This is a genomic window from Lysobacter koreensis (genome assembly GCF_042677045.1).
In the GTDB taxonomy this organism is placed as follows: Bacteria; Pseudomonadota; Gammaproteobacteria; order Xanthomonadales; family Xanthomonadaceae; genus Lysobacter_K; species Lysobacter_K koreensis.
The window spans coordinates 57,159-113,563 of the sequence record NZ_JBHTIH010000002.1 but is presented as its reverse complement, the minus strand read 5'-3'; the positions used below and the strand labels follow the sequence as shown (position 1 = coordinate 113,563).

Sequence of the window (56,405 nt, the reverse complement as noted above, 5' to 3'; positions counted from 1 at the left end):
GTCGTCGACCACGAAGCGGTTGTGCACGACTTCGTGGCGCACGTAGATCGGCGCGCCGAGGGTCTCGATGGCGCGCTTGACGATCTCGATCGCGCGGTCGACGCCGGCGCAGAAACCACGGGGATTGGCGAGCAGGACGTCCATGCGACCAATTTTACTCCCGCACGGGGCCGGCGGCCTTGTGGCTGCCCAGCAGGCCATACAGCGCGATGCCGACCGCGCCGGCGACGATCGCGGCGTCGGCGATGTTGAACGCCGGCCAGAAGTACCCGCGCCAGTGCCACTGAATGAAGTCGACCACGTGACCGTGCAGCAGGCGGTCGATGACGTTGCCGATCGCACCGCCGATCACCAGCGCGTACGGCAGCGCGGTCTTCCAGTCGCGGCGCGGCGTGCGCGACAACCAGTAGCCGAGCAGGCCGGTGATCGCGACCGCCAGCACCACGAAGAAGTACTTCTGCCAGCCGCCGGCGTCGCTGAGGAAGCTGAAGGCGGCGCCGGTGTTGTAGGTGCGGTACCAGTTCCAGAAGCCGTCGATCACCGTGATCGCGGTGTATTCGGGCAGCGAACTCAGCACCCAGGCCTTGGTCAGCTGGTCGAGGACGATCACGATGGCAGACACGGACAGCCAGGTGAGTGCATTGGGGGTGATCTTGGGCATTGGCTTTTCTGCTCGTGGCTCCGCGAAGGCGGCGCCTGCGGTGGTGTTGTGCCCGTCGTTCCCGCGCATGCGGGAACCGGTGGGCTTGGCGGTCAACGTCGGTGGCTGACCGTGATCGGTGGTGGTGGGCCTAGAACCAGCGACGGTCCTCGCCCGCTCCTTCGACGTTGTCGACGCAACGGCTGCACAGGCCGGGGTGGTTCGGCGTCAGGCCGATGTCGGCACGGTAATGCCAGCAACGCACGCACTTGGCCTTCGCGGTCGGCGTCGCGCCCACCACGATGTCCTTCGCCGTGTCGTCGGCCAGCACCGAGACGTCGCCGCTGATCAGCAGGAAGCGCAGCTCGTCGACGAACGGCGCCAGCCAGTTCTGGTCGGCCACGCCGCAACGCAGTTCGATCTCGGCCTCGAGCGCGGCCCCGATCGTGCCGGCGGCGCGCATCGGTTCCAGGGTCTTGCTGACCTGCTCGCGCAATGCCAGCAGGCGATCGAAGTCCGCCACCGACAGCGGCGCGTCGTCGGGCAGCGGCGCCAGGCCGTCGTACCAGGTGGTGAACAACACGTTGTCCTCGCGCGTCGCCCCGGTCGAGGCCTGCGGCAGGTGCTGCCACATCTCCTCGGCGGTGAAACTCAGGATCGGCGCGATCCAGCGCGCGAACGCCTCGGCGATGCGGTACATCGCGCTCTGCGCCGAGCGCCGCCCGCGCGAGTCCTCGCCCATCGTGTACAGGCGGTCCTTGGTGACGTCGAGGTACAGCGAGCCCAGGTCGACGCTGCAGAAGTTCGACAGCGCCTGCACGATCTCGGCGAAGTCGTAGCGCTCGTAGGCGGCGGTGATCCGCACCTGCAGCTCATGTGCGCGGTGCACGATCCAGCGGTCGAGCACCACCATGTCCTCGAGCGGACGCAGGTGCATCGCCGGATCGAAGCCGTGCAGGTTGCCGAGCAGGAAGCGCGCGGTGTTGCGGATGCGCCGGTACGCGTCGCCGCTGCGCTTGAGGATCTCGTCGGACACCGACATCTCGTTGCGGTAGTCGGTCGAGGCGATCCACAGCCGCAGCACGTCGGCACCCATCGCGTCCATCACCGTCTGCGGCGCGACCACATTGCCCAGCGACTTCGACATCTTGCGGCCGTCGGCATCGACCGCGAAGCCGTGCGTCAGCACCTGCTTGTACGGCGCCACCCCGTCCATCGCCACGCCGGTCAGCAGCGAGCTGTGGAACCAGCCGCGATGCTGGTCGGAGCCTTCCAGGTACAAGTCGGCGGGCTTGTGCAGGCCGTCGCCGGGACGCTGCGCGAGTACGCACTCGTGGGTGACGCCGGAATCGAACCAGACGTCGAGGATGTCGGTGACTTTCTCGTAGCGCGCCGCGTCATCGCCGAGCAGCGTGGCCGGATCGAGTGCGTACCAGGCGTCGACGCCTTCGCGTTCGACCAGGTCCGCGGCCTGGCGCATCAACGCCGGCGTATCCGGATGCGGCTCGCCGCTCTCGCGATCGTAGAACAGCGCGATCGGCACGCCCCAGGTGCGCTGGCGGCTGATGCACCAGTCCGGGCGGCCTTCGATCATGCCGTAGATGCGTGCCTCACCCCACTCCGGCACCCAGCCGACCTGGCCGATCTGCGCCAGTGCGTCGCGGCGCAGCTGCGCCTGGTCCATCGACAGGAACCACTGCGGCGTGGCACGGAACGCGACGGGCGTCTTGTGGCGCCAGCAGTGGGGGTAGCTGTGGGTGAGCGTGTGCATGGCGAGCAACGCGCCGCTGGCGCGCAGCAGCTCGACGATCGGCTCGTTGGCCTTCCAGATGTGCAAGCCGGCGAGTGCCACGTCGCCCGCTGGCGGCGTCGATGGCAGGTAGCGGCCGCGCGCGTCGACCGGGTTGATCTGCGCGGCGCTATACTGGTCGAGCATGCCGTACTTCTGCGCGACCGCGAAGTCTTCCTGGCCGTGGCCCGGCGCGGTGTGCACGACGCCGGTGCCCTCGTCGGCGGTGACGTGGTCGCCGATCATCACCGGCACGTCGCGTTCGTCGTAGAACGGGTGCTGCAGGTGCTGGCCTTCCAGCTCCATGCCCAAGGTGCGGCCATGGACCACGACGTCCTCGACGCCGTAGCGCGACAGTGCCCTGGTCGCCAGGTCCTCGGCCAGCACCAGCAGGCGGCGACGGCCGCTGGCCTGGCGCGGGCCCTCGACCAGCACGTACTCCAGCGTCGGCCCGAGCGATACCGCCAGGCTCGCAGGCAGCGTCCACGGCGTGGTCGTCCAGATCGGCATCGCGACATCGGTGTCGTCGTCGACGGCGACGCCGAACGCGGCGGCCAGCGTGGACGGGCGGCGTGCGTGGTAGGCGACGTCGACCGCGGGCGACTGCTTGTCGGCGTATTCGATTTCGGCTTCGGCCAGCGCCGAACCGCAATCGAAGCACCAGTGCACCGGCTTGGCGCCGCGCAGCAGGTGGCCGCGCTCGACGATTTTCGCCAGCGAGCGCAGCATGTCGGCCTCGAAGCGGAAGTCCATCGAGCGATAGGGACTCTCCCAGTCGCCGAGCACGCCCAGGCGCTTGAAATCGCGGCGCTGGACGTCGATCTGCTCGCTCGCGTACTCGCGGCATTTCTGCCGGAACGCCGCGGCGTCGAGCTTGTCGCCGACCTTGCCGTATTTTTTCTCGATCGCGATCTCGATCGGCAGGCCGTGACAGTCCCAGCCCGGCACGTACGGCGCGTCGAAGCCCGACAGCAGCTTCGACTTGACCACGATGTCCTTCAGCACTTTGTTGACCGCGTGGCCGATGTGGATCGAGCCGTTCGCGTACGGCGGGCCGTCGTGCAGCACGAAGCGGCGCTCGCGCTTGCCGACCTTCCCGCGGATGCGCGCGTACAGCCCCTCTTGCTCCCAGCGCGCGAGCGTGAGCGGCTCGCGCTTGGGCAGGTCGCCGCGCATCGGGAAGTCCGTGGCGGGCAGGTGCAAGGTGGACTTGTACGGGTTGGGTGCAGCGTTGTCGTTCACGCGAAAGCTCGTCGTTGGTCTTGCAGGAGAAGGCCGCGGGCCTGGTCGGCATCGCGATGCATCTGCGCGGTCAGGGCCGGCAGATCGGAAAACTTCAGTTCGTCGCGCAGCTTGGCGACGAACTCGACTTCGATCCGGCGCCCGTACAGGTCGCCATCGAAGTCGAACAGATGCGCTTCGACCAAGGGCTCGATCCCATCCACGGTCGGGCGGGTGCCGAGGCTCGACACCGACGGCCATGGTCGCGCGCCGACGCCGTGCACCCAGCTGGCGTAGATCCCCGACAACGCCGGCGTTTTGCCGGCCAGGCGCAGGTTGGCGGTCGGAAAGCCGAGCGTGCGGCCGAGCTGCTTGCCGCGCACCACCCGCCCGCCGATCGCATACGGCCGACCGAGCAGGCGCATCGCGCTCGCGAAATCACCCGCCTGCAATGCCGCACGGATGCGGGTGCTGGAGACGCGCTCGCCTTCGAGCGCGACCGGGGCGATCTGGCCGGCAACGAAGCCGTACTCGCGCCCGCACTGCTGCAGCAAGGCCAGGTCGCCGCCTCGCGCCTTGCCGAAGCGGAACTCCGGCCCGACCCAGGTTTCGCGCGCGCCCACGCGTTCGACGAGCACCCGGCGCACGAAGTCGCCGGCGTCCATCGCGCTGAGTTGGCGGTTGAAACGCAGCAGGCCGACCTGGTCGATGCCCAGCGCGAACAGACCCTCCACCTTGGCGCGTGGCAACAGCAGCCGCGGCGGCGGCGCATCGCCGGCGAAGAACTCGCGCGGCAGCGGCTCGAAACTCAATGCCAGCGCCGGCAGATCCAACGCGCGCGCGCGCGCGACCGTATGGCGCACCAACGCCTGATGCCCAAGGTGCAGGCCGTCGAAGGCACCGATGCAGACCACACTGCCGTGCGGGCATCGGGGCCCGCCTTCGACGTCACGAAACAGCCTGCTCATTGCGCCGAAGTATAGCCGTGGCGCGGCTTCGGCCGGCCGAACGCGGTCGCACGCATGCCGATCAATGCCGCAGATGGCGCGGCCGCAGGCCCATTGCCAGCAGAACGGCTACGTAGGTCACGCCGCCCGCGGCAACCACCAGCAGCAGCCAGAACGCACGGTGCCAGAGGTTCTGCATGGTGGTCCAGTCGCCGACCCACCAGCGCAGCGCGACCACCACCACGGCCATCACCACGCAAGCGACGGCCAGTTGCAGCCACAGACGTCCCCAGCCCGGTTGCGGACGCATCAGGCCGGCGCGACGCAGGTAGCGCCACAACAACCACGCGTTGAAGATGCCGGCGATGCCGGTGGCCAGTGCGATGCCGCCATGCGCGCCGGGCACCTTGTACAGGTACAGCGGCAAGGTGAAGGCGATCGTCAGGACGACGTTGACCACCACCGTCAGGATCGCCGCGCGCATCGGGGTCTTGGTGTCCTGGCGCGCGTAGAACGCCGGCGACAGCACCTTGGAAAGCATGAACGCCGGGATCCCCAGGCTCATCGCGCTCAGGCTGATCGCCGCCATCCGCGTGTCGGCGCCGGTGAACTTGCCACCCTGGTAGACCACCGCAGTCAGGGGTTCGGCCAGCAGCAGCAGGCCCAGCGCCGCCGGCACACCGGCCAGCAGCGCCAGCCGCAGGCCCCAGTCGAGCGCGGCGCCGTAGCCTTCGGCATCGGTCGCGGCATGGCGGCGCGAGAGGTGCGGCAGGATCACCGTGCCGATCGCGACCCCGAACAGCCCGAGCGGGAATTCCACCAGCCGATCGGACAGGTACAGCCAGGTCTGGCTGCCGGTTACCAGCAAGGAGGCGAACACGGTGCCGACCAGCAGGTTGAGCTGCGCCACCGACGACGAGAACAGCGTCGGCAGCATCAGCTTGGCCACGCGCTTGACGTCCGGGTGGCCGAAGCCGGGCTTGAACGTGGGCCGCAGCCCCAGCCGTCCGAGCGCTGGCCACAGCACCAGCAGCTGCAGCACCCCGGCCGCCAGCACGCCCCAGGCCAGCGCCATGGCCGGCACCGCGAACACCCCGGTCAGCCACAGCATCGCGGCGATCACCGCCAGGTTGTGCAGCACCGGCGTCACCGCCGGCAGCGCGAACTTGCCGAAGCTGTTCAGTACCGAGGCGGCCAGTGCCATCATCGAGATGAACACCAGGTACGGAAAGGTGATCCGCAGCATCTGCACGATCAACTCGAACTTGCCGGGCTCGTCGACCGAACCGGGCGCGAACAACCCGGCGATCAGCGGCGCCGCCAGCGCCCCCACGGCCGCCACCACCAGCACCACCGACAACAGCGCGCCGGCCATGTGGTCGATGAACTCCTTGAGCGCGGCCTTGTCGCCGCGCTCGCGGATCTCGTTCAGGATCGGCACGAAGGCCATTTGCATCGAGCCTTCCGCGAAGATCCGCCGCAGGTAGTTCGGGATCCGGTAGGCGATGACGAACGCGTCCATCGCCGCGGAGGTGCCGAAGATGCGCGACTGCAGGGCGTCGCGGGCAAACCCGGCGATCCGCGACAGCAGGGTCATGGCGCTGAACACCGACGTCGAGCGCAGCAGGCCGCCGCGGCTCATGCCCGGCCTCCGCCGCCACCACAGGAGTTGACGCAACCCACTGAATCGCCCATACTTTTGGGTCTGATTTTCCGTAACTGCATTTCTTCCGTAACTCCACTACACCCAGATTCCAGGAATTCTCCGTGGCAAACATCAAGTCCGCCAAGAAGCGCGCCAAGCAGGCCGTCGTGCGCAACGCCCGTAACGGCAGCCAGCGTTCGATGCTGCGCACCGCAGTCAAGAAGGTGCTCAAGGCCCTCGGCGAGAATGACGCCGCCGGCGCGCAGGCCGCCTTCGTTGTCGCGCAGCCCATCCTCGACCGTTTCAGCGCGCGTGGCCTGATTCACAAGAACAAGGCCGCCCGCCACAAGAGCCGCCTGACCGCTCGCATCAAGGCGCTCAAGGCCGCCTGATCGATCGCTCCCGGCGACGAACACCGAAAACCCGGCTCCGGCCGGGTTTTTGTTTGCCGGCATTGTCCCTAGCGGGCACTTCGCGACCGACGTGCGCAGGGCGGCGCCAAAAGGCAAAAAGCCGGCCTGCGCCGGCTTTTTCATTGCGTCGGCGTTGCCGTCAAGGCGCATCGGCTTCGGCTTCGGCCGCGTCTGCCCGCAGGCGATCGAGGAACGCCATCACGTCCGGCATGATCGCCCAGGTGCCTTCGCGCCCGATCGCCGAGACCAGGTACCAGCGGTCCTTCCAGCCCAGTTCGTCGATCACGGCCTGCGCCGCGGCCTGCTGCTCTTCCTCCAGCAACAGGTCGGCCTTGTTGAGGACCAGCCAGCGCGGCTTGTTGAGCAACTCCGGATCGTGCTTGCGCAGTTCGCGCTCGATCGCGCGCACCTGCTCGGCCGGCGACACGCCCTCGACGCCGCCTTCCATCGGCGCGATGTCGACCAGATGCAGCAGCAGGTGGGTGCGCTGCAGGTGGCGCAGGAACTGGGCGCCGAGCCCGGCGCCATCGGCCGCGCCCTCGATCAGGCCGGGGATATCGGCGATCACAAAGCTGCGGTACTGCTCGACGCTGACCACGCCCAGGTTCGGGTACAGGGTGGTAAACGGGTAGTCGGCAACCTTTGGCGTCGCCGCCGACACGGCGCGGATGAAGGTGCTCTTGCCGGCATTCGGGAAGCCGAGCAGGCCGACATCGGCCAGCAGCTTCAGCTCCATTTTGAGCGTGCGCTCCTCGCCCGGCAGGCCCGGTAGCGCCTTCTGCGGCGACCGGTTGACCGAGCTCTTGAAGTGCATGTTGCCAAGGCCGCCCTTGCCGCCCTTGGCGACCAGCAGGCGATCGCCGTGCCGGGTCAGGTCGCCGATCACCTCGTCGGTCTCGACGTTGGTGATCACGGTGCCGACCGGCACGATGATGACCCGGTCCTCACCGCCCTTGCCGTAGGCCTGCCGGCCCATGCCGTTCTCGCCGCGCTGGGCGCGGAACAGCTTCTGGTGGCGGAAATCCACCAGGGTGCTGAGGTTCTCGTCGGCGACCACCCAGACGCTGCCGCCGTTGCCGCCGTCGCCGCCGTCGGGGCCGCCGAGCGGGATGTACTTCTCGCGGCGGAAACCGACGCAGCCGTTGCCGCCGTTACCTGCGATGACCTGAATTTCGGCTTCGTCGACGAGTTTCATGGGAGTTCCAGCATGGCAATCAATAGTGTTTCACAAACGAAAAGCCCCGCCGAAGCGGGGCCCTTCGTGGACAGCGTGTCGCGAGGTTCAAGCCAAGGCTTGAACCCGTTGGCAATTACTCGCTGACGACGACGCTGACGGTGCGGCGCTTCTTCAGGCCCTTGGTCGAGAACTCGACCTTGCCATCGACCAGCGCGAACAGCGTGTGGTCGCGGCCCAGGCCGACGCCCATGCCCGGGTGGAACTGGGTGCCGCGCTGGCGGACGATGATGTTGCCCGCCTCGATCGCCTGGCCACCGTAGATCTTGACGCCCAGGTACTTCGGGTTGGAGTCGCGGCCGTTGCGCGAGGAACCTACGCCCTTTTTATGTGCCATGACTGCTTCTCCTTACTTCTTGTCGCCACCGGCAATGCCGGTGATCTCGATTTCGGTGTAATGCTGACGGTGACCCATCTGCTTGCGGTGGTGCTTGCGGCGGCGGAACTTGACGATGCGGATCTTGTCGGCGCGGCCGTGGCCCACGACCTTGGCGGTGACACTGGCGCCCTGGAGCGCGTCGCCAAGCTTCACACCTTCGCCGTCGCCCAGCATCAGCACCTGGTCGAACTTGATCTCGCTGCCGGCTTCGACATCGAGGAGCTCGACGCGAAGCGTCTCGCCCTTCATCACGCGGTATTGCTTACCGCCGGTGACTAGAACTGCGTACATGACCGGTATTCCTCTGTAGTTATTTTGGTCGCTGCCGCACCTTTGAAGGCGGACAGAAGCGGAATTGTAGGGGTTTCAGCGGGTTACGACAACCCCACGGACCCTCACCGCCTCGGTGAGGCACCCTGCCCCGGTGGTTCGGCGGAGCCGTTCAGGTCTAGCGCGGCCTTAACCCGTTGCATGGTGTACTCCCGCCAACCTGCGGCGCGGCTGCGGCCATCCCAATCCAGGACGGGGTAAACGAAGTGTTCAACCAGATACTTGAGCAGGTGACGGGACGGTTCGGCCTGAGCCAGGACAAGGCCAAGCAGCTGCTGGGGATGCTGGTGGCCCAGATCTTCAACCCCAAGCGCGGCGGGCCGGCCGGCTTCCTGCAGTCCTTCCGCGACCAGGGCCTGGACGATACCGTGGCGTCGTGGCTGGGCCACGGCACCAACCAGCCGATCAGTGCCGCGCAGCTCGAGGGCGTGCTGGGCAGCGAGACGCTCAATCAGATGAGCGCCAAGCTGGGCGTCCCGGCCGCCACGGTCGGCGGCGCGGCGGCGGCGATCCTTCCCGATGCGGTCAACGAACTCAGCGAGCACGGCGACCTGCCGGCCAGCGCCGCGGGGATCCCGGGCAAGTTCGGCAACTGGTTCGGCAACCTGCAGGACCACCTGGACGAGCTCGGCCACTGGAGCGCGGCCGCCGCGGGCGCGGGCGCGGCCGCGCTGGGCGCCAGCGTCGGCACGGTGGGCGATGGGCCCGTGCGTACCGCCGATACGACCAAGCCCCATGCATCCCGAACCGGCGCGGCGGCAGCCACCAGCGTGCGCGAGGCCAGTTCGGGCGGGATCGGCAAATGGTTGCCATGGCTGTTGCTCATCGCGGCGGCGATCGCGGCGTTGTTCTTCTTCCGCAGTTGCCAGCGCAACGAGGCGATCGCGCCGCTCGCGCCGGCCGCACCGGTCGCCACGCCCGCTCCGACGGCCGCCGTAGCGGCGGCCGCGGGAGCCGCGGGCAACCTCGAGAATGCGGCGGCGGAGGCGTTCGCCAAGCTCACACCCGGCCAGTTCAGCGCCGACGACCTGGTCAAGGCGTTGAACCTGATGATCATCCACTTCGACACCGACAGCGCGAACATCTCCGCCAGCAGCGACGACATCCTCGGCAAGGCGGCCGCGGCCATCAAGCAGGCCCCGGGCGGCACCCGCATCGAGGTCGGCGGCCACACCGACGACACCGGCGATGCGGCCGCCAACCAGCGCCTGTCGCAGCAGCGTGCCGACGCGGTGAAGGCGCGGCTGGCCGAGCTGGGCGTCAAGGCCGACCTGCTCGCCAGCAAGGGCTATGGCCAGGACAAGCCGGTCGCCGACAACGACAGCGCCGAGGGACGCGCGAAGAACCGCCGGATCGAGTTCACGATCCAGAAGTAGCGCGGCGTCCACGTTCCGCGTCGATGGGGGCCTGGCGCCCCATCGCCGTTTCACAGGCTTCGGACTCCCATCGTCCGCGCCGCATGCGACGGGCCTGTCGGCAGGCCGCGCCAGCACGGGCGGGCTTCCGTTCCGCGGATTTGCCCCCACTTCCTGCACTCGATACGCTCCCCTGTTCGCCATGGCCGTGCCGTGGCGACCCTCCCCCATTGCAGGTTCCTGATGGCGCTGGATTTCATCCGCATCCGCGGTGCGCGGACGCACAACCTCAAGAACATCGACCTCGATCTGCCGCGCGACAAGCTGATCGTGATCACCGGCCTGTCGGGCTCTGGCAAGTCGTCGCTCGCGTTCGACACGATCTATGCCGAAGGCCAGCGCCGCTACGTCGAGTCGCTGTCGGCGTATGCGCGGCAGTTCCTGTCGGTGATGGAGAAACCCGACGTCGACCACATCGAGGGCCTGTCGCCGGCGATCTCGATCGAACAGAAGTCGACCTCGCACAACCCACGCTCGACGGTCGGCACGATCACCGAGATCTACGACTACCTGCGCCTGCTGTACGCGCGCGTCGGTTCGCCGCGCTGCCCGGACCACCACTACCCGCTGGAAGCGCAGACCGTCAGCCAGATGGTCGACGCGGTGCTCGCGCTGGCCACCACGGACGAAGGCCGCGAGCAGCGCTACATGCTGCTGGCGCCGGTGATCCGCGAGCGCAAGGGCGAGCACGCGCAGGTGTTCGACCAGTTGCGCGCGCAGGGCTTCGTGCGCGTGCGCGTGGACGGCGTGCTGCACGAGATCGACGCGGTGCCGCCGCTGGCGCTGCGGGTCAAGCACACGATCGAGGCGGTGATCGACCGCTTCAAGCCGCGCGAGGACATCAAGCAGCGCCTGGCCGAATCGTTCGAGACCGCGCTCAAGCTCGGCGACGGCATGGCCTCGGTGATGTCGCTCGACAACGCCGATCTGCCGCCCTTGCTGTTCTCGTCCAAGTACAGCTGCCCGGTGTGCGACTACTCGCTGCCGGAACTGGAGCCGCGGCTGTTCTCGTTCAACTCGCCAGTGGGCGCCTGCCCGACCTGCGATGGCCTGGGCGTGGCGCAGTTCTTCGATCCCGCGCGCGTGGTGATCCACCCCGAGCTGTCGCTGGCCGCCGGTGCGGTGCGCGGCTGGGACCGGCGCAACGCCTACTATTTCGCGCTGATCCAGTCGCTGGCCAAGCACTACAAGTTCAGCGTCGACACGCCGTGGCAGCAGCTGCCCGACGACTCGCGCCAGGCGGTGCTGTTCGGCAGCGGTACCGAGACGATCAGCTTCAGCTACACCAGCGACAGCGGCGCGCGCCACGCGCGCAAGCACCGCTTCGAAGGCATCGTGCCGAACCTCGAACGCCGCTACCGCGAGACCGAGTCGGCCGCGGTGCGCGAGGAACTGGCGAAGTACATCAGCGAACGCGCCTGCACCGACTGCGTCGGCGCGCGCCTCAACCGCGCCGCGCGCAACGTGTTCGTCGCCGACCGACCACTGCCGGACCTGGTGGTGCTGCCGATCGACGAGGCGCTGACGTTCTTCAAGGGCCTCAACCTGCCCGGCTGGCGCGGCGAGATCGCGACCAAGATCGTCAAGGAGATCGGCGACCGCCTGCGCTTCCTGGTCGATGTCGGCCTCGATTACCTGACCCTGGAGCGCAAGGCCGATTCGCTGTCCGGCGGCGAGGCGCAGCGCATCCGCCTGGCCAGCCAGATCGGCGCCGGCCTGGTCGGGGTGATGTACGTCCTCGACGAACCGTCGATCGGCCTGCACCAGCGCGACAACGAACGCCTGCTCGGCACCCTCACCCACCTGCGCGACATCGGCAACACGGTGATCGTGGTCGAGCACGACGAAGAAGCGATCCGCCTGGCCGACTACATCGTCGACATCGGCCCCGGTGCCGGCGTGCACGGCGGCGAGATCGTCGCCCAGGGGAGCTACGCCGACATCCTCAAGGCACCGCGTTCGCTGACCGGCCAGTACCTCTCCGGCCGCAAGCGCATCGAGATCCCGACCAAGCGCCACAAGCCCGATCCGAAGGCCACGTTCCACCTGCGCGGCGCCAGCGGCAACAACCTCAAGCAGGTCGACTTGGCGATCCCGGCCGGGCTGTTCACCTGCGTCACCGGCGTCTCGGGTTCGGGCAAGTCGACGCTGATCAACGACACCCTGTACACGATCGCCGCGAACGAGTTGAACGGTGCCTCGCAGCCGGTGGCGCCGCACAAGTCGCACGAGAACATCGAGCTGTGGGACAAGGTGGTCGACATCGACCAGTCGCCGATCGGGCGCACGCCGCGCTCGAATCCGGCGACCTACACCGGCCTGTTCACGCCGCTGCGCGAGCTCTACGCACAGGTGCCGGAGGCGCGCGCGCGCGGCTATTCGCCGGGACGCTTCAGCTTCAACGTCCGTGGCGGGCGCTGCGAGGCGTGCCAGGGCGATGGCCTGATCAAGGTCGAGATGCACTTCCTGCCGGACGTGTACGTGCCCTGCGATGTCTGCGGCGGCAAGCGCTACAACCGCGAGACGCTGGAGGTGCTCTACAAGGGCTACAGCATCTCCGACGTGCTCAACATGACGGTCGAGGATGCCCTGACCCTGTTCGAGGCGATCCCGTCGATCTCGCGCAAGCTCGAAACCCTGATCGACGTCGGCCTGAGCTACATCAAGCTCGGCCAGAGCGCGACCACGCTGTCGGGCGGCGAGGCGCAGCGCGTCAAGCTGTCGAAGGAGCTTTCCCGTAGAGACACCGGGCGCACGCTGTACATCCTCGACGAGCCGACCACCGGCCTGCACTTCCACGACATCGAGCACCTGCTGGCGGTGCTGCACCGGCTGCGCGACGACGGCAACACCGTGGTCGTGATCGAGCACAACCTCGACGTGATCAAGACCGCGGACTGGGTGATCGACCTCGGCCCGGAAGGCGGCCACCGCGGCGGCACCATCCTGGCCACCGGCACCCCCGAGCAGATCGCGGCGCTAAGCAATTCGCATACCGGGCGCTTCCTGGCCCCGTTGCTCGGCATCGACGTCCCCAAACCCAGGGCCAAGGCGGCCCCGAAGGCTAGCGCCGCCGCCGGCCGCAAGCCCAGCAAGGCCAAATCCAAAGCATGAGCGACACACCCGCCCCCACCCCCGCGCGCAAGCCGCGCAAGCGCGCTTCTGCCGCGTCCAAACCCGAAGCCGCTGTCGCAACTCCGCCGGCGTTGGCAACGGCCGGTCCGGTGGTGCTGATGCAGGCGCCGCTGTCGGTACGCTGGCGCGACCTCGACGCGTTCAACCACGTCAACAACTCGCAGTATCTGGGCTATCTCGAAGAAGCGCGGCTACGCTGGATGATGACGCTGCCGGGCATGGGCCTGGACGACGACGTCGCACCGGTGCTCGCGGCCTCGAACCTCAACTACCGGCGTCCGATCGAGTGGCCCAACGAAGTCATGGTCGAGCTGTTCGTCGAGCGCGTCGGCAACACCAGCGTCACCGTCGGCCACCGCATCCTCGACGCCAACGATGCCGGCGTGCTGTTCTGCGATGGCAACGTGGTGATGGTGTGGATCGATCGTGAAGCTGGCCGCGCCGCGCCGTTGCCGGCGTCGGTGCGGAACGCCTGCCAGCCGAGCTGAAATTCGTGCCGGATTTCTCCCTTTGAAGAAGGGAGATCAAGCGGGATTTGCTTTCGCGGCCGCCCAAGTCTCTGGGGCATCGCGCCAATCTCCCCGCGCTCTCTTTTTTGAGAGTGGGGAGACGAGCACCCTATTCGCCGGCCTTGCGCACCACGAACTCGCCGCGCAGCGTGCCGCCGTCCTGCAACGCGAACTCGACCGCGACCTTGCTGCCGGGCTTCAGCGGCGCGCGCGCTTGCATCAGCATGAGGTGCATGCCGCCGGGCTTGAGCGTCGCGGCATCGCCCGGCGCGATCCGCAGTTGGGGCAGCGCGCGCATCCGGCTAACGCCATCGACGATGCGGGTCTCGTGCAACGAGCTATCGGCGAACGCGGGGCTGCTGACACGGACGATGGTGACCGGTGTCGGACAGGTGTTCTCGATGCGGCCGAACCCGGCCAGCATCGGCATGGGTCCCGGAGGCAGGCGCAACCAGCCGTCGCGCACCTGCGGCGCGCAATCGCGCGCGCAGGCGGGGATGGCGCTGAACGCGGCGGCAACCAGGACGGCGGTGAGCAAGGCGCGGATCGGATGCATCGGCCTATGATACCGGCAGGCCGGGAGCGGAGTTCGCGATGCATGGGTTGTCGACGCAACGTCTGTCGCTGATCGCCATCGCCTGCACGCTGATGGCGTGCAAGCCGCCCGAGTCACCTGCACCAACCGCGACATCCGCCGCGCCCCCCGCGCCGCTGGCCACCCCGGCCGATCCGAAGCCGGACACAGGCGCCGGCGTCACCGCGTTGACGATCTACAGCGGCGACTACGACGCGCTCGCGCAGATCGAACGCCCCGGCACCGACATGCCCGGCTATGCGCTGGTCGAGCAACCGCTGCACTACGCGCTCAAGGCCGGCCCCAACACCATCGCCACCACCCGCGTCGCACCGGCGATGGACGTCGAGGCGGCGCTGCTGCGCGCGCACACCTCCGGCATCGTGATCGAGGGCCAGCGCTACCTCCCCGCGCCGAGCGGTTCGCAGGACGTGCTGGCCACCGCGATCGGCCGCAAGATCGCGGTCGAGCACACCTCCGGCAACGCCAAGCAGACCGACAGCGGCGTGCTGCTCGCCGCCGACGGCGGCCTGACCCTCGCACTCGCCGACGGCCGCACCAAGCTGATTCGCGAGTACGACAGCTTCAGCATGGTCGATGGCGACGACGCGCTGCCGCGGCAGGCGGCGTTGCAATGGACCGTGCGCGCGCAACGCGCCGGCGATGCCGCGTTCGTGCTGGCGTATCCGATGGGCGGTATGGCGTGGCGCGCCGAGTATCTGGCCACCCTGGCCAAGGGCGACGCCTGCCAGCTCGCGCTCGACGGCGCGGCGCTGGTCAGCAACCGCGCCGGCATCACCTTCGACGCCGCCAAGCTCACCCTGGTCGCGGGCGCGCCCAACCGCGTGCGCCGCGCACGCGACGGCTTCGCCGCGGGCAACCACTCCTACGCCGGGGACGCCGCCCAGACCGCCGCGCCGGTGCCGGTCGAACGCAGTTCGGGCGAGTACCACGCCTACGAACTGCCGCGCGCCACCCGCGTCGCGCAGGGCAGCACCGAGCGCGTGCCCCTGTTCGCACCGCGGCCGACGATCGCCTGCGAACGGGCCTACGTGGTCGACGCCGACATCCCGCAGTGGCTGCCGCCGCAGCCGGTGCTGGAGCCGTCGTTCCGCGGCCAGACCGGCGCGCTACCGGTCAATGCCACGGTCTCGCTGGCCAACACCGCTTCGGCCGGCCTGGGCCAGCCGCTGCCGGCGGGGCGCGTGCGCGTGTTCGACGGCAGCGATTTCCTGGGCGAGTCCGCGCTCGAGCACACCGCGCAGGGCGCGGAGATCCGGCTCGAGGTCGGCAAGGCCTTCGACCTGGGCGCGCAGCGCGAAAACACCGCCTTCCACATCGACCGCGCCGGCCGTACCGTCACCGAGTCGTTCGCGATCAAGCTCAGCAACGCCAAGCCGACTCCCGTGACCGTGCGCGTGATCGAACCGCTGCCACGCTGGAGCGACTGGCAGGTCACCGCCAGCAGCGTGCCGGCGACCAAGAAGGACGCGCGCCACGCGCAGTTCGACGTCGCGGTGCCGGCCGCCGGCGAAACCACCCTCACCTACACCGTCCGCTACCGCTGGGCCAAGGACCTGAAGCCATGAACCAAGCCGCACCCCACCGCGTCGCCAGTTGCGTGGACACCATCGATCACGGCGGCATCGTCGAACTCAGGCTCGCGCGCGCGCCGGTCAACGCGCTCGATCCGGCGTTGTGCAACGGATTGCGCGCCGCGCTGGACGATGCGATCGCGTCCGGCGCGCAGGGCGTGGTGCTGTCGGGCGGGCCGAAGGTGTTCTCCGCCGGGCTCGATGTGCCCTACCTGCTGTCGCTGGGCGACGACCGCCATGCGTTGATGGCGGCCTGGGAAGCGTTCTTCGATGCCGCGATGGCGCTGGCCGCCGCGCCGGTGCCGGTGGTCGCGGCGATCGGCGGGCATGCCCCCGCCGGCGGCTGCGTGCTGGCGCTGTGCTGCGACTACCGGGTGATGGCGCGCAGCGACGAACCCGAACGGCCGTTCCGCATCGGCCTCAACGAAACCCAGGTCGGCCTGGTCGCACCCGAAGGCATCCAGCGCCTGCTGCGACGCGTGGTCGGCCCGTACCGCGCCGAGCGCCTGCTGGTGGCCGGCGAGATGCTCGACAGCGGGCAGGCGCTGCACGTGGGCCTGGTCGACGAGCAGGTCGCGCTCGACGAGGTCGGCGCGCGCGCGCGCGAATGGCTGGCCCAGCTGCTGGCGTTGCCGCGGGCGGCGATGCTGCGCACCCGCGCGATTGCCCGCGCCGAAGTGATCGAAGCCCTGCAGCCGCAGCACATCCAGCTCGATCGTTTCATCGAGGCCTGGTATGCCGCCGACACCCAGGACGCCTTGCGCGCGATGATGGCCAAGCTGGGCAAGTAACCGGCGTCGACGTCGCTGCGCGCGACAGCGACGTCGTGGGCCGTACCACTTGCGCTGCGTCAGCCGATTCGCACCAACGCGCTCACAACACCCACACCTCCACGCGCTCGTTGCGGAAGCGCGCGCCAGCCTGCGCCGCTTCCGCCAGCGGTCGCGCCGTGCCCAGTCCGTGGGCGCTGCGCACGCGGACCCCGCGCTCCTGCAGGTAGCCGGCGACGATGTCGGCGCGGTCATTGCTGATCAACGTCGACACCAGCGCGCCGCCCGCCTCGCGGTTGCCGAACGCGACCAGCACCGCGTGCTTGCCGCGGTTGCCCGGCAATCGCATGTACGCAGCCACGCGATCGAGGTCGTAGGCGGTGCGGCTGTCGAAGATCGACTGGCTGCTGGCTAGGTTGAAGCGCAGGCTCAGCGGCAGTCGCTGCGCGCCGGCGACCAGTTGCGTGTACTGCGCGCTGGCCCGTGGCGCGGGCGATTGCGGCGCCGGTCGCAGCATCACCGCGAAATGGTTGGCGACGGCCACCGCTTCCTGCGCGCGCCGCGTGACCGTGTGCAGTGCGAAGCTGCGCCCCAGCGCTGACATCAGCTGGCCGCCGTACAGGCTGTACCGACGCAGCAGCGGGTAGTCCTCGCTGAGGATGTTGATCGGGGTGGGATAGACCGCCAGCCCGCCGTGGCTGATCGCCAGCGGACGCGCGCGTCCGGGCACGCGCGAACGCAGTGGCACGATGCCGATCGACCCGGGATCCGAAGCGACGCCGCTGGCGACGCGGACATTGCCCTGCGCGCTGCTGCCGTAGGCCGCGCCGGCCATCACCGCTTCGGCGAAGAATTCGCCGCTGGCGCTGCGTGGGTTGCCGAGCAGCGGCCGGATCGGCAGGTCCGGCCCGCCCAGTTGCTTCCAGTTGCGGATCTGGCCGGCGTAGATCGCGCGCAGTTGCGCGATGCCCAGCTGCCGCACCGGGTTGCTGGCGTGCACCACTGCGGTGACGCCGTCGACCGCGACTACGAATTCCTGGTCGGGCGAACCCAGGTCGCCAAGCTGCCAGGCCGCGTCGAGCTCTTCGGCGTTCGGGCGTCGCGCCATCATCGCCAGTTCGGTGTTGCCTTCGATCAGGTCGGCGATCCCGGACGCGGACCCGCGCTTGTCGATCTCGACGATCAGCGGCGTGCCGTCGCGTTGCGCGTGGATCTCCAGCCGGCTTGCACCTCGGGCGCGTTCGCTGACGTCCTCGTAGCCGGCCGCCTGCAACCACGACTTGACCAGCGCCGGCACCAGCCGTTCGCCCATGGTGTTGGAGCCGTGGATGCGCAGGCGCTCGGTGTTGGCGTCCTGCGCCAGCGATGGCGCTGCGCACAGGCACAGCAGGCACGCCGCGAGTGCGGCGTGCAGTTTGATGGTGAACATGGATTCCCCCCGAATGATCGCGGGAATCGTGGACAGCTTGCGTTACAGCACCATGACCCGGCGCCGCGCGAAAGCAGCGACGCCAAGCGATTCTCACGAACTCACTCGCCGCGCGCGATCGGCCGATGCTCGTCGTCGATCCAGCCGCTCCACGAGCCGGTGAACAACTTCGCGCCATGCAGGCCGGCATGCTCCATCGCCAGCAGGTGGTGGCACGCGGTCACGCCCGAGCCGCACATCGCCACGACATCGTCCGCCTCGTGCGTGCCGAGAATCGCGGCGAACTCGGCGGCCAGTTCCTCGCGTGGCTTGAAGCGCCCATCGCGCAGGTTGTCGGCATACGGGCGGTTGCGCGCGCCGGGCACGTGGCCGGCGACGCGGTCGAGCGGCTCGACCTCGCCGCGGAAGCGTTCGCCGGCGCGCGCGTCGAGCAGCATGCCGCCGTCGGCCAGGTGCGCCTGCACCGCCGCCGCATCGAGCAGGCGGTGGCCGTCAAACTGCGCCGCGTAGGACGTCGGCGTCGGCGCGGGCACGACGGATTCGACCGGCAGATCCAGCCCATTCCAGCGTGCCAGGCCGCCGTCGAGCACCGCGACGGCTTCGTGCCGCAGCGCGCGCAGCAGGAACCACAGGCGCGCGGCAGCGAGCGCACCGTCGCCAGCGTCATAGGCCACGACCTGGTGCGCCGGGGTGATGCCCCAGCGTCCGAGCACGGCGGTGAAGTCGGCCGCGTCGGGCCACGGGTGGCGGCCGGCGTGCGGTTTGCGGTGGTCGGACAGGTCGCGGTCGAGGTCCGCGAAGCGCGCGCCGGGAATGTGCGCGGCGCGGTACGCCGCTTCGCTGCCGGCGCGGTCGGACAGCAGCGCGCGCGCGTCGACCACGACCAGGTCGTCGCGACCCAACGCGGCGTGCAACTCCTGCGCGGATACCAGCGTGGTCCAGGGTTTCATCGGTGGCCCTCCAGGCGTTGGCGCAGGTTGAACAGCATCGACGCGGTGGCGCCCCAGATGCGCTGCGCCGGGTAGCGGTACTCGAACACCTGGCGCGGTTGGCCACGGTAGTCGAGCGTGTGCGTGGCCAGGTTGTCCGGGTCGAGCAGGAACGCGAGCGGCACCTCGAACACGTCGGCGACTTCGCCCGGGTCGGGATGGGCGACATAATCGACCGCGATCAGCGCCACAACCGGCAGCACCCGGAACCCGGTGATCGTCGCCAGCGGGTCGAGGAAACCCAACGGGGTGATCTGCGCGGGACCAACGCCGATCTCCTCACCGGTTTCGCGCATCGCGGCGGTGACCGCGTCGCGGTCGGACGGCTCGATGCGTCCGCCCGGGAAACTGACCTGGCCACCATGGTGGCGCAGGCCGTCGGTGCGGCGGGTCAGCAGCACCTGGGTGCCGTCGGCGCGCGGCACCAGGCCGACCAGCACCGCGGCGTCGCTGAGCACGGCCTCGGGCAGCAGCAGGTCGGCGAGCTCGGCAAGGTTCCAGCCCGGCCCGGGCGGCGGCGCCGAGAGCGGATGCAGCGCGGCGGCGAACTGGCGCGGGTCGGGCAGCATCGCGGTCAACCCACGCGCGACTGGCGTTCCGGCAGTACGGTTTCCATCAGCCGCAGGCGCTCGTCGTCGTTCATCTGCGACCAGCGCGCGATCTCAGCGGTGGTGCGGTGGCAGCCTTCGCACAGGCCCGCGGCATCCAGGGAACAGATGCCGATGCAGGGACTGAGGATGGCGCGGTAAGGGGTCATGGCACGACGGTACGGAAGAGGGGTGGATATGACAACGCCGGCGCGGGGCCGGCGTTGGGTGGTGCGTGTTGCATGTCGCGATCGACTGCTGCTTTCGCTCGTCATCCCCGCGCAGGCGGGGATCCAGCGACTTTGCCATTGACGTTGCGCTTGCAAGCAAGAGCAACGTCGCTGGATCCCCGATAGGAGCACTCGGGGATGACGTTTCGGCAAGGCCGATCGCGCTGTGCGCGAGCCGGCCGAAACGTCACTTGACGCTGACGAGCTTGATCTCGAACTGCACCGCCACGTTCGGCGGGAACGGCGTGCGCGGGTCGGCGCCGTAGGCCTTGTCGGCCGGCAGCGTGACTTCCCACTTCGAGCCGGCCGGCATCTGCAGCAGCACTTCGCGCATCGCGGGCATTTCGATCTCGCTGACCTTCACCGCCTGGATCGGCTGCGCCGGACGCGCCTGCGCCGGGCGCTCGCCCCACGCATAAGGGCCGGCCACTTCGAGCTGCACGGTGTTGGCCTGGCTCGGCTTGGCGCCGTTGCCGGCTTCGATCACGCGGTACTGCACGCCGCTGGGCAGCGCCTTGACGCCGGCCTTGGCCTTGTTCTGCGCCACGAAGCTGTCGCTCTTGGTCTTGTTGGTCGCCGCGGCCTTGTCCCAATCGGCCTTGGCCTTGGCCTGCTGGCGCTTCTGCATGTTCTGCACGGCGGTGCGCAGCTGGTCGACCGGCACGGTCGGCTGCTTCTTGCCGTAGCCGTCCTGCAGGCCCTTGATGATGGTGTTCACATCGACCTGCTCGCCGCTTTCGCTGGCGTTGCGGCCGAGGTCGTAACCGAGCGCGTAGCTCAGCTTGCCCTTTTCCGACGAGGTGTCCTGCGCGACGGCGTTGCCGGCGGTCAGAGCCAGGGCCGCGATGGCGACGGCAATCAAACGCAACTTCATTCGGTGAAACCTCCGGGAGCTTGGCGGGACGACTGGTGGCCCCGCCGGGATGCGCGTCGGTCGACAGCCCCGAGCAGCGCGCTAGGATAGCGGCGCCACGGCTTAACCGCCACTGACGCCAACCGCTCTGACAACGTGCCCTCGGCAGAGTTCCGCGTCCCCCGAAACCTTCCGTTCATCCCCTTCAGGCCTGAGCCCGACGCCATGTCCGCAGCCCCGTCCGACACCCCACCCTCGCCCGTCACGACCACCGACCGCGGCGCCGTCCGCGTGATCACGGTCAACCGCCCCGACAAGCTGAACGCACTCAACGCGGCCACCCTCGACGCCCTGCACGAGGCCTTCGATGCCGCGGCCGCGGCGCCATCGGTGCGCGTCGTGGTGCTGACCGGCGCCGGTGCGAAGGCCTTCGTCGCCGGCGCCGACATCGCCGAGATGAACGGCTTGACCCCGGTGCAAGGGCGCGACTTCTCGCTGCGCGGGCAGCGCATGATGCGCCGGGTCGAGAAGATGCCCAAGCCGGTGATCGCGATGGTGAATGGCTTCGCGCTCGGTGGCGGCATGGAGCTGGCGATGTGCTGCCACCTGCGGATCGCCGCCGACAGCGCCAAGCTCGGCCAGCCGGAGATCAACCTCGGCCTGATTCCCGGCTTCGGCGGCACCCAGCGCCTGCTGCGCCTGGCCGGCCGCGCCGCGACCCTGGAGCTGTGTCTGGTCGGCGCGCCGATCGACGCGGCGCGGGCGCGCGAACTGGGCATCGTCAACCGCGTGGTGGCCAGCGACGAACTCGAAGCCGAGACCATGAAGCTCGCCGAGCAGCTCGCCAACGCCGCGCCGCTCGCGCTGCGCGGCATGCTCGACTGCATCAACGTCGGCGGCGAGTGCGGGATCGAGGAGGGCCTCGAATACGAATCGGCGCAGTTCGGCCTGATGTTCTCGACCGACGACATGCGCGAAGGCACCGGCGCGTTCCTCGAACGCCGCAAGCCGGTCTTCAGCGGCGCATGAGCGATGCCCTGCCCTGCGCCGGTTGCGATTGTCGCGACGGCGCCGGCGCATCCGCGCACGCTATCGTCGCGGCGCTGGCCGACGACGACCTCGACCGTGCGATCGAGCTCGGGCTGCTGGCGGTGGAGGCCTGCCCGGCGTGCAATCCGGCTTGCAGCGCCCACCTGCTCGCGGCCCGCGAGGCGCGCCGCACCGCGCTGGCCGCGCGCGAACGCTACCGCGCGCGCAACGCCCGACTGCAGCGCCGTGCCGCCGAGCGCGCCGCGCAACGCGCAACCCCGGCCCCCGCCGCTGCCTCGGTCGATACCGATGCCGCGCCCCGGCCCGCGCTGCCGCCGGCGGCCGCGGCCGCGCTCGCCCGCGCCAAGGCCAAGGCCGCCGGCCCCGCCAAGCCGTGAGTCCCGGCGCCCGCACCCGGTTGCCGAAGCGCCGCGGCAAGCTCAGCCGCGCCGAAGCCGAAGAACTGTTCGCCCGGCTGCAGGCACTCAACCCCAAGCCGGCCACCGAACTGGAATACAGCAGCCCCTACGAGCTGCTCGTGGCGGTAACCCTGTCGGCGCAGGCGACCGACGTCGGCGTCAACAAGGCCACGCGCCGGCTGTTTCCTGTCGCCAACACCCCGCAGGCGATCGCCGCGCTCGGGGTAGAGGGGCTCAAGCCCTACATCGCCACGATCGGCCTCTACAACACCAAGGCCGCGAACGTGGTCGCGATGGCGCACCAGCTGATCGAGCAACACGGCGGCGAGGTGCCACGCGAGCGCGCCGCGCTCGAGGCGCTGCCCGGGGTTGGCCGCAAGACCGCGAACGTGGTCCTCAACACCGCGTTCGGCGAACCGACCATGGCGGTCGACACCCACATCTTCCGGGTCGCCAACCGCACCGGGCTGGCGCCGGGCAAGACCGTGCGCGCGGTCGAGGACGGCCTGCTGCAGGCGGTGCCGGCGGCCTACCTGCACGACGCCCACCACTGGCTGATCCTGCACGGCCGCTACGTGTGCAAGGCGCGCAAGCCCGACTGCCCGCACTGCGCGATCCGCGATTTGTGTCGGTTCAAGGACAAGACCCCGGGCGAGCCGGACCCGGTCGCGACCTGAATTGCAGGGTTATCGGTCGGTCACGGCGGCGAAATAAGTCAGGCCTGTCACATTTACGCAACTTTCACACCCTAGCCTGCCCGGCATCACTCCACGCCCCAGGGCCCACCGATGAACCTCCGCCGCCACACCCTTTCCGTCGCGCTGCTTGCCGTGCTCATCGCGCCGGCCGCGCACGCCGAAGTCGCGCTCGACGTGATCGCCGACTCCGAAGTCTCCTTCGAGGGCCTGGTCCAGGCCGACTTCAACAAGTTCGACAACGACTTCGCCAACCTCAACGGCGATGCGCTGGACGGCAGCGACGCCGACCAGGAACTGCGCCGCGCCGAGATCGTGCTCAAGGGCAAGGGCCCGGGCAACTTCGAGTGGGTGCTGGGCTACGACGCCAAGGCCGACAAGTACCTGGACGTCAACGCCAAGTACAAGCTCGGCGGCAACGGCAACCACTTCGTGCAGCTGGGCCAGTTCAAGCAGCCCAACAGCCTGGAAGAGCTGTCCTCGACCAAGAACAACGACTTCATCTCCAAGGCGCTGGTCACCAACACCTTCGGCGTGGCCCGCCGCCTCGGCGCCGCCTACCGCTTCGGCGACGTCAACTGGGGCGTGACCACCAGCTACTTCGGTCGCGAGATGACCCGCAACCTTGCCCACGGCAGCGGCTTCGGCGCGCGCGGCAACTGGGCGCCGATCAACGAGACCGGCAACGTGCTGCACTTCGGCCTGTCCTACGTCGACTACGACACCGACGCCGACACCCTGCGCCTGCGCGCGCGCCCGAACGCCGACCTCGCCGGCCAGCGCATCGTCGACACCGGCAACATGACCAACGCCGACCGCCAGGCCACCATCGGCGGCGAAGCGATGTGGATCAGCGGCCCGTTCAAGCTGCAGACCGAGTACATGCAGGCCAGCGTGGACCGCTACAACAACGGCAACCCGCGCCAGTCGAACGACTTCGACGCCAGCAGCGGCTACGTCAGCGGCCTGTGGAACATCACCGGCGAGTCCTGGGGTTACAAGGACGGCGTGCCGACCACCCCGCTGCCCAACAACCCGGGTTCGGGCATGTGGCAGCTCGGCCTGCGCTACGACACGATCGACCTCAACGACGGCAACGCCATCCCGGGCGCCACCCCGACCGCGGCTTCGCTCGTCAACGGCGTGCTCGGCGGCGAGATGGACACCTGGACCGTCGGCGTCAACTGGTACTGGCGCTCGAACTTCAAGTTCATGCTGAACTACGTCAAGGTCGACAGCTCGCGTTACTTCATCCGCACCCCGGCCGCGCCGTACGCCGCGCTGCCGGCCAACAACAACATGCTGGTCAACCGCGAAGTCGACGACAACCCGAGCATCCTCGAAGCGCGCGTGCAGTTCTACTGGTAAGCCCCGCTCTCCCTCTCTCTCTCTCTTGATGCATCCATTGAGGGCGCGGCGAAAGCCGCGCCTTTTTTTTGCGCCACGTCCGGCCCCCCTCTGCAAAAAGAGGGGAGCGGATCCACAGGCATCCGGATTCCCCCCTTTGAAAAAGGGGGGCCAGGGGGGATTTGCTCTTGCTCTGCTCCTGGGGCAGCAACAGCCACGGCAACAACCAAGGCCAATCTCCCCCAACCCCTCTTTTCCAAAGAGGGGAGCCGATCGGCCTCGAATCCGAGCGCTGTCACCGACCTGTCATTTACCCGACGCGCGGGTGTCATCCCACCGTTATGAAATGCACCCCGGGCGGGCTACGCCCGTCGTCTTTCCAGGAGCCCATCAGTGTTCAAGTCGATCCAATTCCGCCTCGCCGCCCTCGCCATCGCGACCGCGTGCGGCGCCAGCGCGCAGGCCGCCGACGTCACCGGCGCCGGCGCCTCGTTCGTCTACCCGGTCATGTCCAAGTGGTCGGCCGACTACGCCAAGGCCTCCAAGAAGCGCGTCAACTACCAGTCGATCGGTTCCGGTGGCGGCATCGCCCAGATCAAGGCCGGCACCGTCGACTTCGGTTCGTCCGACGCCCCGCTCAAGCCCGAGGAGCTGGCCAAGCACGGCCTGGCCCAGTTCCCGTCGGTGATCGGCGGCGTGGTGCCGGTGATCAACGTGCCGGGCGTGCCCGCCGGCGCGATGAAGCTGGACGGCGCAACCCTGGGCAACATCTTCCTGGGCAAGATCAAGATGTGGAACGACCCGGCGATCGTCGCCCTCAACGGCGGCGTCAAGCTGCCGGCCAAGAAGATCACCGTCGTGCACCGCTCCGACGGCTCGGGCACCACCTTCAACTTCGTCAACTACCTGTCCAAGGTCAACCCGGAGTGGAAGGCCAAGGTCGGCGAAGGCACCGCCGTGAAGTGGCCGGTCGGCATCGGCGGCAAGGGCAACGAGGGCGTGGCCGCGTACGTCAAGCAGATCAGCGGCGGCATCGGTTACGTCGAGCTGTCCTACGCGCTGCAGAACAAGATGTCGTACTCGCGCCTGAAGAACCCGGCCGGCAACTTCGTGCTGCCCTCGGACGAGACCTTCCAGGCCGCCGCCGCCAGCGCGCAGTGGGCCGACGCCAAGGACTTCTACCTGGTGATGACCAATGCCCCCGGCGCGAACTCCTGGCCGATCACCGCGACCAACTTCATCCTGATGTACAAGCAGCCCAAGAACGCCGCCGGCGCCAAGCAGGCCAAGGAATTCTTCCGCTGGGTGTACGCCAACGGCGACGCGCAGGCCAAGAAGCTCGACTACGTGCCGCTGCCCGACGCGCTGGTGACCCAGATCGAGGGTTACTGGAAGGCGAACATGGCGTACTGAGCCGCCGGCTCGGTGTTGCTGGGAAAACGGGCCTTCGGGCCCGTTTTTCGTGGTCGACGCCGGCGCGGCGGCGGCCACCCGGATTCGTCGCTGCAGGTTGTCGGTCGCGGCGATCTGCGCGATTGATTCGGAGCCGCGACCCGCCGTTTTCCGCGCGGGTACGGCTGGTTCCGGGCTCGCGCCACGGTGTTGCGCCGGTGAGCCATTGATCCGGGCTCGCGAGCCACAGTTTCCCGACCGTACGCCGCCGTTTTCCGGTCGCGGGCGAGCGAATTTCAGTGGCGCTTGCGTGATTGGGGGCGGCGCGCGGCCGAATCGCGGTGGCGCTCCACCGATTCTTGGTGGCGTTCCACTGATTTTCGGGGGCACACCACTGATTCTTGGTGGCGCTCCGCCGTTTTTTGGTGGCACTCCACTGTTATTCGGCGGCGCTCCACCATTTTCGGGTGGCACTCCACCGATTGCGGGCGACTCGCCGCCGTCTTTTGGCCGCGCATGACCGTATTTGGGGCGCGGACGGGGGCTCGGGCCCGGCGTCGGCCGCCAGCCGGCGGGAGAAGGGCCCTATGACAGTCCGGCCCGCCCCGTGTCATCGCCGTGTAACAAAAACATCATTTCATAGCGCCATCCGCTGGCCCCCGGCCAGCCTTCGTCATGGAGTCACGCATGAAGAGCACGGCCCGCATCGCCGCCCTGTCCCTCGCCCTGGCCCTCGCGGTCAGCGCCTGCAAGCCGGGCACCGACACCCCGGCGCCTGCCGCGGACGGCACCGCCGCCGCCCCGACCGCCACCGCCCCGGCCGGCGACAAGGTCGCCGCCGAGATCACCGGCGCCGGCGCGACCTTCATCTACCCGCTGCTGTCGAAGTGGTCGGACGAGTACCACAAGGCGACAGGCAACAAGATCAACTACCAGTCGATCGGTTCCGGCGGCGGCATCGCCCAGATCAAGGCCGCCACGGTCGATTTCGGTTCCACCGACAAGCCCCTGCCGAGCGAGGAACTCGCCACCGCCGGCCTGGGCCAGTTCCCGTCGGCGATCGGCGGCGTGGTGCCGGTGGTCAACGTCGCGGGCGTCACCGCCGGCGAGCTGCGCCTGAGCGGCCCGCTGCTGGCCGACATCTACCTGGGCACGGTGGCCAAGTGGAACGACCCGGCGATTGCCGCGCTGAACCCGGGCGTGACCCTGCCCGACAGCAAGATCAACGTGGTCAAGCGCTCGGACGGCTCCGGCACCACCTTCAACTTCGTCAACTACCTGTCCAAGGTCAGCCCGGCGTGGAAGGCCAAGGTCGGCGAAGGCACCTCGGTCAACTGGCCGACCGGCATCGGCGGCAAGGGCAACGAGGGCGTGGCCTCGTACGTCAAGCAGATCAAGGGTTCGATCGGCTACGTCGAGCTGGCCTACGCCACCGAGAACGGCATGGCCCACGCGCAGATGCAGAACGCGGCCGGCAACTGGGTGCAGCCGAGCATCGCCGCGTTCCAGGCCGCGGCCGCGACCGCCGACTGGAAGAACGCCAAGGACTTCAACCTGGTGATCACCAACGCGCCCGGCGCCGAAGCCTGGCCGATCACCGCGACCAATTTCATCCTGATGTACAAGCAGCCCAAGGACGCCCAGCGCTCGAAGGACGCGCTGGCGTTCTTCAAGTGGTCGCTGGCCAATGGCCAGGCGCAGGCACAGGCGCTGCACTACGTGCCGCTGCCGGCCGAGCTGGTGTCGCAGGTCGAGGCGTACTGGGCGACGGAGTTCAAGTGACGCATTGGCCCGTGCGCGAAGCGCACGGCGTTGCCAATGCGTCATCCCCGCGCAGGCGGGGATCCATGGACGTTGTTGTTGTCTTTGCTGTTGGCGAAGAACCAAGTCCATGGATTCCCGCCTGCGCGGGAATGACGAGCTAAGAACCAAGTCCCTGGATGTTCGGCTCCGCCGAAGTAAAGCGGAGCCTGCTTTCGCAGGAATGACGAGCAAAAACGAGACGAGCGAAGCGACAAGACAAGCCAATGCAGAGCACTCCGCCCCGATGAACGCCACCACCCTTCCCCTCCGCGCCAGCAGCAGTCGCGACGTCAAGGACGCGCGCGCCGATCGCGGTTTCCGCTGGCTGGTCACCGGCGCCGGCCTGCTGGTGCTGGTCTCGCTCGGCGCGGCCGCGCTGTCGATGCTGTGGGGCGGGCGCGAGGCGTTCGCCAAGTTCGGCCTCAGCTTCCTGTGGTCGGACGTCTGGGATCCGGTCGGCCAGCAGTTCGGCGCGCTGGTGCCGATCTACGGCACCGTGGTCACCGCCGTGATCGCGATGATCATCGCGGTGCCGGTCAGCTTCGGTATCGCGATGTTCCTGACCGAGATCGCGCCGAAGTGGCTGCGCGGGCCGATCGGTTCGGCGATCGAACTGCTCGCCGGCATCCCCTCGATCATCTACGGCATGTGGGGCCTGTTCGTGCTGGTGCCGGTGCTGAGCGAGCACGTCTACCCCTGGGTCGACGAGAACCTCGGCCAGTTGCCGCTGGTCGGCAGCCTGTTCGCCGGCCCGCCGCTGGGCCTGGGCATGGGCACCGCCGGCCTGGTGCTGGCGATCATGGTGATCCCGTTCATCGCCTCGGTGATGCGCGAGGTGTTCCTGACCGTGCCCGGCCGCCTCAAGGAATCGGCCTACGCGCTGGGTTCGACGCGCTGGGAAGTGGTCTGGGACATCATGCTGCCGTACACGCGTTCGGCGGTGATCGGCGGCATCTTCCTCGGCCTGGGCCGCGCGCTCGGCGAGACCATGGCGGTGACCTTCGTGCTCGGCAACGCGCACGAGCTCACCACCTCGCTGCTGATGCCGGGCAACTCGATCGCCGCGACGATCGCCAATGAATTCGCCGAGGCCGATTCGGAGATGTACCGCTCCTCGCTGATCGCGCTGGGCTTCGTGCTGTTCCTGGTGACGTTCGTGGTGCTGGCCGCGGCGCGCCTGATGCTGCGGCAACTGTCCAAGCGGGAGGGCTCCTGATGAGTGCGTCGCTGTACGGCATGCGCCGTTTCAAGAACCTGCTCGCGCAGACGCTCGCCGTCGCGGCGACGATCTTCGGCCTGTTCTGGCTGGTGTGGATCATCTGGACCACGCTGAGCAAGGGCATCGCCTCGATCAACCTCGACCTGTTCACGCAGATGACGCCGCCGCCCGGCGACGAGGGCGGCATGCTCAATGCGTTCTTCGGCAGCGCGGTGATGAGCCTGCTCGGCATCGTGATCGGCGCGCCGATCGGCGTGCTCGCCGGCACCTTCCTGGCCGAGTACTCGCAGAAGTCCTGGATCGGCGAGACCGTGCGTTTCGTCAACGACATCCTGCTGTCGGCGCCGTCGATTGTCTTGGGCCTGTTCGTGTACACCCTGGTGGTGGCGCAGATGGGGCATTTCTCGGCGCTCGCCGGTGGCATCGCGCTGGCGTTCATCGTGCTGCCGGTGGTGGTGCGCACCACCGACGAGATGCTGCAGCTGGTTCCGGTGCAGATGCGCGAGGCGGCGCTGTCGCTGGGCGTGCCGCAGTGGAAGGTGACGATGCAGGTGCTGTACCGCTCGGCGCTGCCGGGCATCATCACCGGCATCCTGCTCGCCCTGGCCCGCATCTCCGGCGAGACCGCACCGCTGCTGTTCACCGCGCTCAACAACCAGTACTGGACCACCGACATCCTGGCACCGATGGCGAACGTGCCGGTGGTGATCTTCCAGTACGCGATGAGCCCGTACGAAAGCTGGCACACGCTGGCCTGGGCCGGTGCGTTCATGCTCACCGTGTTCGTGCTGTGCGTGAGCCTGCTGGCGCGCATGATCGTCCTGCGCAACAGGATCAGCCATGACTGACCTCTCAACCATTTCCGTTGTCCGGACCCCGGCCATGAATGACACCCGCATCACCGTCGCCACCCCGGAGCGCAGCGTCGCACCGGCGGCGTCAGCCCCCGTCAAGCTCGCCGCGCGCGGACTCGACTTCCACTACGACAAGTTCCGCGCGCTCAAGAGCATCAACCTGGAGATCCCCGAGAAGCGCGTGACCGCGCTGATCGGGCCGTCGGGCTGTGGCAAGTCGACCCTGCTGCGGATCTTTAACCGCATCTACGCGCTGTACCCCAAGCAGGTCGCCAGCGGCGAGGTGCTGCTCGACGGCGAGAACATCCTCGACGCCAAGTACCCGATGAATCGGCTGCGCAGCAAGGTCGGCATGGTGTTCCAGAAGCCGGTGCCGTTCCCGATGACGATCTTCGAGAACGTCGCTTACGGCATCCGCCACCACGAGAACCTCTCCAAGGCCGAGATGAACGTGCGCGTGGAAGACGCGCTGCGCCAGGCCGCGCTGTGGGACGAGGTCAAGGACAAGATGGGCCAGAGCGCGCTCGGCCTGTCCGGCGGCCAGCAGCAGCGCCTGTGCATCGCGCGTGCGGTGGCGCTGCGCCCGGACGTGCTGCTGCTCGACGAGCCGACCTCGGCGCTCGACCCGATCTCGACCAGCCGCATCGAGCAGCTGATCGCCGAACTGAAGAACGACTACACGATCGCGATCGTGACCCACAACATGCAGCAGGCCGCGCGCGTGTCCGACTACACCGCCTTCATGTACCTGGGCGACCTGGTCGAGCACGGCCAGACCGGCACCATCTTCTCGAACCCGTCCAAGCAGCAGACCGAGGACTACATCACCGGTCGGTTTGGGTGAGGGACCGCGCTTAGCCGATGCCCTATCGGCATCGGCTGCGGTACCGAACGCCCGGCCATGGATGGCCGGGCCGGACTGTCCGGAGAGGGCGAGGGATCGCCATGGAAGGCTGCGAAGATCCGCCTAGGAACGCGTAACAGGACAACCAACACATGGGCACCAACATGCACGACCACATCGTCAAGAGCTACGACCAGGAACAGCATCGCCTGCTGGAAGAAACCCTGCGCATGGGCGAGATGGCCGCGTCGCAGCTGCAGGCCGCGCTGGATGTCGTGCAGCGGCGCGACGACAAGGCCGCCGAACGCATCATCGCCAACGACGAGGCGATCGATGCGCTCGAGCAGGAGATCAGCCACGACGTGATGAAGCTGGCGCTGCGCGGGCCGATGGCGCGCGACCTGCGCGAGATACTCGCAGCGATCCGCATCGCCTCCGACATCGAGCGGATCGGCGACTACGCCGCCAACGTCGCCAAGCGCTCGACCGCGCTCAACCTGTCGCCGCCGCTGCCGCACATCGCCGGCCTGCACGCGCTGGGCACCTTGGCGGTGCAGCAGCTGCGCGACGTGCTGGCCGCGTACCGGATCAACGACATCGAGGCCGCCCAGCGCGTGCGCGCCCGCGACGCCGAGATCGACACCGCCTATACCGGCCTGTTCCGCGAGCTGCTGACCTACATGATGGAAGACGCGCGCAGCATCACGCCGTGCACGCACCTGCTGTTCATGGCCAAGAACATCGAGCGGATCGGCGACCACGCCACCAACATCGCCGAGAACGTGTGGTTCCTGGTCAAGGGCGACGAGCTGCTGCCGCCGCGCGACAAGCGCGACGAGACCAACACCACCGCCGCGCCCTGAGCGGCGGCCGGGCCGCCATCAGGGCGATCCGAACCGAGGCACCGCCACCCAGACGGTCTGCAACCGGGGCGCCGCCATCGAGGCGGCCCGAAATTGGGCAGTACCGACCGAAGCGCGCGGCGCGGCCTGGACGCGTCGCCAAACTGAACAACCACTGACTCCAGCGCGGCTTGCCGCATCCGTCTGTCGGCTTTGCCCGAACTCCCCAACTGATGGCGGGTGTGCCTGTCCACCAGGCGCGCCATCCTTGGAACTGGAGGCCAGGAGCGGCATGAAGAACCCATTCACCATCCCGTGCGGCCCCCGCGACGCGTCCCGCTTCGCGCCCGGCCTTGGGCGCGCGGCTTTGCGCCGACCTCCCGGCTGCTCTTTCGCGCCCGTGCCGATTCCCAGCCCGCGCTAATGGAACCGTACCCGCGGTCCGTTACCATCGGCCCGCGTGCTAATCGCACCACTCCCCGCAGTCCCCCTAGAAACCCAGGAGCACGACCATGTCCAAGCAATCCAGCAAGCCGGTTTCGTTGATCGTCACTGCCGCCCTCGTCGGTGGCCTGGGCCTGTCGGCCTCCGCGTTCGCGATGAGCGACCTCAGCCAGGGCTATCTGCTCAGCGCCGGCGAAGCGCACGCCCACGCTGACAAAACCAAGGCCGGTGAAGGCAAGTGCGGTGAAGGCAAGTGCGGTGAAGGCAAGTGCGGCATGGACAAGATGGATACCGACAAGGACGGCCGCATCTCGCAGGCCGAGTTCGGCGCCGCCCACGACGGCGACACCAGCAAGTTCGCCGCGCACGACCCGAACCAGGACGGTTTCATCAGCGCCGAAGAGATGAAGACGCACAAGGAAGGCAAGTGCGGTGAAGGCAAGTGCGGCGCCGACAAGAAAGCCGGTGACAAGAAGGCCGACATGGAAGGCAAGTGCGGCGAAGGCAAGTGCGGTGGCATGGCCTGAGTTAGTAGCACGCTGACCGGTAGTCGATTCCGCTCGTGGTCACGCACCATGGGCGGAATCGACCGCCGACGCGATTGATGGACGCCCTCGCCCGCACCGATGCCGACCATGAGCGAACCGCGCGCCCTGCCCCCTGACGCCGTCGGCCTTGGCCTGCGGCGCGCGCTGCTCGATCCGCTGCAGGCGGCCACGCCGGATGCGCAGGGCCGGCAGGATTTCGACTTCCTCGAATGCGCGCCGGAGAACTGGATCGGCGTCGGCGGGCGTTTCGGCGAGGCGCTGGCCGACCTCAGCGCGCGCCATCCGCTGGTCTGCCACGGGCTGTCGCTGTCGCTGGGCGGTTGCGCGCCGCTCGACCAGACGTTGCTTCTCCGCGTGCGTCGCTTCCTCGAGCAGCACCGCGTCGCGTTCTACAGCGAGCACCTGAGCTACTGCAGCGACGACGGCCAGCTTTACGACCTGCTGCCGATCCCGTTCACCGAGGAGGCGGTGCACCACGTCGCCGCGCGCATCCGCCAGGCCCAGGACATCGTCGGCCGCCGCATCGCGGTCGAGAACGCCTCGTACTACGCCGCCCCGCACCAGGAAATGAGCGAGATCGAGTTCACCAACGCGGTGCTGGCCGAAGCCGACTGCGACCTGCTGCTCGATGTCAACAACGTCTACGTCAACGCGATCAACCACGGTTACGACGCCCACGAGTTCCTTGCGCGCCTGCCCGGCCAGCGCATTGCCTATGTCCATGTCGCCGGCCACTACGACGAGGCCGACGACCTCAAGGTCGACACCCACGGCGCACCGGTGAAGGACGCGGTGTGGGCGCTGCTGGGCGAGGCCTACCGCCGCTTCGGCGCGCGCCCCACCTTGCTGGAACGCGACTTCAACTTCCCGCCCTACGCCGAACTGGTGCGCGAGCTGGGCAAGGTGCGGCGGCTGCTACGCGAGAACTCTCTCACCCACGCCGCGCGCGATCCGCACCATGCCCGCGCCTGATCCGCCGCTCCCGGCCCCGCCGCCGGCGCGCCTGCGCGAGCAGCAGTTCGAACTGACCCACCACCTGCGCGACCCGGGGGCGAACGCCGCGCCGCCGGGGATCGAGGACCGGCGCCTAGCGATCTACCGCGACCTGCTGTTCAACAACATCCAGGACCTGCTTGCCGCCAATTTCCCGGTGATCCGCCAGCTGCTCGGCGACGAACGCTGGCCGCAGCTGGTGCGCAGCTTCTACCGCGAGCACCGCTGCCAGACGCCGCTGTTTACGCAGATCGCGCGCGAGTTCCTGCGTTTCCTCGAGACGCACGAGGACGCGGCGCCCGATCTGCCGTTCCTGGCCGAACTGGCGCACTACGAATGGGTCGAGCTGGCGCTGCAGATTTCCGAGGCCAGCACCGCCGATGTCGACCATGACCCGGACGGCGACCTGCTCGAAGCGGCACCCCTGGTGTCGCCGTTGGCCTGGCCGCTGGCCTACCAATGGCCCGTGCATCGGCTCGGCCCCGACCACGCGCCGCCGAGTCCACCGGAAACGCCGACATTGCTGCTGTTGCGGCGCGAGCCCGATGGCAACGTGCGATTCTCCGAGCTGAGCCCGCTGGCCTTCCGGCTGCTGCAACGCCTGGGCGAGGCGCCGGAGCTCAGCGGTCGCGCGCAACTGCAAGCGCTGGCGCTGGAAGCCGGCTCGGCCGAAGTGGCCGCTTTCCTCGAACAGGGCGGCGCCCTGCTTGAACAGATGCGCGCCAGCGGCGTGATCCTGGGGACGCTCTCCGTCGCACGCGAATCGCCGCCGGCCCCCAACGCGACTTCATCCGGGACGTAAGTCCGAGCAACTCGGAGCGCTCTTGCAGATCCGAGCAGCCCGGATCCCTCTTGGAGATCCGAGCCTGCTCGGATCGCTCATTGCATGGTCAAGAACGATCCGAGCTGGCTCGGATCTACAACACCGCATGCCGGCCCAGGCCGAGGGCAGGATTCCTTTGCCGCCGCACGCGGGCGATGCCGACCCGAGCCGGCCGTCCGCCCACGTCTGCTAGGCTTTTGCGATGTACAACCCCGATCCAGACCCCGCCGCGGGCCCTGCGCCGACCCTCGCCAGCCGTTTCCGCGGCTACCTGCCGGTGGTCGTCGACGTCGAGACCGGCGGCTTCGACTGGAACAGGCACGCCCTGCTCGAGATCGCGGTGCTGCCGATCGACCTGGACGGCGACGGCCAGCTGATCCTCGGCGCCGGTGCCAGTGCCCACGTGGTGCCGGCCCCGGGCCTGGCGATCGATCCGAAGTCGCTGGAGATCACCGGCATCGACGTCGACCACCCGTTCCGCGACGCCAAGCCCGAGCGCCAGGCGCTCGACGCGGTGTTCGCGCCGGTGCGCGAGGCCTGCAAGAAGCACGGCTGCCAGCGCGCGATCCTGGTCGGGCACAACGCCCATTTCGACCTCAACTTCCTCAACGCGGCGGTTACCCGCTGCGCCCACAAGCGCAACCCGTTCCACCCCTTCAGCGTGTTCGACACCGTGACCCTGGCCGGCGTCGCCTACGGCCAGACCGTGCTCGCGCGCGCGGTGCAGGCCGCCGGTTTCGAGTGGAACGCTTCGGAGGCGCACTCGGCGGTGTACGACACCGAACGCACCGCGCAGCTGTTCTGCAAGATCGTCAACGGCTGGCCGCGGCCGATGGGCGCCGCGCCGATCACCTGATCGGCGTAGGGCGGGTTTCAACCCGCCGTTGCCATGCCGGCGTCGCGGCGTACCGGATGCCGCTGCGAAACTGCGATTCCTCGCGAGCCCGGGCGGCGAGACGGCGGGTTGAAAACCCGCCCTACGGCGTCGCCAGCTTCAGGCCGACCAGTCCGGCGACGATCAACGCCACGCTGCCGATGCGCAGCGCGTTGAGTGGCTCGTCGAACAGCACGATGCCGAGGATCACGGTGCCGACCGCGCCGACCCCGACCCAGATCGCGTAGGCGGTGCCGACCGGCAGCGACTTCATCGCGATGCCGAGCAGGCCGAGGCTGATCGCCATCGCCGCGACCGTGCCAACCGTCGGCCAGAGTTTCGTGAAGCCGTCGGTGTACTTGAGGCCGATCGCCCAGCCGACTTCGAACAGGCCGGCGAGTACCAGGATGATCCAGGGCATGGCGCGTCTCCTTATCCAGAATGGGGCCGTCCCCGAACGAGATTGGAGCGGCGGGCTCGTCCCGCTTCCGGTTGTGTTGTGAAGTCCCTCTCCCCTTGGGAAAGGGGTTGGGGTGAGGGTTCGGCGGAGCTGTGGGCGCTGAACCTCAATGGCGCTACCCACATGTACGAGCGATCAGGCTGACGTGATTCCAAGCAGGCTCACCCTCTGCTGCTTCGCCGAACCCTCATCCGCCCTTCGGGCACCTTCTCCCAATGGGAGAAGGAAAGCTGGACGACTACGTCGCAGCGACGCCCCGCTGCCGAACCGCCTCGAACAAGGTCACGCCGCTCGCCACCGACACGTTGAGGCTCTCGACCTCGCTGCCGCCCGGCATCGGGATCTTGACCAGCTGGTCGCAGTTCTCGCGCGTCAACCGGCGCAGGCCATCGCCCTCGCCGCCGAGCACCAGCGCGACGTTGCCGCGCAGGTCGATCGAATAGATCGATGCCTCGGCTTCGCCGGCCAGGCCGTACAGCCACACGCCCAGCTGCTGCAGGTCGCGCATCGCGCGCGCCAGGTTGGTGACCGACACCACCGGGATGCTGTCGGCGGCACCGGCCGAGGTCTTGCGCACGGTCGCATTGACCTGTACCGACTTGTCCTTGGGGATCAGCACCGCGGTCGCGCCGGCGGCCGCCGCGCTGCGCAGGCAGGCGCCGAGGTTGTGCGGGTCCTGCACGCCGTCGAGGATCAGCAGCAGCGCGCGGCCGTCGGCGGCGGCGACCAGGTCCTCCAGCTCGTTCTCGTTCCAGGTCTTGACCGCGGCGTAGCGCGCGACCACGCCCTGGTGGCGCAGGCCTCCGACGACGCCGTCGAGCGCCTGGGTGTTGACCCGGCGCACGTCGATGTCGAGGCGGCGCGCGTTGGCCTCGATCTCGGTCAGGCGCGGGTTCTTGGCGCCGGCCTCGATCAGCACCTCGCGCACGTTGGCGGCGTCGTGTTCCAGCGCTGCCGCCACCGCGTTGATGCCGGCGATCCATTGTTTCTGGCTCATGGGGTTTCCGTGGGCGGGTTGGAGCCGCCGCTGCTGGCGTCGGGGTGGGCCGGAGCGCACACCGCGATCGAGAAGGGCCGCCATTGTCCCCTAAGGGGACTTCGTTCGGGCGCCCCCAAGGGAATCTCCTTCGGGCGTAGGGCGGGCTTTCAACCCGCCGCTGCTGGCGATGCGGCGGACCGTGCGGCGGGTTGAAAACCCGCCCTACGACTGCGGTTGCTTAGTACTTCGCCTTGGTCCGCTTCGCCGGCTGCCCGCGCGCCGGCAGCGGCTTGACGCCCGGCTCCTCGACCAGACGGAAGTCGATCTTGCGGTCCTCGACGCTGGCCTTGAGCACGATGATGCTGAGCCGGTCGCCGAGCCGGAACTCGCGGCCGGTGCGCTCGCCGGTCAGGGTCTTGCGGATCGGGTCGAAGTGGTAGAAGTCGTTCGGCAGCTGGGTCACGTGCACCAGGCCGTTGACCTTGGAGTCGTCGAGCTCGATGAACAGACCGAAGCTGGTCACGCCGCTGATCGTGCCTTCGAACTGCCCGCCGACATGCTGCTCCATCCACGCCGCACGGTAGCGCTCGTCGACCTCGCGCGCGGCCTCGTCGGCGCGGCGCGAGCGCTCGGAACTTTGCAGCGACAGCGCCGTCATCTCGCGCGGCGAGTACGGGTAGTCGTCGGCCTTGGCGCCGCTGAGCACGTGCTTGATCGCGCGGTGCACCAGCAGGTCGGGGTAGCGCCGGATCGGCGAGGTAAAGTGCGCGTACGCCTCCAGCGCCAGGCCGAAGTGGCCGAGGTTGTCGGGCTGGTATACCGCCAGGCTCTGGCTGCGCAGCAATACCGATTCGATCAGGGCCGCGTCGGCGCGCTCGCGCACCTTCTTCAGTAACTGGGTGAAATCGCGCGGGTGCACCTGCGCCCACGCCGGCATCTTCAGCTTGAATTCCTTGAGGAACTCCTGCAGGTCGGCGTACTTGGACTCCGGCGGCCGGTCGTGGACGCGGTAAGGCGCCGGCACCTGGGTTGCGAGCAGGAACTTCGCCGCCTCCACGTTCGCCGCGATCATGCATTCCTCGATCAGCTTGTGCGCGTCGTTGCGCTGCAGCATGCCGGCCTGCACCACCTCGCCCTGCGTGCCGAGCACGAACCGCACCTCGCTGGACTCGAACTCGATCGCGCCACGGTGCTCGCGTGCCTTCGACAGGATCGCGAACAGCTGGTGGAGGCGCTGGATATGCGGCAGCAGCGAGCCGATCTGCGCGATCGCCTCGTCGTGCTGTTCCTGCAGCACCGCGTCGCCTTCCGCCGGGATCGGCATCACCGCGTGCCAGACCTGGGTGTAGGTCAGGCGCGCGTGCGAGTTCATCACCGCCTCGTAGAACTTCGACCGGGTGACCTCGCCCTTGCGGTCGATCTGCATGTCGCAGACGAAGCACAGGCGGTCGACCTTGGGCTTGAGCGAGCAAATGCCATTCGACAAGGTCTCCGGCAGCATCGGCACCACGAAACCGGGGAAGTACACCGAGGTCGCGCGCCGCGTGGCTTCGACGTCCAGCGGCGTGCCGGGCTTGACGTATGCCGAGACGTCGGCGATCGCGACCACCAGCCGGAAGCCGTCGCGGTTGGGCTCGCAGTAGACCGCGTCGTCGAAGTCCTTGGCGTCCTCGCCGTCGATGGTGACCAGCGGCAATGCGCGCAGGTCGACGCGTGTCGCCGCGGTGGCGGCATCGACGGTGATCGGCACCGCGGCGGCTTCGGCCAATACTTCCGGGGAGAACTCGTGCGGGATCTCGTGGCCGTGGATCGCCGCCTGCACCGCCAGCGACGCGGTCAGCTTGTCGCCCAGCACGGTCAGCACGCGGCCGATCGGCGGGCGCTGCGCATCCGGCGCCTGCACCAGTTCGGCGACCACCAGCTGGCCGTGCTGCGCGTCGCCGCGCGACTCCGGCGGGATCAGCACGTTGCGCTGGATGCGGCGGTCGTCGGGGACCACGAAACCGATCCCGGCCTCCACCGTGTAGCGGCCGATCAGGCGATTGAGCCGGCGTTCCAGCACCTCGACGATCGCGCCTTCGCGGCGGCCGCGGCGGTCCATGCCGGTGACGCAGGCGAGTACGCGGTCGCCGTGCATGACCTTGCGCATCTCGAACGGCGACAGGAACAGGTCGTCGCCACCGCCGGCCTCCGGGCGCAGGAAGCCGAAGCCGTCCGGGTTGGCGATCACCACGCCCGGGATCAAGTCCATGCGCTCGGCCGGTGCGAACGCGCCCTTGCGGTTCTGCAGCAACTGGCCGTCGCGGACCATCGCGCGCAGGCGGTTGGTCAGGGCATCGAAGCGGTCGGGTTCGATCAGCGCGAGCTTCTGCGCCAGTTCCTCGATCGCCATCGGGCCATCGGCGGCGGCCAGCAGTTGCACGATCATTTCGCGGCTGGCGATGGGCTGCTCGTAGCGCCGTGCCTCGCGGTCGGCATAGGGGTCGTGCCCGGGCGGATGCGCGCCGGCGGCGGGCATCGGCTGCAGCGGCCGGGCACGCGGTGATGTGGGGTGCGCTGGTTTGAATCCGCGCGGCGGCGGTTCGGGCATCCATCCGGGGCGCTTGCCAGCCGGGCCGCCGGAACGCTTGCCACCGGGGCCGCTGGACGGCTTGCCGGATTGGTCGCCGCGCGCGGCGCTGGTCTTGGCGGGGCCGGCTTTGCCGGGGGTCTTGCTGCCGCGGCCGGAACCGCGCTTGCTGGGGGGTTTTGTCATCGGCCGGATGTTACACCCCGGTCGTCAAAGGCCCGTGTCGACGCGGGCACTCAAGGACGAATCTTGAAGCCGGGATTCTCGTTGGCCGTGCCGTCCGCCTCGAGCACCGCGAAGCGCGTGCCGTCGCGAAAGAACACCACCGGGATCGGATCCAGGAACAGTGGCCGCCGCACGAACCGCAAGGTCCAGCCGAAGTGCTCCAGGGTGTGCAGGGCGTTCAGTTGCTCGTGGGTGAGCCCGGCCCTCAGATCGGCGGCGCTTTCCTCATCGGTCTTGCTGCGTCGTTCGCGGTCGGACATGGCGTCTCCAGCTTCCTTGTCTGGCACGCAGTGTGCCGCGAGAAATTTCGACATGACGTGAACACATTGGCCGCCAGCCCCCGCGCCCCAAAGTCGCGACCCAGGCAAGGGGGCCATGTCGCGCATGGCATGCCGCCGCTTATGCGCCGCGGTGGATCGCCCAACAAAAAACCCCGCCGAGGCGAGGTTCGTTGTGTGTCCGACGCGGTAGTCGTCGGACGATGTTGGTGCCCGGGAGAGGACTCGAACCTCCACGGAGTTGCCCCCGCTAGCACCTGAAGCTAGTGCGTCTACCAATTCCGCCACCCGGGCAAACCCGCACGATTGGGCTGTGCGGGGCGCGTATGTTGCGTTGCGGCGTGGTGGATGTCAACACGTCGCCACGCTCTTTTTCCCGCCCCGAACGCATGCGCGCCGCGGCCTTGCGATCAGATGATCTGGATGCCGCCCTTGGCGATGATCGGCCCGGTCGGCACGCCCTGCGGCGCGCCGCCCTGCGGTTCCAAAGTGATCGCCAGCGTCGATCCCACCGCCAATGCGCGACGGATGTCGGCCGGCACCGACACGCTGTGCGCCTTGTCGATCGAGACCAGACCGAGCGAGCGCGGCGCTTCGCCGGCCGGGATCAACCACAGCTCGGGCACGCGCCCTTGGGCGTCGGCCGCGGCCGGTACCGGCACCATCAGCACGCTGCCGCGCGCGAGGTCGATCGACGCCAGCCAGCCCGGCGTGCCGTCGTCGTGGGCGAGCGTGGTAACCGGCTTGGCGGCGGCTTCTTCCGGTGCGGGCGTGGGCGCGGGTTGCACCACCACCTGCGGCGGCTGCGGTGCCGGCACTGGCGCCTGCGGAATGCGGCCGATGACCACCGCACCGATCGCGGCAGCCGCAGCCACCGCGGTCGCCGCGCGCCAGAAGCCGACGCTCTGCCACGCGCCACGCTTGCCGCCTTCGACCGGCGACCAGCCCAGGCGCGCACGCAACCGCAGCCAGACCTGTTCGGGCACGGTGACCGGGTCGATCCCGTCGAGCAGCGCGGCGAAGCGCTGCTCCCAGGCGAGGACCAGCGCGGCGAACGCCGGCTCGCCATCGATGCGTGCCTGCGCGGCGCGGCGCGCGGCGGCATCGAGCACGCCGACCACGTACTCGGCGGCCAGCAGGTCGTCGCTGGGCGGCTCGTGCTGGAATTGTTCGTCGCTCATGTTCATTGCTCAAGGCACGCGCGCAGCTGCAGCAGGCCGCGCCGGATCCAGCTCTTGACCGAACCCAGCGGCGAACCGACCCGCGCCGCGAGTTCCTCGTAAGTGGCACCTTCGAAGAATGCGACCCGGATCAGCGAACGCCGGCGCGGGTCGAGCTGCTCCATGCAGGCTCCCAGGCGCGCGTTGTCGGTAGCGTGTTCGGTGGCGGCCAGCGGCGAGGGCGCGCTATCGGCGACTTCGTCGGCCCATTCCAGCGGCGCGCTGCGGTTGCGCGCCGGGGTGGCGCGGATGCGGTCGATGGCCTTGTTGCGCGCGATCATCGCCAGCCAGGTGATCGCACTGGCGCGGCTGGCGTCGAACTGCGCGGCCTTGCTCCAGACCGTGGCATAGGCCTCCTGCAGCACGTCCTGGGCCTCGTCGCGGTCGGGCAGCACGCGCAGGCAGACCCCGAACAACTTCGACGAGGTCGCCCGGTACAACTGCTCGAACGCGGCGCGATCGCCATTGGCAATCGCACCCAGGGTTCTGGCCAGTGTCTCGGCGGCACCGTGATCGTGAATGGTCTCGCTCATCCCTGCCCCGTCGTTGAATCGCGCACCCGCCGATTGTAGGCATGGGTTGGGTGCCGTGTGTCGAGCGGGGGGAGCGCGGAGGCTGCGGCGGACCAGCCAACGCTGTCCCGACCGCGCCCAACGCGGCCTGGCGGACGCGGTCTGCTCCGGCAGATGGGAGTGGAAAATGGCCGTGACCCCTATGCCGATCCGATGTCACCTATACGGCGCGGCGGCCGCCGTGGATGCGATTCGACGCGCGAGACGGCGGCAATGCCGGGCGGCAGCGTCGTGATCGCAGGAAACCGGGCCGAGCGCCCCGGTAGAATCGGCCCGACGCAATCCTCCGAGCCGCACCGCCCCATGACTGAACCCGTCCGCCCGGTTTTCCACGGTTTCGAACAGATCCCGCTGCGCGAGTACGCCGAACGCGCCTACCTCGACTACTCGATGTACGTGGTGCTCGATCGCGCGCTGCCGTTCCTCGGCGACGGCCTCAAGCCGGTGCAGCGCCGCATCATCTACGCGATGAGCGAGCTGGGCCTGGCCGCCGGCGCCAAGCCGAAGAAGTCCGCGCGCACGATCGGCGACGTAATCGGCAAGTACCACCCGCACGGCGACAGCGCCTGCTACGAGGCGATGGTGCTGATGGCGCAGCCGTTCTCGTACCGCTACCCGCTGGTCGAGGGCCAGGGCAACTTCGGCTCGTCCGACGACCCCAAGTCGTTCGCGGCGATGCGCTATACCGAATCCAAGCTGACTCCGATCGCCGAGGTGCTGCTGGGCGAACTCGGCCAGGGCACCGTGGACTGGGACCCGAACTTCGACGGCACCCTCGAAGAACCGACCTGGATGCCGGCGCGACTGCCGCACCTGCTGCTCAACGGCACCACCGGCATCGCGGTGGGCATGGCCACCGACGTGCCGCCGCACAACCTCAACGAGATCGTCAGCGCCTGCGTGCGCCTGCTCGACGACCCTGACGCGAGCACCCGCGACCTGTGCGAGCACGTGCGCGGACCGGACTACCCGACTGCGGCGGAGATCATCACCCCCGCGGCCGACCTGCTGGCCATGTACGAGACCGGCCTGGGCAGCATCCGTGCGCGCGCGGTGTGGGTGAAGGAAGCGCAGAACTTCGTCATCACCGCGCTGCCCTACCAGGCCTCGCCGGGCAAGATCATCGAGCAGATCGCGCAGCAGATGCGCGCCAAGAAGTTGCCGTGGCTGGAGGACCTGCGCGACGAGTCCGACCACGCCAACCCGACCCGGATCGTGCTGGTGCCGCGCAGCAACCGGGTCGATGCCGAGCAGCTGATGGGTCACCTGTTCGCGACGACCGACCTGGAGAAGAGCTACCGGGTCAACATGAACGTGATCGGCCTCGATGGCCGTCCGCAGGTCAAGGGCCTGAAGGCGTTCCTGAGCGAGTGGCTGGCGTTCCGCACCGACACCGTGACCCGGCGCCTCAATCACCGCCTCGAGCGCGTCGATCGCCGCCTGCACTTGCTCGAAGGCCTGCTGGTCGCGTTCCTCAACCTGGATGAGGTGATCCGCATCATCCGCAGCGAGGACGAGCCCAAGCCGGTGCTGATGGCGCGGTTCGCGCTGGGCGAGGAGCAGACCGACTACATCCTCGAGACCAAGCTGCGCCAGCTGGCGCGGCTGGAGGAAATGAAGATCCGCGGCGAACAAGCCGACCTGGCCGCCGAGCGCGAGAAGATCATCGCCACGCTGGCCAGCAAGGCCAAGCTCAAGAAACTGGTCAAGGACGAACTGCTGGCCGACGCCAAGAAGTTCGGCGACCCGCGCCGCTCGCCGCTGGTCGCCCGCGGCGCGGCGCAGGCGTTGAGCGAGACCGAACTGGTGCCCAGCGAGCCGATGACCGTGGTGCTGAGCCAGAAGGGCTGGGTGCGTGCGGCCAAGGGCCACGACATCGACGCGGCCACTCTCAGCTACCGCGACGGCGACGGCCTGCTCGGATCGGCGAAGGCGCGCAGCACCCAGCAGGTCGCGTTCCTGGACTCCACCGGGCGCAGCTACTCGACCATCGTGCACGGCCTGCCGTCGGCGCGCGGCAACGGCGAGCCGCTGACCGGGCGTTTTTCGCTGGCGCCGGGCGCGTCGTTCCAGGCGCTCGCCAGCGGCGACAACGACAGCCGTTTCGTGCTGATGTCGAGCCACGGCTACGGCTTCGTCACCCGTTTCGAGAACCTCACCGGCCGCAACAAGGCCGGCAAGGCGATGCTGTCGCTGACCCCGAACGCGAAGGTGATCGCGCCCGCCGCGGTCGGCAGTGTCGAAACCGACCGGGTGGTGGTGGTCACCAGCGCCGGGCACCTGATCGCGTTCCCGGTCGCCGAACTGCCCGAGCTGGACAAGGGCAAGGGCAACAAGCTGATCGACATCCCCAAGGCCAAGCTCGGCACAGAGCACGTGGTCGCGGTCGCGGTGGTGGCACCGGGCGCGACGCTGAGTGTCTACTCGGGCGCGCGCACGATGAGCTTGTCGTTCAAGGACTTGGACGCGTATGTCGGCAGCCGGGCGACGCGGGGTGGGTTGTTGCCGCGTGGGTGGCAGAAGGTGGATGGGTTGCATGTCGAATAAGTCGAGCAACAGGCAAATCTCATCACGCGCGGCGGCGCGTTGCAGTTCCTCGCAAGCGGGTTGAGTCCCGGCGCGGCAGAAGGTGGATGGGTTGCATGTCGAATAAGTCGAGCAACAGGCGAATCTCATCACGCGCGGCGGCGCGTTGCAGTTCCTCGCAAGCGGGTCGCGTCCGTGCGCGGCTCGACGAATCACCATGAACCCCGATTTCTGGCACCAACGCTGGCTCGAAGGTCGCATCGGCTTCCATCAGGACAAGGTGACGCCCTTGCTGCAGAAGCACTGGCCATCGCTGGCCGTGCGCGCGGGCAGCCGCGTGTTCGTGCCGCTGGCGGGCAAGTCGCTGGACTTGCTGTGGTTGGCGGCGCAGGGCTATCGCGTGCTCGGGGTGGAGTTGTCGCAGCTGGCGGTGGAGCAGTTCTTCGCCGAACACGCGCTGGAGCCACAGGTCCACAGCACGGCCTACGGCACCCACTACACGGCTGGCGCAATCGAACTGATCTGCGGCGATGCGTTCGCGCTGGATCGGCCGGCACTGGCCGGCTGCGGCGCGGTGTTCGATCGCGCCGCGCTGATCGCACTGCCGCCGCAGCTGCGGGCGCGCTACGCCAGCGAGCTGTATGCGCGGTTGCCGGCGGGTTGTCGCGGACTGCTGATCACGCTGGAGTACCCGCAGCGCGAGAAGGAAGGGCCACCGTTCTCGGTACGCGAGGATGAGGTGCGAGTCCTGTATGGCGTCGACTGGCAGGTCGCGGTTCTGGAGCGGCGCGAGATCCTGGGGCAGCAGCCGCAATTCGTGTCCGAAGGCGTTACCGCGCTGGAAACGGTGGTGTATCGGATGCAGCGGCGGTAGCAGGCGCGACCCGGGAATCGACCGGCCGCATGCGCAGCACTGACGACGCTGGTGCATCCGTTCCCACCGCTGCCGCGTAATAGCCGGAACCTCTTCCGGCGGCACACTGTGCATCCTCGCTTCCTTTTCCGAACTTCCACCATCGTGCAGCCGCAAATGCAGCGGCTTGCCACTGTGTCGCGGATCGCTGGCGCATTGCTGCTGCTCGGGCCCTCGATGGCCTGCGCCCTGGAGCGATACGAAGGACTCGCGTACGGCAAGCGCGACGGCGCGCTGGTCTATCGCGAAACCCATTGGCTGTACGACGACCACGGCAAATCCGCGCGCCTGGTCGTCTACCGCTGCCCGAACGGGACGCCGTTCGCACGCAAGCGCGTATGGGCCGCAGCGCCGACCAGCCGTGCTCCGGATTTCGAGTTCATCGACGCCCGCGATGGCTACCGGGAAGGCGTTCGCAGCCAGGGCGGCCGACGCGAGGTGTACTGGCAGGACAGCTCACAGGCGACCCCGCGCCAGCGCACGATCCAAATGAACACCAGCTCCGTGGTCGATGCCGGCTTCGACGCGTTGGTCCGCGCGCGATGGAATGCACTCGCGAGTGGGCAACCGGTGGCGGCGGCGTTCCTGTTGCCAAGCCGCCTGGATTTCCTGGACGTAAGCGTCCGCCAACGCGCTGCACCGCCCGCGCCCACTACCGATCCCCATGAGTCACAGGTCCACCTGCGCATGAAGCTGGATGCCTGGTATGGCTTTGCCGCGCCGCAAACGGACCTGGATTACCTGGTCCGCGACCGCTGGCTGCTGCGGTTCCAGGGCCTCGGCACGATTCGCGACGCCCAGGGTCGCCACCAGGAAGTCCGCATCGAGTTCCCGCCCAAGCTGCTAGTGCGCGCGGCCAATCGCGCCGAACTGGAGTCCGCCCTCAACATCCCACTCCAGCGAACCTGCAAAAGCTGAGCCCGCGCCAGCGTGCCATCGGCGGCCCGTCGCGACCAGATTCGACAACTGAAGAAGCCGGATCGCCCCTGCATCTGTCCGGGCTCCGGCCGCGTATAGCCGGTATACGAATTGACCGCGGATCACTGCATGGACAGCCAGCCACGGGGTGATGCGACGTTGCACCCCACTCCGCCGTGCGGAGTCGAGATCTCTCCCGCCCCACGTGGCACTTGGGCGCGAACCCTGCGCACGGCCCGGCGCTGGGTCGACACCGAAACGACGCCCTCGCTGGACGCGCAACGGGCCGATCGCATCGACTGGTTGCGGGCGGCGCCGTTCGTGGCCTTGCACCTGGCCTGCCTGGCGGTGTTCTGGGTCGGCGTGTCGCCGGTCGCGATCGCGGTGGCGGTCGCGCTGTACGCGATCCGCATGTTCGCGCTGACCGGCTTCTACCACCGGTATTTTTCCCATCGCACGTTCCGCACCTCGCGTGGGGTGCAGTTCGTGTTCGCGCTGATCGGCGCGTCGAGCGTGCAGCGCGGGCCGCTGTGGTGGGCGGCACACCACCGCAACCACCACCGGCACGCGGACACCGCCCTCGACCCGCACTCGCCCACGCTGCTCGGATTCTTCTGGAGCCATGCCGGCTGGTTCCTGACCCCGCGCGGATTCCAGACGCACTGGGAACGCATCCCCGACCTCGCCCAGTACCCCGAACTGCGCTGGCTGGACCGCTACGACACCGCCATTCCGGTCGCGCTGGCGGCCGCTTTGTACGGGCTGGGGGCGCTGCTGGAACGCGTGGCGCCGCAGTGGGGCACCAGTGGCGGGCAGATGCTGGTCTGGGGGTTCTTCGTTTCGACCGTGGTGCTGTTCCATGCCACGGTCACCATCAATTCCTTCGCGCACCGCTTCGGCAAGCGCCGCTTCGACACGCGCGACGACAGCCGCAACAACGTCTGGCTGGCGTTGATCACGTTCGGCGAGGGCTGGCACAACAACCACCACTTCTTTCCCGGCACGGTGCGGCAGGGATTTCGCTGGTACGAGGTCGACCTGACCTGGTACGGGCTCAAGGCCATGGCGCTGCTGGGCCTGGTGCGCGAGCTCAAGCCGATCCCGGCGTGGGTCGCGGCGAAGGCGCGGGGCTGACATGCGCATCGCGATCGTGGGCTCCGGCATCGCCGGCCTCGCCTCGGCCTGGCTGCTATCGCGCCGCCACGACGTGGTGCTGCTGGAGGCCCACGACTACCTCGGTGGCCACACCCACACCCACGACATCGCGCTCGAGGGCCGGCACTACGCCGTGGACACCGGCTTCATCGTGCACAACCCGGTGCACTACCCGTTGCTGACGCGCCTGTTCGCCGAACTCGGCGTCGCCACCCAGCCGACCACGATGGGCTTCTCGGTCCACAGCGAAGCCAGCGGGCTGGAGTACAACGCGACCTCGCTCGACGGCCTGTTCTGCCAGCGTCGCAACCTGGCGTCCCCGCGTTTCTGGGGACTGCTGCGCGACCTGTGGCGGTTCTACCGGATCGCGCCGCGCCTGCTCGACAGCGACGACCCCGGCCCGAGCCTGGGCGAGTACCTGGCCCGGCACCGGTTTGGCGAGGCGTTCCGCGACGAGCACCTGGTGCCGATGGCGTCCGCGCTGTGGTCATCGCCGCCGCGGCAGGTCCTCGAATTTCCGGCGCGCTACCTGGTGCAGTTCATGGCCAACCATCACATGCTGCAGCTGAGCGGGCGCCCGGACTGGCGCGTGGTTTCCGGAGGATCGGCGCGCTACGTGGACGCGATGGCCCAGCGCTGGCAGGTTGAGGTGCGCCTGGGCACGCCGGTCAGGCGAGTGCGTCGCGATGCCGAAGGTGTCGAGGTCTTCACCGACGCCGGCGGCGAGCGCTTCGACCAGATCGTGCTCGCCTGCCACAGCGACCAGGCGTTGCAGTTGCTGGCCGACGCCGACGAGCGCGAGTCCACGATCCTCGGCGCGATGCCCTACCAGGCCAACGAGGCGGTGCTGCATACCGATGCGCGCCTGCTGCCGCGCGATCGCAAGGCGTGGGCGGCGTGGAACGCGCACGTGCCGCGTGATCGCGAGGGCGCCTGCACGGTGAGCTACTGCATGAACCTGCTGCAGGGCATCGACTCGCCGCAACCGCTGGTGGTGACCCTCAACCGCAGCGAGGCCATTGATCCCGAACGGGTCCTTCGCCGCATCAGCTACGCGCACCCCGTGTATACGCGTGCGTCGGTCGCCGCGCAGGCGCGCAAGGCGGAGATCCAGGGGGTTCGCCGCACCTGGTTCGCCGGTGCCTACTGGGGCTGGGGCTTCCACGAGGACGGCATGCGCAGCGCCGTGGAGGTCGCGCAGGCGCTCGGCGTGGGCTGGGCGCGCGCGCCGGCGGCGTCCTGCGGCGCAGCGGCGACGGACACGCTCGGATGGTCGCCGGCATGAGCGACAGCGGCGACGGCAGCCACCGCGGGCGTCCGCTGGCCAGTGCCGTGTACGAAGGCACGGTGCGCCACCGTCGGCATGGGCCGCGGCCGCATGCGTTCGAGTACCGCATGGCGCAGCTCTACCTCGACCTCGATGAGCTCGACCAAGTGTTCGAGCAACGCTGGCTGTGGTCGCAGGATCGGCGCAACGTCGCCGAGTTCCGACGCAGCGATTACCTCGGCCCACCGACGCTGCCGCTGGCGGAAGCGGTGCGCCAGCGCGTGCATCAGGCGACCGGCACGCGGCCGCTCGGGCCGATCCGCCTGCTTACCCACCTGCGCTACGGCGGCTTCGTCTTCAACCCGGTCAGCTTCTACTACTGCCATGCCGCCAACGGCCACGGGCTGGAATGCATCGTGGCGGAGATCACCAACACCCCGTGGCGCGAGCGGCACGCCTACGTGCTGCCGCTCGCGCAGGCCACGACGCACGGCCGCGTGTGGGAGTGGGACTTCGCCAAAGCCTTCCACGTCTCGCCGTTCCTGCCGATGGATCGCCGCTACCGCTGGCGCTTCACTGCTCCGGGCGATGACCTGCGCGTCCACATGGACGTGCTGCGCGGCGAGGAGCGCGAGTTCGACGCCACCGTGATGCTCAAGCGCCGGCCACTCGACGGTGCCTCGCTGGCACGCGTGCTGTGGCGCTACCCGCTGATGACCACCCAGGTCATCACCGCGATCCATTGGCAGGCGTTGCGGCTGTGGCTCAAGCGCATCCCCGTCCACAACCATCCCGCTCCTCAGCGAGACCCCGCATGAATTCCAACGCCGACTTGCTCTCCCAGTCCCCTGCCGCCTATGGCGGTCTCGACCGGTTCCTGCGCCAGCGGCTGCTGGCACAGATGGCCAATCTGCGGGGGCGGCCGTTGCGTGTCAGCGATGCGCAGGGCAGCGTCGAGATCGGCGATGCCGATGCCGATGCACCGCCGCTGCAGCTGCGGGTTCGCGACCCCGGGTTCTACCGGGCAGTCGCGGCCAACGGCAGCGTCGGCGCGGCCGAGGCCTACATGGACGGCCATTGGCACTGCGACGACCTGGTCGGTCTGGTGCAGCTACTGCTGCGAAACCGCGACCTGCTCGACGGCCTGGAGACCGGCTGGGCGCGACTGGGCGGGCTGGCCATGCGCGGCCTGCATGCAGTGCGCCGCAACACCCGCGGCGGTTCGCGGCGCAACATCGCCGCGCACTACGACCTGGGCAACGCGTTCTTCGGATTGTTCCTATCGCCGGACCTGATGTACTCCTCGGCGGTGTTCGCCCACCCGGACGACACGCTGGAGCAGGCCTCCACGCGCAAGCTGGGGCGCATCTGCGAGAAGCTGCGCCTGCGCCCGGGCGACCGCGTGATCGAGATCGGCACCGGCTGGGGCGGGTTCGCCCTGCACGCTGCCGCCCACCACGGCTGCCACGTCACCACCACGACCATTTCCCGCGAGCAGCACGCGCTGGCCAGCGCACGCGTCGCGCAGGCAGGCCTGCAGGACCGCGTGAGCGTGCTGCTGGAGGACTACCGCGACCTGCGCGGCCAGTACGACAAGCTGGTCTCGATCGAGATGATCGAGGCCATCGGCGCGCCGCTGCTCGACAGCTACTTCCGCACGTTGGGCGGCTTGCTCAAGCCCGACGGCTTGGCGCTGGTGCAGGCGATCACCATCGAGGATCACCGCTACGCGCAGGCGTTGGGCTCGGTGGATTTCATCAAGCGCCACGTGTTCCCCGGCTCGTTCATTCCCTCGATCGCCGCGATCGTCGCCGCCAAGGCGCGCAGCTGCGACCTCGCGCTCACGCATTTGGAGGACTTCGGCGGCTCGTACGCGCGCACGCTGCAGGCTTGGCGCGAACGCTTCCTCGCGCGCCTGCCGGAGGTGCGCGCGCAGGGATTCGACGAGCGCTTCATCCGCATGTGGGAGTTCTACCTGGCGTACTGCGAGGGCGGCTTCCGCGAACGCTCGATCGGCGTCACCCAGATGCTGTTCGCCAAGCCGGACAGCCGCGATGCCGAGTACGTGGCCGGCCTGGGCCGGATCGAGGCCTGAGATGCGCTTCTGGGCGAACGCGATTGGCTATCAAGTGGTGTGGTTCGTCGCGGTGGTCAGCGCCGCACGCGGCGAGCCGTGGACCGCTGCGGCTGTCGCGCTGGTCTTCGTCGCTGCGCAATGGCTGGCTTCGTCGCAACGCGATTCCGATGCGCGCCTGGTGGTGTGCGCGCTCGCCATCGGGATGCTGTTCGATGGCCTGCTCGCCGCCAGCGGCTGGCTGCGCTACGCATCCCCCGCGCCGGCGTTGTTCGCGCCGGCCTGGATCCTGGCGGTGTGGGCGGCGTTCGCGATGACCCTCAATCATTCGCTGGCGTTCCTGCGCGGCCACCATCGGATCGCCGCGGTTTTCGGCGCCGTCGGCGGGTCGCTGGCTTACCTTGCCGCCGCGCGCGGGTTCGACGCGGTGAGCTTCGTTGAACCGGGCTGGCGCGCGCTCGCGCTGCTGGCGCTGGGCTGGGCGGTCGCGATGCCGCTGCTGGCCGCGCTCGCGCAGCACTGGCGCCGGCATGCGACGTCACTCGCCGATGCGCGGGGCGTGCCATGAGCGCCTTGCAGACCCTGATACTGGTGTGGGCGCTTGCCGCGCTTGCGCAGGCCGGCGGTTGGCTGTGGCAGCGTCGCCGCCGCAACGCCGGGATCGTCGACGTGCTGTGGTCGCTCGGCGTCGGCGGCGCGGCGGTGCTGATGGCGGTGCTCGGATCGGGCGCGTTGCTGCCGCGGCTGCTGTTGGCGCTGCTGGGCGGCGCCTGGGGGCTGCGACTGGGCCTGCACCTGTGGCGGCGCGTCCGTGGCGAGCCGGAGGACGGCCGCTACGCACACCTGCGCACGCTCTGGCACCAGGACGACGTCAACTGGTTCGCCTTCTTCCAGTTCCAGGCCTTGCTGGTGGTGCTGTTCGCGCTGCCGTTCCTCGCGGTCGCGCTCAATCCGGTGTCCGGATTCACGCCCTGGCTGGCCGCGGGGGTGGCGACCTGGGTGGTCAGCGTCGCCGGCGAAGCGATCGCCGACGCCCAGCTGGCGCGGTTCCGCGCGGATCCCGCACACCGTGGCAGGACCTGCCGCGCCGGGCTGTGGCGCTACTCGCGCCATCCCAACTACTTCTTCGAGTGGCTGCACTGGTTCGCCTACGTGTTCCTGGCCATCGGGTCGCCGTGGTGGTGGCTGGCCTGGGTCGGCCCGCTGGTGATGTACGTGTTCCTGCGCTGGATCAGCGGCATCCCGTTCACCGAGGCGCAGGCCCTGCGCACGCGCGGCGAGGACTACCGCGAGTACCAGCGGACCACGCCGATGCTCTTTCCATGGTTTCCCAAACCCCCTGCGAGACACGACCCATGACCGCGGCACTCGATACCTTGGCGCTGGCGACCGACCAGCCCGCCCCCGGCCTGCTCGGCCTGGCCGAACGTGGCCTGCTACCCGATGCCGTGCTCAGGCTGGGCATGCGCCGCCTGTGCGCGCAGCGCCTGCGCGAGGAACTGGCCGGCGGCCCCGAAGCGCAGGCGCAACGCTTCCATGCCCGGCTGGCGATGCTGCGCGAGAGCCCGGTGGCGATCCATACCGATGTCGCCAACCGCCAGCACTACGAACTGCCGCCGGAGTTCTTCGCGCATTGCCTCGGGCCCCGGCTGAAGTACTCGTCGTGCTACTACCCCAGCGGCGACGAGACCCTGGCGCAGGCCGAGGAGGCGATGCTGGCGCTGTACGGCGAACGCGCCGAACTGGCCGACGGTCAGGACATCCTCGAACTGGGCTGCGGCTGGGGATCGCTGACGCTGTGGATGGCGCAGCGGTTCCCCAACGCCCGCATCACCGCGGTGTCCAACTCGCGGCCGCAACGGGAATTCATCGAAGCGCTTTGCCGCGAACGCGGTGTCGGCAACGTCCGCGTGCTGACCTGCGACGTCAACCGGCTGCAACTGCAGGCCGCGCAGTTCGACCGCTGCGTGTCGATCGAGATGTTCGAGCACATGCGCAATTACGACACCCTGCTCGAGCGCATCGGTGGCTGGCTGCGCGTGGGCGGCAAGCTGTTCGTGCATATCTTCTGCCATCGCACCGCGCTGTATCCGTTCGAGACGCAGGGCGGGGACAACTGGATGGGCCGGCACTTCTTCACCGGCGGCCTCATGCCGTCGGCCGACACCCTGGCATGGTTCCAGCGCGCGCTGCACCTGGAGCAACGCTGGCTGGTGGACGGACGCCACTACGAACGCACCGCCAACCACTGGCTGCAGGCCCAGGACCGCAACCGCGACGTGCTGATGCCGATCCTCGAGCAGGCCTACGGCAGCGCGGCGCCGTTGTGGTTCCAGCGCTGGCGGATGTTCTGGATGGCCTGCGCCGAATTGTTTGGTTACGCCGATGGCGAGCAATGGATGGTGGCCCATTACCGCTTCACCCGCGAGCGGGCTTGACCCGCACCCTGCCGAGGAATCCGACCATGTCCACTACCCGCCCGCTCCGCGTCTTGTTCGCATCCCTGCTGGGGGCGCTCGGCGTTGCCTGCGCGTCCGCGCCGCCGACCATCGCGCCGGTGGAGCAAGTCGACCTGGCGCGCTTCATGGGCGACTGGTACGTCATCGCGCACATCCCCAGTCGTCCCGAGCGCGACGCGTACAACGCGATCGAGTCCTACGCGCTGCAGCCCGACGGCTCGATCCAGACCACCTTCCGGTTCCGCGACGGCGGCTTCGACCGGCCACTGGAAACCATGCGGCCGCGCGGCTTCGTGCGGCCGGGGACCGGCAACGCGGTGTGGGGCATGCAGTTCGTCTGGCCGATCAAGGCCGAGTACGTGATCGTGCACGTCGATCCGGGCTACACCCAGACCATCGTCGGCCGCAGCAAGCGCGACTACGCCTGGATCATGGCGCGCACCCCGACCTTGCCCGAGGCCGAGTACACCGCGGCGGTGGCCCGCCTGCAGGCGTTGGGCTATTCGCTGGACGGCTTGCGGCGGGTGCCGCAGCAGTGGCCCGAAGCTGGCGGGCCGCGGCCGCAGCGCTGAGGTGCGGCATCAGTGCGCACGCCCGCGGTACCCGCCTACGGAAACCTTTTCGCCGGCGTCCCCTACCCCGCCAACGCCGCCTGGTGCACCCCCGCGATCGCCCGTCCCGACGGGTCGGCGGCGCTCGCGAACGCCGCGTCCCACGCGATCGCGGTCGGGGTCGAGCAGGCGATCGACTTGCCACCCGGCACCGTCTGCGCGCACGCCGCTCCCGGGAAGTTCTGCTCGAACAGGCGCCGGTAGAAGTACGCCTCCTTGGTCTGTGGCGGGTTGACCGGGAAGCGGCTCGCCGCGGCGGCGAACTCGCGGTCGCTGACATGCACTTCGGCGTGTGCCTTGAGCCCGTCGATCCAGCCGTAACCGACGCCGTCGCTGAACTGCTCCTTCTGCCGCCACAGGATTTCGTCGGGCAAGTAGCCCTCGAACGCCTCGCGCAGCACCGCTTTCTCGATGCGCCGGCGGCCGTCGGGCGCGGGAGAGTCGCCGCCGGCGATCATCTTCGCCTGCGCGTCCATGCGCATTGCCACGTCGAGGAACTCGACATCCAGGAACGGCACCCGCGGCTCCACTCCCCAGGCCATCATCGACTTGTTGGCGCGCAGGCAGTCGTAGTTGTGCAGCGCGTCGAGCTTGCGCACGGTCTCCTCGTGGAACTCGCGCGCGTTGGGCGCCTTGTGGAAGTACAGGTAGCCACCGAAGATCTCGTCGCTGCCCTCGCCCGACAGCACCATCTTCACCCCCATCGCCTTGATCCGACGCGCCAGCAGGAACATCGGCGTCGACGCGCGGATGGTGGTGACGTCGTAGGTCTCGACGTGGCGGATCACCTCGGGCAGCGCGTCCAGGCCCTCCTCGAAGGTGTACTTGAAGCCATGGTGCACGGTGCCCAGCGCCTTGGCGGCGACTTCGGCGGCCGCGAGGTCCGGCGAGCCTTCCAGCCCGATCGCGAACGAGTGCAGCCGCGGCCACCACGCCTCGGCGCGGTCGTCCTCCTCGATCCGATGGCGCGCGAAGCGGGCGGCACAGGCCGCGACCAGCGAGGAATCCAGGCCACCGGACAGCAGCACGCCGTAGGGCACGTCGCTCATCAGCTGCCGGTGCACGGCGCGCTCGAACGCTTCGCGCAGTTCCTGCTTTGACACCGCGACGCCCCGGGTTGCGTCGTAGTCGCGCCACGGCTTGGCGTAGTAGCGCACCAGCGCGTTGCTGGCGCTGTCGAAGTAGTGGCCCGGCGGAAACTGCGCGACGTCGGCGCAGAGCCCGACCAGCGCCTTCATCTCGGAGGCGACGCAGACGCGGCCGTGGCTGTCGTGGCCCCAATACAGCGGGCACACGCCGAGCGGATCACGCGCGATCAGGTAGCGCTGCCGTTCGCGGTCCCACAGCGCGAACGCGAAGATGCCGTTGAGCCGGTTCAACCACGCGCCCACGTCGCTGTCCTCGCGGTACAGGGCGTTGATCACCTCGCAATCCGAGCCGGTCTGGAACGCGTACGGCTGCCGCAGCTGCTGCTCGAGCTCGCGGTGGTTGTAGATCTCGCCGTTGACCGCCAGCACCAGTTTCCCGTCGGCCGTGCGCAGCGGCTGCGAACCGCCGGCCGGGTCGACGATCGCGAGGCGCTCGTGCACGAGGATCGCGCCAGTGTCGACATGCACGCCGCTCCAGTCCGGCCCGCGGTGGCGCTGCCGTTGCGACAGCTCCAACGCCTGCCGGCGCAGCGCGACGATGTCGTCGCCGGGCTGCAGGCCAAAGATTCCGAGGATCGAACACATGCAAGGCTCCTGGGATGGATTTTCCTGTTGGATCCCCGGCCAGGGATGGCCGGGCTCTTGTTCAAGGACGAACGACAAATACCGCCACCGCCAAAAACAAAAAAGCCCGCACTTCGCAGTGCAGGCCGGAGAGAACGATGAGCGTGGTTGTCGCGCGCTAATCGCCGGCCTGCGGGAGGCTGACGTTGTTATTGCGGTTATTGCGCGCGCCGACGCCGACGCCTGCGCACCCGGCACGGGCGAGGGTCTGGCGGGTGGTGGCGGACGGGGAGCGCATGGGCCGATCCTGCGCGATCCGGGCGCCGCCCGCAAGCACCCCCGAGGCAGGAATTCGCGCCCGGCCACGGCCGGGCCGGCAACAGGCCTGGGCTAAGCTCGCAGGCCAGGAGGGGCACATGGCGCGACCGATCACCCGATGGACCCGACGCATCGCGATCGGCTTGCTGGCGTTGCTGCTGGTGCTCGGGCTCGCCGCGTGGCTCGCGCTGCGCGGCAGCCTGCCGCAACTCGATGGCGAGCTGGCATTGCCTGGACTGTCGGCGCCCATCGCGGTCACGCGCGATGCGCTGGGCGTGGTCACCATCGAGGCTGCCAACGAACGCGATGCGATGCGCGCACTGGGCTACGTGCACGCGCAGGAACGTTACTTCGAGATGGACCTGATGCGCCGCACGGCGGCAGGCGAACTGGCCGCGCTGTTCGGCCCGATCGCGGTCGATACCGACAAGCGCCACCGCATGCATCGGATGCGCGCGCGGGTGGCGCAGCAACTCGATGGCATCGCCGGCAACCATCGGCCGGTGCTGCAGGCCTACGTCGACGGCGTCAACGCCGGCCTCGCCGGTCTCAAGTCCCGGCCGTGGCCTTACCTGCTGCTGCGCGCGCAACCCGACCCGTGGCAGCTGGCCGATACCGCGCTGGCCGGCTACGCGATGTACTTCGACCTGCACGACGCGGACAACGCGCGCGAGCTGGCGTTGTGGAAACTCAAGCCGCACCTGCCGCCGGCGTTGTTCACGCTGCTGACCCACGCCGGCAGCAGCTGGGACGCGCCGATGATGGGCACCCCGCGCGGCGATGCGGTGCTGCCGGACGCGACCACGCTCGACCTGCGCCGCCTGCCGGCATCCGCCGGCAAGGTCGCGGCGCAACTGCCGTCACCCCCGGAACTGGGCAGCAACAACTTCGCCGTCTCCGGCGCGCTGACCGCCGATGGTCGCGCGATCGTCGCCAACGACATGCACCTGACCCTGCGCGCGCCCAACATCTGGTTCCGCGCGCGCTTGCGCTACGCCGATGCGCGCGCGCCGCAGGGCCGGGTCGACGTGGCCGGCTTCACCCTGCCCGGCCTGCCGGCGATGGTGGTGGGCAGCAACGGCCACGTCGCCTGGGGCTTCACCAACAGCTACGGCGACTGGCTGGATTGGCAACGCGTGCGACCGTGCACCCCAGGTTCGACACCGGCGCCTTGCGCGCGCGTGACCGCGCATCGCGAACGCATCACCGTCGTCGGCGCCCAACCGGTAGACGTCGAGGTCGAGGAGACCGCGTGGGGCCCGATCCTGCATCGCGAAGCCGACGGCGAAGCGTGGGCCTTGCGCTGGGTCGCGCACCTGCCCGGCTCGCTCAGCCTCGC

At 68.9% G+C, this 56,405-nt stretch carries 51 protein-coding genes, 1 tRNA gene and 1 pseudogene (2 of these 53 cut by a window edge); 32 read left to right on the top strand and 21 right to left on the bottom strand.

Annotation, left to right across the window (positions count from 1 at the left end):
* The 5 genes from ispH to murJ all read right to left on the bottom strand — a co-directional run.
* Positions 1–144, bottom strand: partial view of a 4-hydroxy-3-methylbut-2-enyl diphosphate reductase gene (ispH, locus tag ACFQZQ_RS00755; RefSeq protein ID WP_386810781.1) — the start only. It extends 807 nt beyond the left edge of the window; only the first 144 of its 951 coding nucleotides appear in the window; it begins with the start codon at positions 142–144; its stop codon lies off the left edge, out of view.
* Between the two features lie 10 nt (positions 145–154).
* Positions 155–661, bottom strand: a complete 507-nt coding sequence (gene lspA, locus ACFQZQ_RS00750) for a signal peptidase II (RefSeq protein ID WP_386810780.1) — start codon at positions 659–661, stop codon at positions 155–157.
* A 130-nt stretch (positions 662–791) separates the two neighbouring features.
* Positions 792–3,605, bottom strand: a complete 2,814-nt coding sequence (ileS, locus tag ACFQZQ_RS00745; RefSeq protein WP_386811620.1) for an isoleucine--tRNA ligase — start codon at positions 3,603–3,605, stop codon at positions 792–794.
* 62 nt (positions 3,606–3,667) lie between these two features.
* Positions 3,668–4,618: a bifunctional riboflavin kinase/FAD synthetase gene (locus ACFQZQ_RS00740; protein ID WP_386810779.1), complete on the bottom strand. Its 951-nt coding sequence runs from the start codon at positions 4,616–4,618 to the stop codon at positions 3,668–3,670.
* Positions 4,619–4,679: 61 nt separating this feature from the next.
* Positions 4,680–6,239 (bottom strand): murein biosynthesis integral membrane protein MurJ, encoded by a 1,560-nt coding sequence (murJ, locus tag ACFQZQ_RS00735; RefSeq protein WP_386810778.1) that lies wholly within the window; start codon positions 6,237–6,239, stop codon positions 4,680–4,682.
* A gap of 125 nt (positions 6,240–6,364) precedes the next feature.
* On the opposite strand from murJ, the gene rpsT reads away from it, so the two are divergent.
* Positions 6,365–6,634, top strand: coding sequence for a 30S ribosomal protein S20 (gene rpsT, locus ACFQZQ_RS00730; protein ID WP_386810777.1), 270 nt, complete (start codon positions 6,365–6,367; stop codon positions 6,632–6,634).
* Between the two features lie 160 nt (positions 6,635–6,794).
* Here rpsT and obgE read toward each other — a convergent pair whose 3' ends face one another.
* The 3 genes from obgE to rplU form a co-directional block, all read right to left on the bottom strand.
* On the bottom strand, positions 6,795–7,850 hold the full coding sequence (obgE, locus tag ACFQZQ_RS00725; protein ID WP_386810776.1) for a GTPase ObgE: 1,056 nt from the start codon (positions 7,848–7,850) through the stop codon (positions 6,795–6,797).
* A gap of 115 nt (positions 7,851–7,965) precedes the next feature.
* Positions 7,966–8,226 carry a 50S ribosomal protein L27 gene (rpmA, locus tag ACFQZQ_RS00720; protein ID WP_386810775.1) on the bottom strand — a complete coding sequence of 87 codons (261 nt, stop codon included), beginning with the start codon at positions 8,224–8,226 and terminating at the stop codon, positions 7,966–7,968.
* Positions 8,227–8,238: 12 nt separating this feature from the next.
* Positions 8,239–8,559 carry a 50S ribosomal protein L21 gene (gene rplU, locus ACFQZQ_RS00715; RefSeq protein WP_386810774.1) on the bottom strand — a complete coding sequence of 107 codons (321 nt, stop codon included), beginning with the start codon at positions 8,557–8,559 and terminating at the stop codon, positions 8,239–8,241.
* Positions 8,560–8,804: 245 nt separating this feature from the next.
* On the opposite strand from rplU, the gene ACFQZQ_RS00710 reads away from it, so the two are divergent.
* The 3 genes from ACFQZQ_RS00710 (at position 8,805) to ACFQZQ_RS00700 (ending at position 13,636) form a co-directional block, all read left to right on the top strand.
* Positions 8,805–9,974, top strand: coding sequence for an OmpA family protein (locus tag ACFQZQ_RS00710; protein WP_386810773.1), 1,170 nt, complete (start codon positions 8,805–8,807; stop codon positions 9,972–9,974).
* A gap of 222 nt (positions 9,975–10,196) precedes the next feature.
* Positions 10,197–13,127, top strand: a complete 2,931-nt coding sequence (uvrA, locus tag ACFQZQ_RS00705; RefSeq protein ID WP_386811619.1) for an excinuclease ABC subunit UvrA — start codon at positions 10,197–10,199, stop codon at positions 13,125–13,127.
* Positions 13,128–13,246: 119 nt separating this feature from the next.
* Entirely contained in the window at positions 13,247–13,636 is a 390-nt protein-coding gene (locus ACFQZQ_RS00700; RefSeq protein ID WP_386811618.1) for an acyl-CoA thioesterase, read from the top strand.
* 130 nt (positions 13,637–13,766) lie between these two features.
* On the opposite strand, the gene ACFQZQ_RS00695 is transcribed toward ACFQZQ_RS00700, so the two are convergent.
* Complete coding sequence (locus tag ACFQZQ_RS00695; protein ID WP_386810772.1) at positions 13,767–14,213, bottom strand: copper chaperone PCu(A)C; 447 nt, start codon at positions 14,211–14,213, stop codon at positions 13,767–13,769.
* Positions 14,214–14,251: 38 nt separating this feature from the next.
* Between ACFQZQ_RS00695 and ACFQZQ_RS00690 the strand changes: the two genes are divergently transcribed.
* Together ACFQZQ_RS00690 and ACFQZQ_RS00685 are read left to right on the top strand one after the other, a co-directional pair.
* The gene (locus tag ACFQZQ_RS00690) at positions 14,252–15,820 is read left to right on the top strand and encodes a DUF4139 domain-containing protein (RefSeq protein WP_386810771.1); all 1,569 of its coding nucleotides are present in this window, start codon (positions 14,252–14,254) and stop codon (positions 15,818–15,820) included.
* A complete protein-coding gene (locus ACFQZQ_RS00685; protein WP_386810770.1) occupies positions 15,817–16,617 on the top strand; it encodes an enoyl-CoA hydratase/isomerase family protein in 801 nt (266 codons plus the stop codon). Before ACFQZQ_RS00690 ends, ACFQZQ_RS00685 begins: the two co-directional genes overlap by 4 nt.
* An 82-nt stretch (positions 16,618–16,699) precedes the next feature.
* On the opposite strand, the gene ACFQZQ_RS00680 is transcribed toward ACFQZQ_RS00685, so the two are convergent.
* The 4 genes and pseudogenes from ACFQZQ_RS00680 to ACFQZQ_RS00665 form a co-directional block, all read right to left on the bottom strand.
* Complete coding sequence (locus tag ACFQZQ_RS00680; protein ID WP_386810769.1) at positions 16,700–18,025, bottom strand: substrate-binding domain-containing protein; 1,326 nt, start codon at positions 18,023–18,025, stop codon at positions 16,700–16,702.
* A gap of 101 nt (positions 18,026–18,126) precedes the next feature.
* Complete coding sequence (locus tag ACFQZQ_RS00675; RefSeq protein ID WP_386810768.1) at positions 18,127–18,975, bottom strand: sulfurtransferase; 849 nt, start codon at positions 18,973–18,975, stop codon at positions 18,127–18,129.
* A pseudogene (locus ACFQZQ_RS00670) lies at positions 18,972–19,771 on the bottom strand (NUDIX hydrolase). The gene ACFQZQ_RS00675 and the pseudogene ACFQZQ_RS00670 overlap by 4 nt, the downstream one beginning before the upstream one ends.
* Before the next feature lie 247 nt (positions 19,772–20,018).
* Entirely contained in the window at positions 20,019–20,705 is a 687-nt protein-coding gene (locus ACFQZQ_RS00665) for an FKBP-type peptidyl-prolyl cis-trans isomerase N-terminal domain-containing protein (RefSeq protein WP_386810767.1), read from the bottom strand.
* Between the two features lie 204 nt (positions 20,706–20,909).
* On the opposite strand from ACFQZQ_RS00665, the gene ACFQZQ_RS00660 reads away from it, so the two are divergent.
* The 14 genes from ACFQZQ_RS00660 (at position 20,910) to rnt (ending at position 34,792) form a co-directional block, all read left to right on the top strand.
* Positions 20,910–21,713, top strand: a complete 804-nt coding sequence (locus tag ACFQZQ_RS00660; RefSeq protein ID WP_386810766.1) for an enoyl-CoA hydratase/isomerase family protein — start codon at positions 20,910–20,912, stop codon at positions 21,711–21,713.
* A complete protein-coding gene (locus ACFQZQ_RS00655; RefSeq protein WP_386810765.1) occupies positions 21,710–22,111 on the top strand; it encodes a hypothetical protein in 402 nt (133 codons plus the stop codon). Before ACFQZQ_RS00660 ends, ACFQZQ_RS00655 begins: the two co-directional genes overlap by 4 nt.
* Positions 22,108–22,809: an endonuclease III gene (nth, locus tag ACFQZQ_RS00650; RefSeq protein ID WP_386810764.1), complete on the top strand. Its 702-nt coding sequence runs from the start codon at positions 22,108–22,110 to the stop codon at positions 22,807–22,809. The genes ACFQZQ_RS00655 and nth overlap by 4 nt, the downstream gene beginning before the upstream one ends.
* Positions 22,810–22,920: 111 nt before the next feature.
* Positions 22,921–24,195, top strand: a complete 1,275-nt coding sequence (locus tag ACFQZQ_RS00645; RefSeq protein WP_386810763.1) for an OprO/OprP family phosphate-selective porin — start codon at positions 22,921–22,923, stop codon at positions 24,193–24,195.
* A gap of 372 nt (positions 24,196–24,567) precedes the next feature.
* A complete protein-coding gene (gene pstS, locus ACFQZQ_RS00640; RefSeq protein ID WP_386810762.1) occupies positions 24,568–25,587 on the top strand; it encodes a phosphate ABC transporter substrate-binding protein PstS in 1,020 nt (339 codons plus the stop codon).
* 666 nt (positions 25,588–26,253) lie between these two features.
* Positions 26,254–27,348 carry a phosphate ABC transporter substrate-binding protein PstS gene (gene pstS / locus ACFQZQ_RS00635; protein WP_386810761.1) on the top strand — a complete coding sequence of 365 codons (1,095 nt, stop codon included), beginning with the start codon at positions 26,254–26,256 and terminating at the stop codon, positions 27,346–27,348.
* A gap of 265 nt (positions 27,349–27,613) precedes the next feature.
* Positions 27,614–28,585: a phosphate ABC transporter permease subunit PstC gene (gene pstC, locus ACFQZQ_RS00630; RefSeq protein ID WP_386810760.1), complete on the top strand. Its 972-nt coding sequence runs from the start codon at positions 27,614–27,616 to the stop codon at positions 28,583–28,585.
* Positions 28,585–29,436 (top strand): phosphate ABC transporter permease PstA, encoded by an 852-nt coding sequence (gene pstA, locus ACFQZQ_RS00625; protein WP_386810759.1) that lies wholly within the window; start codon positions 28,585–28,587, stop codon positions 29,434–29,436. Before pstC ends, pstA begins: the two co-directional genes overlap by 1 nt.
* A gap of 34 nt (positions 29,437–29,470) precedes the next feature.
* Positions 29,471–30,286, top strand: a complete 816-nt coding sequence (pstB, locus tag ACFQZQ_RS00620; RefSeq protein WP_386810758.1) for a phosphate ABC transporter ATP-binding protein PstB — start codon at positions 29,471–29,473, stop codon at positions 30,284–30,286.
* A gap of 152 nt (positions 30,287–30,438) precedes the next feature.
* Entirely contained in the window at positions 30,439–31,149 is a 711-nt protein-coding gene (gene phoU, locus ACFQZQ_RS00615; RefSeq protein ID WP_386810757.1) for a phosphate signaling complex protein PhoU, read from the top strand.
* A 491-nt stretch (positions 31,150–31,640) separates the two neighbouring features.
* Positions 31,641–32,099: an HvfA family oxazolone/thioamide-modified RiPP metallophore gene (locus ACFQZQ_RS00610; protein ID WP_386810756.1), complete on the top strand. Its 459-nt coding sequence runs from the start codon at positions 31,641–31,643 to the stop codon at positions 32,097–32,099.
* A 108-nt stretch (positions 32,100–32,207) separates the two neighbouring features.
* Positions 32,208–33,092 carry an HvfB family MNIO-type RiPP peptide maturase gene (locus ACFQZQ_RS00605; protein ID WP_386810755.1) on the top strand — a complete coding sequence of 295 codons (885 nt, stop codon included), beginning with the start codon at positions 32,208–32,210 and terminating at the stop codon, positions 33,090–33,092.
* Positions 33,079–33,915: an HvfC family RiPP maturation protein gene (locus ACFQZQ_RS00600; protein ID WP_386810754.1), complete on the top strand. Its 837-nt coding sequence runs from the start codon at positions 33,079–33,081 to the stop codon at positions 33,913–33,915. The genes ACFQZQ_RS00605 and ACFQZQ_RS00600 overlap by 14 nt, the downstream gene beginning before the upstream one ends.
* 223 nt (positions 33,916–34,138) lie before the next feature.
* Complete coding sequence (rnt, locus tag ACFQZQ_RS00595; protein WP_386810753.1) at positions 34,139–34,792, top strand: ribonuclease T; 654 nt, start codon at positions 34,139–34,141, stop codon at positions 34,790–34,792.
* Between the two features lie 121 nt (positions 34,793–34,913).
* On the opposite strand, the gene sugE is transcribed toward rnt, so the two are convergent.
* From sugE to ACFQZQ_RS00560, 7 genes are all read right to left on the bottom strand, one after another.
* On the bottom strand, positions 34,914–35,231 hold the full coding sequence (gene sugE, locus ACFQZQ_RS00590; RefSeq protein ID WP_386810752.1) for a quaternary ammonium compound efflux SMR transporter SugE: 318 nt from the start codon (positions 35,229–35,231) through the stop codon (positions 34,914–34,916).
* 277 nt (positions 35,232–35,508) lie between these two features.
* Complete coding sequence (gene rlmB, locus ACFQZQ_RS00585) at positions 35,509–36,267, bottom strand: 23S rRNA (guanosine(2251)-2'-O)-methyltransferase RlmB (protein ID WP_386810751.1); 759 nt, start codon at positions 36,265–36,267, stop codon at positions 35,509–35,511.
* A gap of 220 nt (positions 36,268–36,487) precedes the next feature.
* Positions 36,488–39,004 (bottom strand): ribonuclease R, encoded by a 2,517-nt coding sequence (rnr, locus tag ACFQZQ_RS00580; protein ID WP_386810750.1) that lies wholly within the window; start codon positions 39,002–39,004, stop codon positions 36,488–36,490.
* A 50-nt stretch (positions 39,005–39,054) separates the two neighbouring features.
* Entirely contained in the window at positions 39,055–39,303 is a 249-nt protein-coding gene (locus tag ACFQZQ_RS00575) for a hypothetical protein (protein WP_386810749.1), read from the bottom strand.
* A gap of 225 nt (positions 39,304–39,528) precedes the next feature.
* A tRNA-Leu gene (locus ACFQZQ_RS00570) sits at positions 39,529–39,615 on the bottom strand.
* A 116-nt stretch (positions 39,616–39,731) separates the two neighbouring features.
* On the bottom strand, positions 39,732–40,502 hold the full coding sequence (locus tag ACFQZQ_RS00565; protein ID WP_386810748.1) for an anti-sigma factor: 771 nt from the start codon (positions 40,500–40,502) through the stop codon (positions 39,732–39,734).
* Positions 40,503–40,504: 2 nt separating this feature from the next.
* Positions 40,505–41,074 (bottom strand): sigma-70 family RNA polymerase sigma factor, encoded by a 570-nt coding sequence (locus ACFQZQ_RS00560; RefSeq protein WP_386810747.1) that lies wholly within the window; start codon positions 41,072–41,074, stop codon positions 40,505–40,507.
* A gap of 342 nt (positions 41,075–41,416) precedes the next feature.
* Here ACFQZQ_RS00560 and parC point away from each other — a divergent pair, with 342 nt between their 5' ends.
* The 11 genes from parC to ACFQZQ_RS00505 all read left to right on the top strand — a co-directional run bounded on the left by parC (position 41,417) and on the right by ACFQZQ_RS00505 (position 52,997).
* Positions 41,417–43,660, top strand: a complete 2,244-nt coding sequence (gene parC, locus ACFQZQ_RS00555) for a DNA topoisomerase IV subunit A (protein ID WP_386810746.1) — start codon at positions 41,417–41,419, stop codon at positions 43,658–43,660.
* A gap of 196 nt (positions 43,661–43,856) precedes the next feature.
* Complete coding sequence (locus tag ACFQZQ_RS00550) at positions 43,857–44,513, top strand: thiopurine S-methyltransferase (RefSeq protein ID WP_386810745.1); 657 nt, start codon at positions 43,857–43,859, stop codon at positions 44,511–44,513.
* Between the two features lie 51 nt (positions 44,514–44,564).
* Positions 44,565–45,470: a hypothetical protein gene (locus ACFQZQ_RS00545; protein WP_386810744.1), complete on the top strand. Its 906-nt coding sequence runs from the start codon at positions 44,565–44,567 to the stop codon at positions 45,468–45,470.
* Positions 45,471–45,695: 225 nt separating this feature from the next.
* The gene (locus tag ACFQZQ_RS00540; RefSeq protein WP_386811617.1) at positions 45,696–46,604 is read left to right on the top strand and encodes an acyl-CoA desaturase; all 909 of its coding nucleotides are present in this window, start codon (positions 45,696–45,698) and stop codon (positions 46,602–46,604) included.
* Between the two features lies 1 nt (position 46,605).
* Positions 46,606–47,910, top strand: a complete 1,305-nt coding sequence (locus ACFQZQ_RS00535; RefSeq protein ID WP_386810743.1) for an NAD(P)/FAD-dependent oxidoreductase — start codon at positions 46,606–46,608, stop codon at positions 47,908–47,910.
* The gene (locus tag ACFQZQ_RS00530) at positions 47,907–48,710 is read left to right on the top strand and encodes a DUF1365 domain-containing protein (RefSeq protein ID WP_386810742.1); all 804 of its coding nucleotides are present in this window, start codon (positions 47,907–47,909) and stop codon (positions 48,708–48,710) included. Before ACFQZQ_RS00535 ends, ACFQZQ_RS00530 begins: the two co-directional genes overlap by 4 nt.
* Positions 48,707–49,987, top strand: coding sequence for a class I SAM-dependent methyltransferase (locus ACFQZQ_RS00525; RefSeq protein WP_386810741.1), 1,281 nt, complete (start codon positions 48,707–48,709; stop codon positions 49,985–49,987). The genes ACFQZQ_RS00530 and ACFQZQ_RS00525 overlap by 4 nt, the downstream gene beginning before the upstream one ends.
* A 1-nt stretch (position 49,988) precedes the next feature.
* On the top strand, positions 49,989–50,534 hold the full coding sequence (locus ACFQZQ_RS00520) for a DUF2878 domain-containing protein (protein WP_386810740.1): 546 nt from the start codon (positions 49,989–49,991) through the stop codon (positions 50,532–50,534).
* A complete protein-coding gene (locus tag ACFQZQ_RS00515) occupies positions 50,531–51,325 on the top strand; it encodes a DUF1295 domain-containing protein (protein ID WP_386810739.1) in 795 nt (264 codons plus the stop codon). The genes ACFQZQ_RS00520 and ACFQZQ_RS00515 overlap by 4 nt, the downstream gene beginning before the upstream one ends.
* Complete coding sequence (locus ACFQZQ_RS00510) at positions 51,322–52,404, top strand: SAM-dependent methyltransferase (RefSeq protein ID WP_386810738.1); 1,083 nt, start codon at positions 51,322–51,324, stop codon at positions 52,402–52,404. Before ACFQZQ_RS00515 ends, ACFQZQ_RS00510 begins: the two co-directional genes overlap by 4 nt.
* A gap of 26 nt (positions 52,405–52,430) precedes the next feature.
* On the top strand, positions 52,431–52,997 hold the full coding sequence (locus tag ACFQZQ_RS00505) for a lipocalin family protein (RefSeq protein WP_386810737.1): 567 nt from the start codon (positions 52,431–52,433) through the stop codon (positions 52,995–52,997).
* Positions 52,998–53,059: 62 nt separating this feature from the next.
* Here ACFQZQ_RS00505 and asnB read toward each other — a convergent pair whose 3' ends face one another.
* Entirely contained in the window at positions 53,060–54,769 is a 1,710-nt protein-coding gene (asnB, locus tag ACFQZQ_RS00500) for an asparagine synthase B (protein ID WP_386810736.1), read from the bottom strand.
* Positions 54,770–55,164: 395 nt separating this feature from the next.
* On the opposite strand from asnB, the gene ACFQZQ_RS00495 reads away from it, so the two are divergent.
* A protein-coding gene (locus ACFQZQ_RS00495) for a penicillin acylase family protein (RefSeq protein WP_386810735.1) crosses the window boundary here: on the top strand, positions 55,165–56,405 show its 5' portion. Its footprint extends 1,153 nt past the window's final position; only the first 1,241 of its 2,394 coding nucleotides appear in the window; the start codon lies at positions 55,165–55,167; its stop codon lies off the right edge, out of view.

Bases quoted from the DNA above. Each gene is read 5' to 3' on its own strand.
- lspA (WP_386810780.1), bottom strand. From the start codon at position 661: ATGCCCAAGATCACCCCCAATGCACTCACCTGGCTGTCCGTGTCTGCC.
- ileS (WP_386811620.1), bottom strand. From the start codon at position 3,605: ATGCGCGGCGACCTGCCCAAGCGCGAGCCGCTCACGCTCGCGCGCTGG.
- ACFQZQ_RS00740 (WP_386810779.1), bottom strand. From the start codon at position 4,618: ATGAGCAGGCTGTTTCGTGACGTCGAAGGCGGGCCCCGATGCCCGCAC.
- murJ (WP_386810778.1), bottom strand. From the start codon at position 6,239: ATGAGCCGCGGCGGCCTGCTGCGCTCGACGTCGGTGTTCAGCGCCATG.
- obgE (WP_386810776.1), bottom strand. From the start codon at position 7,850: ATGAAACTCGTCGACGAAGCCGAAATTCAGGTCATCGCAGGTAACGGC.
- rpmA (WP_386810775.1), bottom strand. From the start codon at position 8,226: ATGGCACATAAAAAGGGCGTAGGTTCCTCGCGCAACGGCCGCGACTCC.
- rplU (WP_386810774.1), bottom strand. From the start codon at position 8,559: ATGTACGCAGTTCTAGTCACCGGCGGTAAGCAATACCGCGTGATGAAG.
- uvrA (WP_386811619.1), top strand. From the start codon at position 10,197: ATGGCGCTGGATTTCATCCGCATCCGCGGTGCGCGGACGCACAACCTC.
- ACFQZQ_RS00700 (WP_386811618.1), top strand. From the start codon at position 13,247: ATGCAGGCGCCGCTGTCGGTACGCTGGCGCGACCTCGACGCGTTCAAC.
- ACFQZQ_RS00695 (WP_386810772.1), bottom strand. From the start codon at position 14,213: ATGCATCCGATCCGCGCCTTGCTCACCGCCGTCCTGGTTGCCGCCGCG.
- ACFQZQ_RS00690 (WP_386810771.1), top strand. From the start codon at position 14,252: ATGCATGGGTTGTCGACGCAACGTCTGTCGCTGATCGCCATCGCCTGC.
- ACFQZQ_RS00685 (WP_386810770.1), top strand. From the start codon at position 15,817: ATGAACCAAGCCGCACCCCACCGCGTCGCCAGTTGCGTGGACACCATC.
- ACFQZQ_RS00680 (WP_386810769.1), bottom strand. From the start codon at position 18,025: ATGTTCACCATCAAACTGCACGCCGCACTCGCGGCGTGCCTGCTGTGC.
- ACFQZQ_RS00675 (WP_386810768.1), bottom strand. From the start codon at position 18,975: ATGAAACCCTGGACCACGCTGGTATCCGCGCAGGAGTTGCACGCCGCG.
- ACFQZQ_RS00665 (WP_386810767.1), bottom strand. From the start codon at position 20,705: ATGAAGTTGCGTTTGATTGCCGTCGCCATCGCGGCCCTGGCTCTGACC.
- ACFQZQ_RS00660 (WP_386810766.1), top strand. From the start codon at position 20,910: ATGTCCGCAGCCCCGTCCGACACCCCACCCTCGCCCGTCACGACCACC.
- ACFQZQ_RS00655 (WP_386810765.1), top strand. From the start codon at position 21,710: ATGAGCGATGCCCTGCCCTGCGCCGGTTGCGATTGTCGCGACGGCGCC.
- ACFQZQ_RS00645 (WP_386810763.1), top strand. From the start codon at position 22,921: ATGAACCTCCGCCGCCACACCCTTTCCGTCGCGCTGCTTGCCGTGCTC.
- pstS (WP_386810761.1), top strand. From the start codon at position 26,254: ATGAAGAGCACGGCCCGCATCGCCGCCCTGTCCCTCGCCCTGGCCCTC.
- pstC (WP_386810760.1), top strand. From the start codon at position 27,614: ATGAACGCCACCACCCTTCCCCTCCGCGCCAGCAGCAGTCGCGACGTC.
- pstA (WP_386810759.1), top strand. From the start codon at position 28,585: ATGAGTGCGTCGCTGTACGGCATGCGCCGTTTCAAGAACCTGCTCGCG.
- pstB (WP_386810758.1), top strand. From the start codon at position 29,471: ATGAATGACACCCGCATCACCGTCGCCACCCCGGAGCGCAGCGTCGCA.
- phoU (WP_386810757.1), top strand. From the start codon at position 30,439: ATGGGCACCAACATGCACGACCACATCGTCAAGAGCTACGACCAGGAA.
- ACFQZQ_RS00610 (WP_386810756.1), top strand. From the start codon at position 31,641: ATGTCCAAGCAATCCAGCAAGCCGGTTTCGTTGATCGTCACTGCCGCC.
- ACFQZQ_RS00605 (WP_386810755.1), top strand. From the start codon at position 32,208: ATGAGCGAACCGCGCGCCCTGCCCCCTGACGCCGTCGGCCTTGGCCTG.
- ACFQZQ_RS00600 (WP_386810754.1), top strand. From the start codon at position 33,079: ATGCCCGCGCCTGATCCGCCGCTCCCGGCCCCGCCGCCGGCGCGCCTG.
- rnt (WP_386810753.1), top strand. From the start codon at position 34,139: ATGTACAACCCCGATCCAGACCCCGCCGCGGGCCCTGCGCCGACCCTC.
- sugE (WP_386810752.1), bottom strand. From the start codon at position 35,231: ATGCCCTGGATCATCCTGGTACTCGCCGGCCTGTTCGAAGTCGGCTGG.
- rlmB (WP_386810751.1), bottom strand. From the start codon at position 36,267: ATGAGCCAGAAACAATGGATCGCCGGCATCAACGCGGTGGCGGCAGCG.
- rnr (WP_386810750.1), bottom strand. From the start codon at position 39,004: ATGACAAAACCCCCCAGCAAGCGCGGTTCCGGCCGCGGCAGCAAGACC.
- ACFQZQ_RS00575 (WP_386810749.1), bottom strand. From the start codon at position 39,303: ATGTCCGACCGCGAACGACGCAGCAAGACCGATGAGGAAAGCGCCGCC.
- ACFQZQ_RS00565 (WP_386810748.1), bottom strand. From the start codon at position 40,502: ATGAGCGACGAACAATTCCAGCACGAGCCGCCCAGCGACGACCTGCTG.
- ACFQZQ_RS00560 (WP_386810747.1), bottom strand. From the start codon at position 41,074: ATGAGCGAGACCATTCACGATCACGGTGCCGCCGAGACACTGGCCAGA.
- parC (WP_386810746.1), top strand. From the start codon at position 41,417: ATGACTGAACCCGTCCGCCCGGTTTTCCACGGTTTCGAACAGATCCCG.
- ACFQZQ_RS00550 (WP_386810745.1), top strand. From the start codon at position 43,857: ATGAACCCCGATTTCTGGCACCAACGCTGGCTCGAAGGTCGCATCGGC.
- ACFQZQ_RS00535 (WP_386810743.1), top strand. From the start codon at position 46,606: ATGCGCATCGCGATCGTGGGCTCCGGCATCGCCGGCCTCGCCTCGGCC.
- ACFQZQ_RS00530 (WP_386810742.1), top strand. From the start codon at position 47,907: ATGAGCGACAGCGGCGACGGCAGCCACCGCGGGCGTCCGCTGGCCAGT.
- ACFQZQ_RS00525 (WP_386810741.1), top strand. From the start codon at position 48,707: ATGAATTCCAACGCCGACTTGCTCTCCCAGTCCCCTGCCGCCTATGGC.
- ACFQZQ_RS00520 (WP_386810740.1), top strand. From the start codon at position 49,989: ATGCGCTTCTGGGCGAACGCGATTGGCTATCAAGTGGTGTGGTTCGTC.
- ACFQZQ_RS00515 (WP_386810739.1), top strand. From the start codon at position 50,531: ATGAGCGCCTTGCAGACCCTGATACTGGTGTGGGCGCTTGCCGCGCTT.
- ACFQZQ_RS00510 (WP_386810738.1), top strand. From the start codon at position 51,322: ATGACCGCGGCACTCGATACCTTGGCGCTGGCGACCGACCAGCCCGCC.
- ACFQZQ_RS00505 (WP_386810737.1), top strand. From the start codon at position 52,431: ATGTCCACTACCCGCCCGCTCCGCGTCTTGTTCGCATCCCTGCTGGGG.
- asnB (WP_386810736.1), bottom strand. From the start codon at position 54,769: ATGTGTTCGATCCTCGGAATCTTTGGCCTGCAGCCCGGCGACGACATC.